Genomic DNA, 55256 nt, shown 5'->3' with positions numbered 1-55256 from the left:
CCTCTAATTGAGCGGCAATGACTTCCTCTTCCACACTTGGTTGGTTGTGCTTTTTGGCGTGGTCACGGTTACTTCTGCTGCGGCTGGTCATCAGGTATCTATTTCCTCAAACTGTTGACTAGAAACAGTTTGACATCTTTTCTCACCCTCTTGACAAATCTCTAATTTTCTTAACTTGTCACGAATGTACCGCAGCAGCTTTATTTAAAGATAACGATCTCTATGCAGCTCGATCGGCAGGTACGTCAGATAGTGCGAGAATTAAAATTACTGCTGGTTTGATTAGTTGGGCGGATCGAATATTTGTAATGGAGAAACGTCATCTAGCGATAATTCACCGCAAGTATAGCGAAGAGATCGAGGGAAAATCGATCGTCGTGCTCAATATCAGTGATGATTATCAGTACATGGATTCGGAACTAATCGAAATACTCAAGTCGCGATTGTCCGAACATTTAAATTTTGGAGAGCGCGAGTGAATCTAGCCAGTCAGCCTTCACTCAAATTTGAACATAATCTAAAAGCCCGCAATGAGGCTTGAACTCATGACCTCTTCATTACCAATGAAGAATCATGAACAGCTGAGTATCATATTTTACAAGGGTTTTAGAACCTCCCAGAAGAGACTAGTGGGCGAAACATTGGGCAGACCATCATTCTAGCCTTTTACGGCTGTTATGGCGTGTTTGGTTGGTTTAGTGGGTGCCCTAGCTACTCCCTTCCTGGAATAAGATTATCGGTGACAAATCCTTGCAGTATAAGCTTTTGAACGGCTAAATCTCTATAGTCTTATGCCGGAAAGGGAGTAGATTGCGAAAGGATGAATTAGTCACGATTCCCAATACAAGTAGGAAGATAAAATAAATAATAAAAATACGGCTACCAATAAAGTAGTCGTGCTTAATGTTTAGTATTGAATTTTGAGATAATCTAAATCTATCTAATTCTTTGACTTGTCAATTGACGGCTAAAATCTTGACTAATCGTATTCAGATTAAATTGAATATTTTTGAGGCTATTCTGAATACCTACCCTACCGTTGGGAACGCTGTTAGTAAGTGATAGTAGCCCTTAAATTAAACTACTGAGCTGTGTTAGCTGAGATTGAATGTTAGCTAGATCGTCCACTTCTATTTGTGAAATTGCCATTTTAATCGAGTATTCTAATATCTGTTTACCTTTCAATTATAACGCTTTCAGCTATTTGTAAATATTAGGTGAAAGGTATCTAGCTAAATGTCTAAATTTTCTTTCTATGTTTGCTTGCTTACATCTCCTATGTACTTATAAAGTGTTGTTTTCCCAATTCCCATAATGTCACAAATATCCTTGATGGAATGCTGCTTACCCTCATAGAGGCTGATAGCAAGGTCACGTTTCTTACTATCCAAAGCTTTCGGTCTACCGCCTGTTCTACCCCTTGCTCTAGCGGCAACTAACCCCGCGTTAACCCGCTCTCGAATGAGGTTGCGCTCAAATTCAGCCAGTGCACCAAACATATGAAAAATTAACTGTCCTCCTGATGTGGTAGTGTCGATCGACTCCTGGATGCTTTTAAGTCCGATTCCCCGTTCTTTTAGAGTTTCAGCCAATGATATTAAGTCCTTTAGCGATCTCCCGAGTCGATCCAGTCTCCACACTACGAGGGTATCACCCTTCCTACACATCTCTAAGGCTTTAGTGAGTCCTGGACGTTCGGCTTTGGCTCCACTCATCCGATCGTCAAAAATTTTCTCACAGCCAATTTTGAGTAAGGCATCTATTTGAAGATCGAGGTTCTGATCTTCTGTTGAAACACGCGCGTAGCCGATTAACATCTAAGCATAGTTCATAAAACATATGCACTCATTATAACCGAACTTTGATTAGTGAACTGAGTTAATGAACTAGATAGTGACAGTCTTAGGCTTTAAGGTTCGATCGTTACCGTCATTCGTTAAAGATGTGTTTTCCGAACTAGTAAAGGATAGGTGAGACTCTGACATGAGTAACTTTCCCCCGTCCCAATTCACGCCTGTTCACATCTCGCCCCAATATATATCGATCTCTTGATCGAAAAGATAAATGGAAAAGTCTTACCTGACTGTAAGCAGTTTGCCTGTATGTAATAATTGTTATGCTAGTTTTAGCATCCTTTTTCGCTTTCATACTGAAAAGGCAATGCTACTCTATCGTGAAAGCTATGATATCGCCTAGAAAAATGCTCCGAGTAAGGACTAATTAAAGTTGTTCTGCGCTTGACCATCCCAATCTCGATTTGACGGTATAATGTTGCGGCATCCATGCCAAAAACCTTCTTAAAATCAGCAGTTAGTTCGGGCAAACCTTCTTTCTCTACTTCACATTCAGAAGAAACTTTCTCGAAAAAATAGTATCTCTCATGACGATGAGATTTAACAAGATTCCACGTCTTACTGTCCATAACTTGCTTACCGTTTATATCTCTTGTGTCTTTAATTTCTTGTGCTGTGGTGATTTCACATAAAATTATTGAATTTAAAAGTTTCAATGACTCAACTTCTTGCGAATTTCTAGCTGTATAGTCCCAATCTAAGTCGCAATCTTGCGTAGTTACGATCGCGTATGGATGAAGAATAGGTTTAAAGGATAGCTCTTGAGTCTGTTGTAATAACTCCTCAACAACAGGTTTATACTGAATAACGCCTGTCAGTATCTCGCCCTGTCTCAGAGCAACATGATTCTCTCCCGATTCAAACGATCGCCGATAGATAACCCTTTCTTTCATAAAATCTAAGGTTCTAAAGCAACAGGTGTTCTAACTTCTACAGCTCCTAGTTTTCCTTTGATATTACTTGCAGCTATCACGGGCAGTCTATCTGAAGGAATTCTATTGTCATAAAAATTACGAATTCCTTCTAAGTCCTCAATAGTTTCTTCTAAAGCATCTTCTGGCAGTGATGCAATAATAGATAAACATTTTAGTAACTGTACCAATTTATTTGAATACAAGCTCTCTCTGTCTTTTGCAACAGGTATGAATCTTTCAGGTATTCCTTCAAAAGAAGGATAATGAATTGTGATAGATGCCCCTGTTTCCCTATCAACAACCGCATTATTAGAGTCCATACCTGATGATGTCTGGTTAAGCTTCCTAGTTAACTGATTGGGGCTGCATTGCCTCATGAAGGACATCTGTGATGCTCCATCTAAACAATCTTCCTGAAGACTGGTTGAACTGATCGAGTATGTTCCAAACATCTTTTTCTCCTTCTATCTTCTGTTCTGTATAAAAATCGGCATCAATCAAGTATGCTTCCTCGCTAGTATTCCCTTGCGGGTCGCCTATGTTAACAATTCCGTGCTGAAAACTGACTTGTCCATTATCAATTCTTAAAACGAGTTGTTTTGTCAATGATTGAATTGAATTGGAAAGTTCCGGATCTTGTAATTCTGAGGCAATGTGTTGAGATATCAATTCTGACCAGCCCTTATCATTAATCCCCAATTTTGAACGAATGATTAAATCCCGATACCGAAGTCCTATTCTCGTATAAAAGGATGGCTTGTATATACGCTCGAATATCTGTATAGCATACTCAAAACGTTGTTTAAATTGTTCGTATCGTTCATATGAAGATGTGCCTAAAGAGATAAAATCCTTGGTGATAGACAGATGCCACTTCTGATCTTCCGACTTAAAACTGAAAGCTAAATCACTATTTAGAGATACTCCAACCTGTTGAGCAATGTTCAAAATTTCTAATGGCAGGGGTTTTACTCTTTCAAAAAGCGGGTATTCAGATCTAATTTCATCCTGAAACTCGACTGGTTCTTGATGCGCGATTTTAAGTATTGGCGAATAACGCAATTGGCACACAACCTCCACAAGGGGATTGTGCCTGTAAATTACACGCTTAAACTCAGGAAAGTTCATTGACCTCTATGGTTGCCCTAATATCACTGTTATATCACTATTTTAGATGACAGTGAGACTTTTCGGCTAGAGGTCTGAGAGGATTGATCGTTTAAGCCCCGTTTTCCGAACGATAGTCATTACCGGATACAATCCAAAATTATCGGATACCACACCTTTTTACCGGATAGACTATCGGATAGATTGACGTTCACCCTTTACCGGATAGAATGGAATAGTTACCGGATAAAAGTGAGTGTTATCGGATATGGGTAGATCGGGCGAGTCAGTGACAAGGTTAGATATCAGGTTCCCCAATGAGATGTATGAAAAGCTTCAACAGATAGCGATTAAGGATGGAGCTAGAACCCACCATATTAGTCAAAAGGTGGAAGTATCCCCAACTGTCATCAAGCTGGTACAGTTCGCACTAGACACCCTTGCTGGGATATTACCGGATAGAGGTGAGAATGTACCGGATAGTCTACCGGATACGCTCTTGGACGACTTATCGGATAAAGATGTTAGCATATCGGATAAATTATCGGAAAAAAGGGTGGAAGGCATTGTAGACAGACGATTGAAAGAATTAGGACTATTCCCAGAGTGCCAAACAAGTGAGAATCCCGCATCCATATCGATCGAAGCTATCTACCCAGCTTTATCGGATAAGCTTGAGTCTGTACCGGATAATTTACCGGATAATGATGTTATGATATCGGATAAGGGTGCATTATTACCGGATAGCTTACACGATCGAGCAAAAATCTCATGATATCAGCGGCAATTCGGGAAAAGTTATCATGCCATACTTACCCTCGCTACCATCAGATCCAATCTCCGCGCATTCCACTGGTTTGATATCTGATAGCAGTCGTCTGATGAAGGTTCCAGGGTAGGTATCTAAGTCGAGGGAAGCTTCATAAATAGAGTTGACACTGAAGTCTAAGGTAATGGCGGTTAGTTGCTGTATCGCCTCATGCTTGCCCAATGTAGCGATTATCAGCAAGCGATCGAGTAAAGATAGTGGTTCTACCTTTACGACCCTAGACATTGAGATTTTCCCTTCCCCTTTGCTGGTTTCGATCGTCAGGGTGTCGCCATCGCTCGATAGGACTTTGCACCCTATCCCCGTCGATCCGTAAACAGTGGAACCGATTAATATTTTAGAATTCATCTTCTGGTACCTCGCGGATTATTTTATTTGGTTCCATTGCTGGCAGTGCTGTGAAAATAGCGTCCTTAGCGTCCTTACCGTCCTTTATTTCTTGTAACCCTTGCGCCTTGCTTGTTTCAGAAAGGACGGTACTAGGGACGGTATTAAGGACGGTCACGTCCTCAATGAAAGTAGCGTCCTCATTTAAAGTAGCGTCCTCAGTAGCGTTCCCCCTGTATCCTTTGCCCTGACTGGATTCGTCAGACACAGAGGACGGTAAGGACGCTAAGGACGCTATTTTCACCACCTTCTGGATACAGATAAGTCTTGTTCGCTCTACCCCTCCTTTTCGGAAAGAACCAACATCAATTCCCATTGCTCTCAAATCTGGGGATAATCGATTGAGTTGACGGGTAAGGCTGTGAGCCGCCTTAGGAAAGTAACGCGATCGATAGGTTGCATCATCAGTGTGGTTCTCCAGTTCGTTTAAAAGCTCTGAAGCTGTACCTCTCCATGACTTTGGTATTGGATAGTTCTCCATCAGCCGAATAATTGCTTCACCAACGGGGGATGACTCAATTACCACTTGTCTTGACTGTTCACGGCTCTCATTGAAGATTGCCATAAACTCACCGTCATTAAGTCCTAGTGCCCGTTCTGAAGCGATTGCAAACAGGGCATAATCAGCCATTCGAGGTAACTTCTCTGGGTTAGTATGTGGTAGTTGGGATAGAGTTTGGCTCAATACTGTCAGCAATGCACCTAGAATTCTTGGTCTGGCAGATTCAACCTTCTCGTTTAATTTCCCTTGGGGGAGACGTTTATCTTCTGGGATTTCTGGTAATTGAGCTATCAACACCCGATCGGCTAAATCATCGCGAGTTACCAGGGCATCGATCGCGGTGATGATTTGGGGGCGGGTGAACTCGAATGTGGTTTCGTCTCCAGTAGTGTGAAGTGTGCGAGTAGAGTAACCGAACCCCGTCGCTACTCTACATAAGTCATCTGATTGATCGGGTGTGATGTGCCCAACATTGTCATATACCATTAGATGGCGACAAGTAGCCGCTACAGCTAACTTGAGAGTATCGCCTTGCAGTTTGATTAGACCCGCTTTACCAGGATCGATTAAACCTTTGAGGATTTCGGCGGCGGCGGTTTTTCCGCTTCCTCGGTGTGCTGATAAAACTAGCACAGGATATGTTTTATCGGGACAGAAACAGAACAGTAAGAATGTGATAATTAGCGTCCATGATGAGCCGTCCACATTAAGCAAATCCTTCAATTCATCTAGATTCCCACCAGTGACCGGAATGGGTAGGGGTAGTAGCGAATCTGGTCGCCAAAACCGCACAGGGGGTTCTATGATTAATCGCCAGCCACTAGCATCGACCTCGATCGCTTTCCAATCGGGCGTACCCAAGTCTAGATAGATTTTCCCTTGATGTTCGGCTGTGCGTAGATGTACCTCGCGAGTTTCACCGTCAAAAATTGCGATTGCTTCAAGTGTGGGGAGAGTGTCTTGATATGACTGTGAATTAATACCTATTTTATTAGCTTTATAATGTTCTCCCATTAGCCACAATTTAAAAGCTTTCGACTTGACCGCGTAAGTATGGCGATTACCTTCGATCGAGATGTCAGCATAAGCAACTTTATCGGCGGTATGAAAGTAAGTGGCAACTTTAGCTAATTCTAGTGGTGAAATAGGTTTCTCTGGCTTATCACTTGATGGGCTATTGTCATTGTCTTTACTGCTCGTTTTAGGTTTGGCAGAAATAATCTCAGATCCAGCATTTTCGATAGCACTAATAAAAGCATCAGCACCCTTGTTGAAGATTAGATCGTCAATACCTTTACCATCTTCACTATCCCAATTAGCAAAAGTAACTTCACAACCTTCAGCAGTCAGTAAATTAGCGAGTCTTGTAGCTGCCATCTTCACGAGTGCAACCGTTTTAGGTTTAGTATCTTTGTCAAATGCGATTATAAACTTACGCCCCAGAATGGCAAGTATTTTTAAATCGGGGATTAACTTATAATTGCTTTCGTCCTTAATATCTTTATCCTTATCTATTTTTTCACAACCATTCCATACCCCACCTAGTCCAGCTACCACATAGCCCACGCTAGTACCGCTATAGGTTGTCTTTCCCCCTTCAGTGATTACAGTCGAAACCTCGGGGGTATTTTTCACCCATTTAACGTATTTCTTATTTAGATCGAGTTCGTGATAATCGCGCCACTCTTCACCCCCGATTTCCTCTGATTTCCATATGCGATTGATATCCACATCGCTAGGTATTTTGACTTCACAACGACTAGAAATAACTTTCCATGTATCGATATCAATTTGAGGTAAAAGCACTTGAGAAACGCTTTTAGGGGGATTCTCATACTTAATAGGTTTTCCTTCTTTAGTCAGTCTTGGTGTTACTGGTTTGAAACTCAGACATTTAGTAACCCCACCCCCATCAATTGACTTACCTCTGAAGGATATACCGCCATCTTTAATAACATGATCGTAGTTCTTTTGCAAGTTTGATCGAAGCACATTGTTATTGGTGAACTTGTCACTATTTGGTATCGCATGGAGTAGTTCAGCAATTGCTTTGTCACCACCTTCAACAAACTCGGCATTCAACAGAGCAATTAGGGGGTTAATAGCACTCTCTCGGAACTGCTCGATCGCATTATCGGGGAAGAAATTAGAGAGGATCGAATAGTCGTAGTTTGTCGAAATATCTACAGTCATGTTAAGTTGGTAATAATTGAATTTTGAGTGAACCCAGTCAGAGAGAACATCTAGGCTGGGTTTTTTGTATCAGGAATCAGACGTTAAGGATCGGGGTTATCGGCGGTGAAGAATTTGGCGTAATTCTTCTGAAACCCTTTAACCTCGTCCGCAAGCCACTTGTCGACAGATTTCTGGGCTTTTACTTCTGCCTTTAGTTGGGCTGCTTTTTGCTTTTCAGTTAAATTCTTAGTCATCATTTCATAGTCCCAAAACAAGGTTAGACGGCTCGACGGGGATAATCACTCGATCCGAAAAATATTGGCAGGGAGACAGATCGTATTCAAACCAGACTCGATCGCTTCCAGGATAAGCAAGGCACACGTCAAAACCACTGCCAATTAGTTGTTTGCATCGTGGTTTTAAATCGGTGAACGTCTCGATCGAGTCTGTGTCATGCCATTCAAAAATACCGTTGTATCGAAGTGATAGTAACCCGTGACTGACTATGGCTTTTGTCTTGTAGTGGGCGAGTACGATTAGAAGTGATTCTCTGATGTTGAGTGTTAATTTTGAGACGGGGCAATGCTTTGAAGTACTATAGTTAACTATAGTGTTAGTTAAAATTTCCATTTTGTTTGGGGTTGTATTCGAGGTTCACAACCGTTCAAACGCTAGGGATAGTTAAAGGAAATGTTCGACCAACACTGACTCAACATTCGCGCCAAAAAATGTCAAACTAGGGATAACGCCCTTTCTGAGATTTAATTGGTGTACAACGATTGAGTCATGTTAGGTTAGCTCAGTTAACTGGGGTTCCCGCGAAGAAAAGCCAGTTACAGAGAATCGTACGAACCAAGAACTCGTTTAAACCTAGTGTTTGAGCGGGTTTTTGATTATGCGACTGATGGAAGGGTTGCCATGTATTCCTCGACTAACGCTTGATGACTAGGGCAATCACCATTAAGTAGATAGTCGTGAAGCAATTCCCATACCCAATGTATCTTTCCGCGCTCTGACGGCTGAATCCAGTAAATATTCTTGGGCAATTTAGCTCTTAATTCAATCGATTGCCAAGGGGATAGATCGATGTAATCCTTTCTAATTGCAGCTTCAGAAATATACTTAAAGATGCGAGTTTTCTTGGGAGATAAAGTCTTCATGATCGAGCAATAAAGGAATGTGCTTGGTTTGTTGGGTTGAAACAAATATGCTTGGCAAAGGCATGTATAAAATCTAGCACGGCTTTGCTGAGAAGACAATCACCAAAGTTTTCGCCACGTTTTTGATACCTAAAGAAAACTTTCGCAATTGACATATCAGTACTAGCGTACAGTTTGCCAATAACCTTCTACTGGCAAGGGTTTCAGGATGAATTCATCGAAAGAAAATCGTCTTTAAACAATAGATTTACCTTCAAAGAGAGGGTATGACTAATACTTATGCTAATTTTAAATTTACGGCATATTATTTTTATTAGCGTCGCTAACTTTCTTGTTTTCAAATTATTAGCGTCGCTAACTTTTTATTTATGGAAAATTTGATGAGTATTTCTTATCTGATTGCAATTTATCAAATACTTACTAATACGGTCATTTACTGTCACCGACATTACTGAATTAGTAAACGACGCGTAACCTCTTTAATTGTATTTATCCCTTTAATAGCATTAATTGTATTTATCCCTTTAATAGCATTAAAATTTTTTAGTACTTTTATCAGCTAATTAAATATCCCCGAACAGACACTTCCGCTGGATCGACCCGCGCCAAGCTGTGAGAAGTCAAAAACAAGAACATCCCAGCTATTGAGAGATGTTAAACGGGGGGTGAAATCAGTCATAATTTTGGGGTTTAAGGATACTGGAATATCAGCCTAAATTGGTGCGATCTAGTTGTATTTAATCTTGCACCAGATTTCGTGATGGCTATAGCCCCACCGAATTACGTGTCTCGCCGAAACCGTTAATAGCTGGTAGTTTCAGAAGCACCCGTTTTTTCTAGACTATAGTGCCGAAAAAATCCGTGTCGAGATGAAGCCAACGTTCGCAAGCATCAAAATTAGCCGATATCTACAAATAAACATTCCCGATCGATAGCATGAGCATAGGTACTCAACAGCACTCGTTTATCGTGTCCCGTCTGTTCTGCCAATGCGATGAAGTTAGCCCCGTTACTGAGGGCGTGGGAGATGGCAGAATGTCGAATCTTGTAAGGACTCCGATATTCAATCTGGCAACTTTCTAGAATAGTTTTCCAAGCCCTGGCTCTAAATCGATGATCGTTAATTGGTAGACCCTTGGGACTGGGGAATACTAGATCTTCAGGTTGTGGATTTAATCGCTCGAATCTAGCTATCAACATCGATCGAACGCTTGGGGATAACTGGACATTGCGGGATTTCCCAGTTTTAGTACCCCTCTTATTCTGATGACCACGGCTAATCGATTCCCCAATCCATGCAGTGGTAGAGTCAATGTCTAAATGTTTCCACTTCAGCCCCGCGACTTCACCAGGGCGGCAAGCAGTCGAAGCGAGAAATATAACGAATTCAGTGTAATGAGAATAATGGGGGTGAGATTTAAACCCCGCGATAATTGACTGTAGCTCGGTAATGGTAAAAGGTTTTACTTGTTGCCTAGACTGCCCACTATTGCCCTTAGAACGCGCTCGATCGAGACATTCCGCCCAAGGGTTGGGATCGGCGGTGTGATATTTGCCCTTAGACCACTCCCAGCAAGCTTGAAGTGAGAATAAATAAATTTTGATAGATTGACTAGATGCAGATTCCGACCATAGATCGATCGCAGCTCTAGCGGCGGATTCAGTTATTTTATCGGCTGGTTTGTCGCCAAGTAACTGAGTAAGCTTTGAGGCAATCGCTTCCAATCTACAGAGCGAGCTATGGGAGAGTGAATCCTCTTTCCGTCGGTACCCGATATACTTCTCGAAAAGTTCTACAGCAGTGATGTCCGTTGGGTTCTTTCCCAGTTTGCGGGTTTTGTACTTCAGTAGAGTGGTATCAAAGTTCCCGTAAGCGATGTCCTTCTCGATCTGAGCTATCTTCAGCTTGGCATTAGATAAACCAACAGGATTGTTGTGCTTGGGCAAACTGAAGCTATATTGCTTGGCATCATGGGAGAACCTAATCAGTAGGCTGTTTCCGCGCTTCTCGATGTGCATTTTAAACAGTGGGTGAAATGGTGGGTGATAGACCAACCAAACCAGCCATAACAGCCTACAAATTGCCAATATTACCTATTGGTAAACAGCAAAAATCGGCTATTAGGACATGATTTGTTTCCTAAAAGCCTTGCCAGCAATATGTTTCAACCCGAAGCCCGCAATGAGGCTTGAACTCATGACCTCTTCATTACCAATGAAGTGCTCTACCACTGAGCTATGCGGGCGTTTGTGAAAGTGGGCCGAGCTGGATTTGAACCAGCGTAGGTCTCCCAGCAGATTTACAGTCTGCCGCCATTAACCACTCGGCCATCGACCCATTTGTTCCACAGTTACTAATATTAGCATACCTGACTGAAAACACCAAACAAATTTCTAGGTGTCTTTTAAATCTGTGGATTTTAGTTGGGCAAGCAGTCCGCCACAGGCATCTGTGAGTAGGTCGATAACGTAGTCAAAACCTTCTATGCCGCCATAGTAGGGATCTGGAACTTCCCGATCTGGGTGTTGAGTGGCAAAGTCGCACATCAGTTTAACTTTGTCTCGATATTGTCCTTGTGGGTCGAGAGCAAGAATATTAGCGTAGTTTTCTCGATCCATCGCGAGGATCAGATCGAAGGCGGTGAAGTCGGATTTGGTGAATTGTCTGGCACTTCCGCTCATTGGAATATTCCGGTTGGTGGCGGCGGCTTGCATTCGGCGATCGGGTGGATTTCCACTATGATAGTTGGCAGTTCCAGCGGAGTCACACTCGATCTGACTGCTGATGCCAGATTTAGCCGCGAGATGATTCATGATGTTTTCAGCGGCGGGGGAGCGACAGATGTTTCCGAGACAGACGAAGAGGAGTTTCACAATAGGGGGTAGAGGGTAGAGGGTAGAGGGTGGAGATATTGGGGACTTAGAGGATCGATCTAAGCTTATGGATCGCAGCCAAGTAGTCAGGTATGGCTTCTCCGGTGGCGATGCAGGCGGATCGATCGACTGCAATTGGGTCGATACCGGAGAATATTTTACCAAACTCGATCGTTTTACCTCGATCGGGTTTCCAGTCGGGGCTGATGAAGCGCAAGTCTGCGTCTACTACTGCGCCGTCGAAGAGATGTCCGATCGAGAAGTAGACATCTTGGAGGACTTTGGGGACTGATGGCTGGTGGAGTTGTCCGCGTGAGTTAAGGCTACGGGCGTGGTATTTCGATCGCGGGAAGAGTCCGTAGAGATTTTTGAGGGATGCGGAAATTAGGGGTTTGTCTTTGAGGATCGTCCGCTTGAATGCGCCGATGGTAATCCGACAGTCTACTTGTTGGAGTAGTTCGGGTGCCCACATGGTTTTAAATCGAACGGGAGTGGGGGATAGATTGGGGTATTCGACCAGTGGGAGGGTGTCAGCGTCGAGAAGTTCCATTCCTTCATCTAACAGGGCGTACAGTCCATTTTTGCTGGCAATATCGTGGAGGCTGACGGGAGAACAAACGCCTTCGACGATCGAGATTTTGGCGTTGGGACTAGCTTGACGGAGTGCTTGTAGTACTTTAGCCAGTACGCCCATGCTGACGGTGACGGGTGCTGAGACGGGATAGCCGAGGTTTGGTTTGACGAGAATGTGTTGGGCGTTGTGGGCGGATACTGGGGGTTGATAAATAAATGATTTGGTTGTAGCAATGTCCATTGAGCGGGTAGTAAGTGGGATCTGGAGTGGGGATTCAGGCTTTATGAGATTTACATTGGCTCTGGTGCATTACCCTGCGAGATAACACACCCTACAGATCAAATAGGACTGGTATATCAACTATCAATTATCAATTATCAACTATCAACTATCAACTATCACCGCATATCGCTGATGGCACTCATGGCTGTAGCGGCGATCGCTTGTTCGGTCGCTTTGGGGAGATGATGATATTTACCATTAGCTTGTTTGGCTAGTTCTTTGGCAAATCCCGTCGAGATAAATTTATTCTCGGTATCGATTACTAATAATTTAATTCCGATCGATCTAATCCGTGAGGCGATATCTAGTAGCTCTTTCTTGATGTCTGGCTTGTCTTCAGGATCGATCGGATCGCCTAAGGAACGCGCTAAGGGTACATTTCCGCGTCCATCGGTAATCGCCACAATCACCACTTGTCCGACATCTCCCGAACTTTGAGCGTTAACACCTACCCGCACCGCTTGAGTCAAACCATGTGCCAGTGGGGAACCACCACCACAGGCGAGGCGTTCGAGTCGGCGTTTTGCCATCGCGATCGATCGAGTCGGTGGTAATAGTACTTCAGCTTGTTCGCCCCGAAAGGGAATTAACGCCACTTGGTCGCGATTTTGATAAGCTTCTGTCAAGAGTCGCATCACGGCACCCTTCGCCGACTGCATCCGATTGAGAGCCATCGAACCCGAAGCATCTACGACAAATATTACCAAAGCACCCGATCGACGGGCTAGTTTCTTGCCGCGAATGTCACCTGGCTCGACGATCACTAATCGATCGGGTTGGCGCAATCGGCGCGATTTTTGATAGGGTGCTGCTGCTCTCAATGTCGCGTCTACAGCCACGCGGCGGACTTTACCCTTGGGGATTATCGGTTTGACATACCTGCCCCGATCTTCCGAAAATACCATACTGCGGCTGCCGGATTTGCCCTGTTTCTGTTGGGCGGTTTGGGCGAAATACAGTACTGTATCGTCGAGGATTACGCCTTCGATATCGAAGACAAATTCTTCAGGGACACTCGGTGGTGCCTCCGATTGGTCTTCATTTTCAGCATCGTCATCTTCATTCTCCTCCGGTTCCTGCTCTTGCTCCGGTTCCCGATTCTCTTGCTCTTGTTCGTTCTGTTCGTCCTGCTCCTGCTCGGATTGGTTTTGAGATTGAGGTGGTGGTGGGGGTGGTGGGGGTGTATTTTCGTCCGGCGGGGTTTGAATTACTGTTGCGCGGGGGACGATGACTAGTTCTACCGCACGGCGCAGATCCTCAGCATTGACATTGGTGCGTCCTTCTAGTGCGGCTGCGGCTTTGGCTACCCGCACAGCAAATAATTCGGCGCGATGTCCCATTACTCCGCCACGCAGAGCTTCTGTGACGAGATAAGTAATTTGCTCTTGAGCGATCTGGACATCTTTTAACCATTCCCGCGCTAGCAAGATTTGAGTCTTGATATTGTCGGTTTCTTCGGCGTACTGTTCGAGAAAAGCTTGCGGCGATAGGGAGTACGAGATCGCTTGTCCGACAGCTTGCACCCGTTGGTCGATTTCCATCACTCCATCAGCCGATAAAGAGATGGCGATGCGATCGAGCAAATGTTCTCTCAAGGCACCTTCGTCGGGATTGTAGGTGGCAATCAACAACGGTTTGCAGGGATGTTGAAAGCTAATCCCTTCCCGTTCGATCTGATTTCGACCATCGGTGAGCACGCCGAGGAGGAGATTGGAAATTTGGTCGTCGAGGAGATTGATTTCGTCGATGTACAATACCCCTCGATGCGCTTGAGCCAGTAGTCCTGGCTGAAATACTGAGGCTCCTGCCTGGACTGATTTATCCAAATCGACCGAACCCAGTAGGCGATCTTCGGTTACGCCCAAGGGAATCTGGATAAATGGGGCCGCAACTATTTTTGTCTGCAACGCCAAAGTGGGATCTGAGTTCTGCAACTCTAATAACTTGTCGTCCCACTCACTTGGAGTATTCGGATCGCAATTGCTCACCCCACCGATGGTAATTTCGATCGGTGGCAATAGTGAGTGAATCGCCCGCGCCATCACGGATTTGGCAGTACCTCGCCCGCCTGCGATCGCGACTCCCCCCAAATTTGGATCGACAGCCGCTAGTAGTAGTGCTAATTTAATTGCTTCTTGTCCTACCACCGCAGTGAGTGGGAAGGCATTAAGATTCGAGGTTACGATCGCTGTGGGCATTATGTAGTAAATGTTTCGGTGGCGTAGCCTTTCTGGATAAAAATCGGCTCTTTGCTTTAATTATCTCATATTAGCTCCTGACGACCGATCGCCAAGATCGGCTGTTTTTATTTTTTGTGTATATAAAACATAGATATTTTCTTGCCCTGATGTTAATTGTGGCGATCGAATGGGAACAATAAAAATATGAAGTTCATCTTTATTTAGACATATGTAGTGTGCTGCGGATAACTATTTGCCGATCGCTTACCTTTAGATGTTTCTGATGATTTCGTGGGTACAATTATAGATATCCATAGATATTCGATCGGGGGTAAAGTTAGCTTGGTAAAATGAATACATCTAGTACAAGTATTTTTTGCTGAAGTGGTCGATCGCCTGTTCCCTCAGTGGATATTTTGATTGTTCGGATTGCAAGATCGATAAAATCTATCGTCTGGATGATTTTTAAATATTAGCTTCTAGACTGGAGATCGTCTCAACTGAGCTAAGTACAGATTGCTAAATCTCGATCGAGTAATTTATGCCATTTCACTTGAAGATTGGTCGATTAACGATCGCTCTCACCGATCGACAAATATCAAAACTATACTCACAGTAGTATGGCTTGAGTAATATGGCTGACTGTCATCAGCAGAGCCATGTTAGTATTCAGAAGAATACAAAAATTGCAATTGTGGTTGAATTTAACTCAGCAACATAGCTGACATTTCTGCCAAACACACTCCGACCGCGATCCTACATGAGCACATCCCCTAGCGGACGAGGACACTTCTCCTAGATGAGATCCACTACGGCTTCAGATCGCCACTAGTCTGAATGAAGCCGCAGCAATCGTTACCGCTTGTCACTCCAATAGGATGGCTAGTCACAGCTAGGCACACAAAATTTACACAACAGCTCATTAAATATTCGGGAAATTTCAATCATGAAAAAATTAATGTGGTACGTTGGCTGCTGTTTGATGCCGCTCTTTGGAGCATCAGCAAGTCAAGCCAGCCCTGACATCAAACCCAGTCCAACTACTACAACTGGTGGTAAGGCAGCTAGTTTGGGCAGATTATCGAGTGCCGATTCCCAAGTGTTCTCAGCGACCCCATTGGTTGCCAGAGATATCCTAGCCCAAGTGCCACCACCACCCCCCACCCCAATCGCTCCGCCAAGTGCCCCTCCAGCTACAACTCCGGCTGCTCCAGCAAATTCGGATAATCAGGATATTCAGAATCAGCTCAACAATATCCAGAATAATCAGACTCCAGCAGGAGACAAGCTTAGCACTTATCGACCAAAAATCTCACCTAGCTTTTCGATTTTCAACCCCGTTGGGTTTGGTGCGGATAATAACCTTGTATTCTTTTCAATAGATTATCAAAGTCGTACTAGATTTAGCCAAACCTCTGACGGTGAAGCGGGAATCGGGATTGGATTGGGCGATGCTGTCAACTCAGTCGGTGCTGAAGTATCGTATAGTCTCAACAGCTTTGGTTCTAGTGCTGGATTTGGGAGTGGTGCATTTAGCGCGAAACTGCACAAGCGAATCGGCGAGGACGCTGCGGTTGCCATTGGTTGGAACCAATTTGCGAAAATTCAGTTTGGTGGCGGTAGAAATGGTAATGGGCCTTCTGACTACCCCAACAACTCTTACTATTTAGTCGGTACCAAGATTGTCCGCACGCGTGAAGATATCAACGATGTATTCAGTCGGGTGGCACTGACGGCTGGCGTTGGTAGTGGCGTATTTTTACCATTCGATCGCAATGCTAGCATCGATCGCGGCGGATTAAATGTCTTTGGTTCCGTTGGTGTGCGGGTGGCTAGACCAGTGAGTGCGATCGTTGAATGGACAGGACAGGATCTAGCCGCAGGCGTATCGGTCGCACCATTCGATAATTTCCCATTAGTGATCACTCCGGCTTTTCGTGACATTACTGGAGCTGGAGACGGAGCCAGATTTGTCTTGGGTGCTAGTTTAGCTTTTAACTTCTAAAATCGATCGACATTTGTCAATCGATGGTAAATGTCGATCGTTCACAATCGTTTCGAGTATCAATCATTAACCATCAAACTAGGTTGGATATCAATGCAAAATATATCTAAATATCACAGAGCGATCGTTGGCTGTAGCGCAGTTGTTACAGCATCATTGGCTGGGTTCGTTGAGTCTGCTAGCGCAGCAGGGCAACTTACCAACCAAAATATGCAGCCTCAAGGTGCTTTCCTCATCGCTCAAACTACTAATCAGAGTAACGCTGGTGGCGCAAATGTGACGACTTCTCCAAGTGGCTCGTTCTCACCTGGCGGTTCAGTTGGCGGCTACAACTCCTCAATTACTGGTCAGGCTCGTTTGCTTTCCTCCAGAATTAGTCTGGCGCAGAGCAAATACAATACAGCGGCTAACAATCTTCGTCAAGCACAGACACCACCGCCCATAGTCTCCCGTACTATCCCGCTCCGCCGTTTTGGTCGCCAAGCAGTTGCCGATATCGCAAGCTGTGGTTGTCCCAATGCAGATGTCACTACTACTCCTACCGAGCGTCCAGAATTGGTAGCAGCAAGAGCAGCAGAAGCATCGACAGCAGCAGAACTCGCTGCTGCTAGAGCCGAAGCGCAACAGTTTATCGAATCCGTCCAGAGCAGTAATGCAGGTCGTCAAGTTGACAACACACTGTGGTAAACCGGATCTAATTTGCCAGCGCGAGTAAAAATTCACGCAAAATGGGGATTGGTAACCGTTTTGCGACTTCAACATCATGACCTGTGGCAATTGCCACGATCGACAATCGACTACAAAAAGTTAGGCTACAACCATGACCCAAATATCTACAGTTCGGAAGCTACTAATTGGCTGTGGCGCGATCGCTACAACAGTCCTTGGTAGCCTAGTCCAGTCCGCCAGTGCTGCGGAACAATTCAATAATCAAACCGTTCAATTCGATGGGGATACCATTATTGAGTTTCAATTTCTTGGCTCTAATAATGCCGCGCAATCTACATTTGGAGTCCTCAATCTCGCAACTGGTGAGAAGGTCCCCTTAATTAGTGAGGCTCGCGCTCAAGATCGACCAGGAAAAAACCGCGTTGGTACTGCTGGCAAAGCAGTCAGGAAGCCTTTTGCCGAGTACACCTTCAAGTCGGGGACTCCCTACACACTCTACCTAGAGTCAACTGTTAAAGGTAAAGGCACAACCACTGTGTACTCTGTCCCAGACAAAAATGGTGGCGCACAGTTAGCCAAATTTGATAACGAGGCTACCGCTCTGGGCACTCAAGGTGTGAAAATTGGCTGGAATGATGGCGTTTCTGGTAGAGGTAACGACTTCAATCAGTTTTTGGTCATTGCTGGTGGGGGAATCGGTTGTCCCTGTAAGCCAAGTCCCATCCTGACGGCACCAATTCCGCCTGAGGTACCGCCAACGAGAAATAACGCACCTAGCGGTCGCGGTTAATTTAGTTGTAAAGTTACTAAAAAAGGGGGTGAAACAATGTTTCATCCCCTTTTTGCAATGAATAATTGCCACAATAAGGAATAAGAGTTATTACAATCGCTGACTGAAATATGAAACTGTCAAGACTAGGTTATTCGATCGCGGCGATCGCTATAGTAATTGCTACCTTTTTTTCATCACCAATCCTAGCAGCGGTGCCGATCGGCGCAGTCTCAACTACCGACAATAGTGGGATTAGCTTTGTGAGTAAAGCTGTCGATCTCGTCGGCGCAGCAGTTGTCCGAATTGATACCGAGCGGACGATTACACGGCGGATCGACCCGTTTTTTGGCGATGAAGCAATGACCGGATTACCTCAACAGCAATTATTGCGCGGTCAGGGTTCGGGCTTTATTATCGATCGAGATGGGATTATTTTAACTAATGCTCACGTCGTCGATCGAGCTGATAAGGTCACGGTAACGCTCAAGGATGGGCGGATTTTTGAGGGTAAAGTTAGCGGTGTCGATCCTGTTACCGATTTGGCAGTTGTCAAAGTCAGCGGCGCGAAAAATCTGCCTGTCGCCCAATTAGGCGACTCGGATCGTGTCAAAGTTGGTGACTGGGCGATCGCGGTTGGCAATCCGTTTGGGCTGGATAATACTGTGACACTAGGGATTGTCAGTACGCTCAAACGTGCTAGTGCAACCGTCGGCATGACCGATAAACGCCTTGATTTCATTCAAACTGATGCAGCGATCAATCCTGGTAATTCAGGGGGGCCACTGCTCAATGCTCAGGGACAAGCGATCGGCATCAATACCGCGATTCGTGCTGATGCGGTAGGAATTGGGTTTGCGATCCCGATCAATAAAGCCAAAACAATTTCTACTCAATTAGCACGGGGCGAAAAAGTCTCTCACCCCTATCTCGGCGTCCAAATGGTGACACTGACACCAGCAATCGCCACGGAGAATAATAACGACCCCAATGCCATGTTCCAAATCCCTGAAGTTAATGGGGTATTGGTAGTGCGCGTGTTGCCAAATACAGCCGCATCGATCGCCGGAATGCGCCGTGGTGACGCGATTCTCGAAGTCAATGGTGAGGTAATTCGCGATGCGAGTCAATTGCAGGATGTGATGGAAAATAGTCACGTCGCCGAACAGCTCCAAGTGCGGATCTTACGAGATGGTAAAAATCGCCTGGTTACAGTAGTACCGAAAGATCTCAATTCATAAGACCTCCTGCGAAAGCAAGGTATTAGGCTTTAGGCTTTAGGCTTTAGGCTTTAGGGGAAGCCATAGACGAAAACAGCGGTGCGCTCCCTTGGAGGAAACCTCCAAGGGAGCGCAACAAGACAACACTAAAAAAATAGAAAGGGCATCCCTACCAATCGCGTGAGGTGCCCTTTCTGGTTACTTATGGGTTGTGATAAGAATATATGCGATCGATTAGTTCGATCTGTGGGGCGATCGATCGTCCCAATTTACGCGGCTAAAGAAACCCAAACAAATGTAGTATTCCACGACCGCTAATTAGTTCGACAACGATCCCGATGAAACCCAGCATCGCCAAACGACCATTCCAGACCTCCGCAGCAGTCGTCAGACCCAATTCCCACCGCTCTTGGGGATACATCTTGATTCTCTTCTTCATCTGGGTGACTCGATCGATGTCCAGACTGGGGGCTGCGGCAGCTCTGAGGACGAGATCTACTAGAGTTTGGATAAAGATGGGGTTGGTGTCCAAAGCGGGCACGCGATTGAAGGTGTGGATGCCAGCTTCTTCGGCAATTTCGCGATATTCGATATCGATTTCTTCGAGGGTTTCGATATGTTCGGAGACAAAGCTAATCGGCACGACGACTAATTCGGTGACGCCTTTGGCGGCGAGTTCGACGATCGCATCTTCAGTATATGGTTGGAGCCATTCGATCGGGCCTACTTTACTTTGATAAGCTAGAGAGCGATCATTTTTTCGTCCCAGCGTCTTCATAATTAGCTCGGTGCATTCCTCAATCTCGGCTTGATAGGGATCGCCAGCTTCTTCGACATAGCTCACAGGCACACCATGAGCACTAAAAAAGACGTGTGCTCGATCGGGATTGGGGCATTTATCGATTTGGGTGGCGATTAGTTCTGTCATCGCTTGGAGATAACCAGGCTCTTTATACCAATCTGCAATCACCGTGTATTGAGGTGGCTTGAGGTGAGGATTTTCACTCCAGATTTTTTCGATCAGCCGAAAGCTAGAACCACTAGTACTAATCGAAAACTGTGGATACAACGGTAGGATCACCAATTGCTCGATCCCATCTTGCTCAATTTGAGCGAGTGCTTCTTCTGTAAATGGGTGCCAATAGCGCATCCCAATGTATACTTTAGCATCTTCACCTTGTGCGCGTAGTTGCGTTTCTAATGCCCGCGCTTGCTCTTCCGTAATTCGTCTCAGTGGGGAGCCACCACCGATTTTTTGGTAGTTTGCTTGTGATTTTTTCGCCCGTGAAGTAGAGATGATCCAGGCTAGCGGTTTTTGAAGTGCAGCAATCGGAATCCGAATAATTTCAGGGTCGGAAAACAGGTTAAACAAGAACGGACGCACATCCGATAATTGCTCCGGTCCGCCCAAATTCAGTAGTAAAACCCCTAATCGACCCATAACGGTTCTGTTTTCCCAGTACGTTGCAAATTCTTCATTAATTTTAACAATTAAATGGTTCGATCGGTATAAGGTTAAGAACTGCCGATCTATAAACTTAATTTTAGCTGAGATTGTCTGCTTCGATCCCAATGTTTAGAGATCTGGTCGGGCTTAGTGCGAAACTTATCCCAAATCGAGCGCGTCCATAAGCTATGGGCTGTTATGAAAAATGCAGTTGACCTAAGTTTTCGCCGTCCCGATCGATCGGGATTACCAAATCCAGATAAGATCTAATACATGCACCGCTTAACCTCCACTTTCGACCCGATTGAGACATTGCACGCAACAGGCTTACGCCAATATCGAACCGAGTGGTCGCGATGGTTGTTAATCCTATCGATCGCTTTTGGCGGTACGATCGCGGTATCGATTCAGACACTCACAGTCCAAGCACAGCCAAATCCCCAGGGATTAGCAATCCAATCAGATACTCAAGAAGCCAACTCCAAAACACAAGTAGTCACAGCGCGGGGGAATGTCCGACTCAACTACCCCAGTCGCAAAATTCAAGCTCAAGCCAATCTCGCCCAATATTTTATCAAGCAAAAACGGATTCTCTTGACAGGCAATGTCTTAATCGCGCAGGAGGGGAGTACTCTAGAAGGAGAAAGTGTGCTGTACCTAGTCGATGAAGGCAAATTTATCGCCAATCCTAAAATCAAACAACAGGTTCGGAGCAACTATATCGATCCCGAACAGGGCGGTAGAGGACTGACGATCCTATCCAACATCCAAGAAGCCAACTCGAAAACAGAAATAGTTACCGCCACAGGCAATGTTCGTCTCAGCTACCCCGACAAAAAACTGCAAGCGCGAGCAAATACCGCTCAATATAATATTAAGGGAAAACAAATTGTGTTATCGGGAAATGTGCTGGTCGTTAACAATGGGAGTAGTCTCCAAGGAGATACAATTACTTATCTGATTGAAGAAGGGCGATTTATTGCCAAGCAAAAACCAGGGATACCCGTACAGTCTATTTATGTGATTCCTGACAAAACTAGTAATCAGTAATTACTCCCTTCCCACCTCAATCAATAGACATCATAATTCCATCCACTATCCACCATTCACCATTCACCATCCACCCCCTACCCTAGATGTCTAATTTGACACTAGGAAGAGAGTAGTAAGAGTTTACCCGATCGTCAATATAACTCCCGTGAAGATTATCCTCGAAAATATTCATAAATCCTACGGAAAGCGAAATATTGTCAATCGCGTTAGTCTGTCTGTCTCACAAGGTGAAATCGTTGGTTTACTAGGCCCTAATGGTGCGGGTAAGACGACAACATTTTATATCGCCACCGGACTAGAAAAACCAAATCATGGCAAAGTCTGGCTGGATGATGAAGATATTACCAGTTTATCGATTCACCAGCGGGCGCGATTGGGGATTGGTTATCTAGCGCAGGAGCCGAGCATCTTTCGGAGTCTCACCGTAGTCGATAATCTCCTGCTGGTGATGGAACAAACCAACGTCCCGCGTAAGTTATGGAATCAAAGGTTAACGGATTTGATTACAGAATTTAATCTAGAGAAAGTAGTACATACATTGGGTAATCAGGTATCGGGAGGGGAGAGACGCCGCACCGAAATCGCTCGTTCGCTAGCGGCGGGAATTAATGGGCCAAAATTTTTGTTCTTAGACGAACCATTTGCGGGAGTAGATCCGATTGCGGTGGCGGAAATTCAGAAAATTATTGCCAAATTACGCGATCGAAATATGGGTATTCTGATTACAGATCACAATGTGCGGGAAACTCTAGCAGTTACCGATCGAGCATACATCATGCGGGAAGGTGAGGTATTCGCTTCAGGTAGCAGTGAAGAAATGTACGCCAATCCATTAGTGCGTCAATATTATTTGGGAAGTAATTTTCAGGTTTAAGGAATAGTGTCTAAAACAAATTTCGCAGGAATTTTCGGCATTTCGGTGATGGATCGATATATCTTCACCCAATTGCTGATGCCATTTTTATTTGGGGTTGGGGCATTTTCATCGATCGTACTCGCGATCGGTAGTTTATTCGATCTCGTGCGACAGGTAGCGGAAGCTGGATTGCCAATTACAGTCGCGATCGAAGTAATGGCACTCAAAATGCCTCAATTTGTGGTCTATTCTTTTCCGATGTCTCTGCTGCTCACAGGGATGATGACTTATGGTAAATTCTCATCAGATAGTGAAATTATCGCTTTTCGGAGTTGTGGTGTCAGTATCTATCGGTTGATTTTACCTGCATTAATTTTAAGTACGATCGTCACGGGAATTACGTTCTTTTTTAATGAATTGCTCGTCCCGACATCTAGTCAACGAGCAACAACAACACTTACCAGAGCCTTGAAACAGGACAAACCGACATTTAAAAAAGATAATATCGTCCAGCCTGAGTACAAAATAGTGGAGCGAGATGGCAAGAAGGAACAGGTATTAGTTCGGCTGTTTTATGCAGAGAAATTTGATGGTAAAACGATGACTGGACTGACAATTTTGGACAGATCTCAAGCAGATAAGGGTTTGAGCCAAATTCTAAATGCTCAATCGGCGATCTGGGATAGCGATAAAAATACTTGGGATTTTTCTAACGGGACTATTTATTTAATTGCGCCTGATGCTTCCTATCGCAATATTGTGACCTTCAAGCACCAAATGTTACAATTACCCCAATCACCGTTTGAATTAGCCGCACTGGATAATAAGAATCCCGACGAGATGAGTGTGGGTGAATCGATGGATTATTTAGACCAAATTCAAATGACTGGCGATCGGAAGAAAATTCTTTCTGTTGCTGTGACGATTCAACGTAAACTAGCATTTCCATTCGTTTGTATCGTGTTTGGTTTAATTGGTTCTGCAATGGGCATTCGTCCCCAACGATCGGGAAAGGCGACTAGTTTTGGTGTTAGTGTGCTGATGATTTTTGGTTATTATCTAATGATGTTTATTTTTGGAGCTTTGGGACAAGCTGAGATTATTTCTCCTTTTCTCGCTGGATGGTTGCCCAATTTTATCGGACTGGCGATCGGTGGTTGGTTGGTTGCTCAGGCTGCAAAATAAAATTATTCGATCGAATTACCGCTCCCATAGATCTAGTAATTCGGCTTCACTAGTTTGATTGATGTAGTGAGGATAGACGATCTCGCGGAAGAGATCTTTGGTGTGGGGAAAAATTTTGGCTTGAACTATGGGATTAAAATCTCGATCGAGTGTAGCTTTTCGGATGGTTTGGCGTTCGGCTGCGGGATATTTCCCGAATTCAATTGTGGGAATCCAGGTGGAGTGAATTGTTAGTCCCAGATTGATAGCGGGATGACTCAAACGGTAAATTGGTTTCCCTTTAAAATCATCGGCATGGAAGATCCAGATTTCATCTTTGGCGACAGTCTGCGGGTTTTCGGGTTCGGCATCTGACATGATGACAGAGACGATATAACCATGAGTGGCGGGATCTTTACCTGGAGGACAAGGATCTTTACTCGGAAAAAATTGGGGGGAGCGTGCTAAATAACCGAGCGGAAATTCAAAGCTGTCAGCGATTTCCATTCGCTCTGAATCCAGCCTGAGCAGCGTCACTGGCAGATCGGATTTGGGTAAACCTTCGATCGAGATGACACGGTTGTCGCGATCTCGGTATGCTCGATAAATCCGTTTGGGAATCGTCTCCCAAGTAAATCCCCAGCCCATCCAGTACAAACTGGTAATTTTTTCGCCAGTCTCCAACTCGCTATCGCGATTGAGATTACGGTGTGTATTGACAGATATCGACCAAGTATTGCGTTTGCAGGGATTGTCCCCACTATCGCTGAGAAAATGAGCTTCCAGGACAGCACCTGTATTCGCATCGATAGTGTATCGCGCTACGCTATTGAGATCGACTGGTGAGGGTTGAAACCCGCGCAAGTCTCGCCGCAGACATTTTGGCGGTGGAACTGGTGATAGATTATTTACTCCTGTTAGCAGCTCAATCCCTTTGGTAATCGCTGGAGTTTTTTCACAGTCGAGATTGACGGATTCATCGTATTCACCGATCCATTCCGTTACATCCCAGCCACCATTGTGGGCAGACATCAGGGTAATTTTACCGTCAGGATTGCGATAATCGGTGACAAAGTGGGAGACTTCACGCGGCAAAATAATTTTAACGGCGGTTAATGTCGGTTGTGTTCCTGGCGGAATGGGTCGATCGAGATCCTTTCTCTTGACTAGATACAAGCTAGCATAGGGAATGGGTTGAACTAATTGCAGAAATACCAGCGATAGCCAGTAGCCAATCTGGACTGAATACTTCCGAATTCTACCGAATAGAAATGGCGCGAAAATTTGGGATAGTTCGATCTTGAACGCAATATCGCCGACGATAATATAATCTTCAGTCAGAGCCATCTGGTGAATGGCTTGTTGGATAATTACGGGTTCGCCACTGGGTAATACTAGCCGCCACTTCTCAAAAGATTTGCTGTCAAATCGATACCTAACTAAACTAGTAAATGCGCCCCAAGGATGTTTGAGAATCACGCCATCTCTACCGAGTCTACCCTTGTACCAGCGTCTGAGTCGATCGATCGCACTGAGCAAGCTCAATCCGGCTGAATAGTTGGCAGTGATAAACTCTCCGGCGGACGAATCAGACTGTAAATGGTCGCAAACGGGGTGAGCGGGATTGGAATAAGGCTGAAAAACTTGTGTCAGCCAAGCAGGTTGTTTGGGGGCTAACCCTTGCCACTTAATAGCTTCACCGATCGGTTCGAGCAGTTCCATCGAGTCGGGATCGAGGATATGGGGACGCGCCGCGTCGAAGGTAGCCAGCAGATGTTCCTTGGTAGCCAAGAAAGCCGTATTCATTTGGTTACGAGTGCCTAGGAGGAGGCTATGACGCACCATCCCACCATCGAGAAAACGATAGCCGATCTTATCGAATTTTGGTAACAGTTGTGCGGCGAGATCGGCATAATAACAAGGCGTTTTCATCATCCGCGTCTTGAGGATCGCGCGTCCCGCCTCAAATCCTAGCCGATACAGCATCCCATCGCCATTGAGTACCATTCGATCTCCTCTAGCAGATTGGGCAGCATTGAAGGAGGTGACAGGGGGTAATGGACAAGCAAAAAAGCCATAGCCCCAGAGATCGCTGGGGAGTTGCCAATCGGGGATTTGGGACTTAATTGTAGTGGGTAATCGTTCCCGATCTGTAGCTAAAGTATCTACATCAATGGTTAATAATCTGCCATGGATCGGCTGTGCATCGATACTCAGTGCAGCTAAAACTTCAGGATCTACTGCTGCGGCTAGTTCGGGAGTCAGATACCAACATAGTTGCAGATTGAGAGGTGTTGAATCGTGTTCTTGGCGACGCTTGCGGACATCGGTAAGATTGGTGCCGATCGCTGAATAGGGCGTAAAATTTACCTGTGGGGGAGGATTGACGATCGATTGAACTTCAGACATTAGTGGTACTCCCGCAGATGAAATAATCTCTCATACTACTAGAGTCCCCACAATTTAGCTATATGTAACTCGTTGTCTCAATATATTTGCAGCAATCGATCGATCCTACTTTGACACTCCCACGTTCCTCGGATCAATACATTTCATATTTCATCAATTGACATGGCAATGTCCCATTGTAGACAGTGGTACGTTGAGCGGATTTTAGCCCGATCGATTTGGCTAATTCTTTATTCCCACTGAGTACGAAAGCCGTCCAACCTTTAAAACGGTTTTTCAGGACATCTCCCAACAGCTTATAAAAAGCACCCAAATCCTCATCGCGTCCCAATCGCTCACCATAGGGCGGATTGCAGAGCAAAATCCCACGATCTGCGGGAGCCTCCACATCTGCTAGCTCCATCTGAGCGAACTGAATATAGCTTTCTACCCCAGAACTACGGGCATTCGATCGAGCCTGTTCGATGATGTCAAAATTGCGATCGCTTCCAATAATCGTCGTCTGCAAATCTTTTTTCTCACCCGCTTCAGCCGACTTGATGAGTCGATCGAATAAGTCTGGATCGAAGTCTAGCCAGTTCTCAAAGCCAAAGCCATCGCGAAAAATACCTGGAGCGATATTTAGGGCTTGCATGGCTGCTTCTAGCGGCAATGTCCCCGATCCACATAGCGGATCGATAAATGCTAGATCGGGCGTCCAACCAGACATTTTCATTAGGGCGGCGGCGAGAGATTCTTTTAGCGGTGCATCACCGACAGCCGATCGATAGCCGCGTCGATGGAGGCTACTACCAGAGCTATCGAGACTGACAATACAGAGATCTTTATCGATATGGGCATTGATCCGCACATTTGGATCTTGAATATCGACATTCGATCTTTGTCCAAACTTTTCTGTCTGTTGCTTGGTAATCGCGCGTTTGACTTGTACTGCGGTAAAGTGGCTGTGGTTTAACTGCTCGTTTTTACCCGTCACAGTGACAGCCATCGTCAGTTCGGGCGTCAGGTATTCGCCCCAATCGATTTGCTGGACACCATCGTATAGTTCTCGATCGTCATTGCTAGGAAATTCGCCTAATTTGACTAATACCCGAAACGGCAACCGCGCCCATAAATTGACGCGGTATAGTAACTCGCGATCGCCTTGAAAAGACACACCACAGAAGCCTTGAGCGACATCTTGCGCTCCTAATTCAGTTAGTTCCTGCGCGGCTAACTCTTCTAAGCCTCTGGCGACTGTAGCAAAGTATTCACTCAAAATAATCCCTCAGTTCAGATTTGGCTTGCGGACAAACCATCTCTCATTATTCCTTAAATATCGAACCAGTGCGATCGATTACTTACAAATTTCAGGAATCACCATCGTTACAATGGTAACTACTATTAACCAGTCATAAATGAATAACCAAATTATGAGGTACTGGCGAAAATTAATCTACAACTCGCTCCGAATGCTACTGGTAGCGATCGCCATTTTATTTACTACCAGTGTGTATGCTAGCGGGATCGAACCGCGCTGGTTGGCGATTAAAACGATCGACGTCAATATTGCCGGATTAGCTCCGGTGTTTGAGGGATATAAGATCGTTCAACTCACCGATCTTCATGCCCGATCGGGAGTGATGGATCGGCAACAATTAGTAAAAGTTGCGCGGCTGGCGACTCAACAGCAGCCAGATTTGATTGTGCTGACTGGCGACTATATTACTAGTGGTGCTAGTAAGTCTGAAGAAATACTCGCCAATGCCTTTAGCCAACTCCAAGCTAAGGATGGTGTAGTCGCCATCATGGGCAATCACGATCGATCTGAGGATAGTGCGCCGCTCGAACGCGCTTTCTGGGCTGGTAATGTGAGACTTTTGAATAATGCTGTCTATTCGATCGTGGGTAAATCCGCTATCAAGACAGATATCCGAACGAATTTAGCGCAACGCCCAGATCTGTTAAACATTGCTGGAGTCGATGATGTTTGGTTGAGGCGGGCAGATCTGTCTGGGACGATCGCTCAATTGCCCAAGACTGGAACTAATATCTTGCTAGCTCACGAACCAGATTTTGGCGATATTGCGGCTGCTTACGATCGATTTGCACTACAACTTTCGGGGCACTCTCATGGCGGACAGATCGTGTTACCCTTTGTACCCAGAGTCGCACCTGAGTGGGCTAAAAAATATATAAATGGACTGTATCAGCTCGACAACATGCAGCTATATGTAAGCCCTGGTGTCGGTACTACTGGCCCACCCAAGGCGAGATTCAACTGTCGTCCAGAGATATCTGTCATCGTCTTGCACCATACCTAAATTATTTCTGGACGACAGTTGAATCGATGTCTGATGCTGGATTTGTCAAACCTATCTTTCTCCCAGTCCCCCTCTTTCATACATCGATTCAGCAACGCCTTATTTCTCACTCTGAGGAACCGAGACAGGATCGTAATCGGTATTGAGGCGTTGTCTACCACGTTGGATCGTTTGTAGAACATCTGTGAGTCCATCCTCTAGATTGTGCAAAACTCGATCGGCATATTCATCAGCACCAGCTTGGATGTGTTGACACTCGTTCCTGACATTTTCTTGCATCCGCTCCATTTCTTGGGTGTGGTAGCTGCGGAGCCGATCGATTTCGATGCTCGTTTGTTGTCGGAGCTGTTCGCATTCCGCGAGGGCGATGTGCCGCAGTTGTCTGGCTTCTTGTTCGGCTCTGTCGATAATTCCCAATTCATTGGCAACTTGATAGGCGCGTTGATTGGCTTCGGCTAAAATCTGCTGTACCTGCTGTTGTGCCTCTTTGATGATTCGCTCTTTGTAGTGGATAATTTCCTGAGCTGTAGCGATGACTTCAGGTAAACTCAACCGGAGCGTGTCGATCGACTCTAACAGTTCTTCCTCATTTACCATTGTTTTCCCCGTCAATGGTACGCGAGGACTATCGAGGATCTGTTCTTCTAGTCGATCGATCGCTGCAAATATTGATGGAGAGATCGCTTTGGGCGGGGGCAATCTAGCTTCAGGTTGGTAGTGCAAAAGATCTGAACGATCTTCCAAGCTACTGAGATACGCTGCGTCTGCTAAGTCTGATTGGAGTGTTGGTTGTAACATTGGTAAATTTCTGACGCAACATGAGGTGATACAAGATGGTCGATCGACCCGTTGAATCTAGCGATTTCTTTCACGATGCTACTGCTGAGGAAACCATACTCTGTGGAAGTTGCTAAAAACACCGTTTCAATCTCTGTAGACAGGGTTTTGTTAGTGTGAGCCATTTGCAGTTCTTTCTCAAAGTCAGACAAAACTCTGAGTCCTCTGAGCAATACTCGTGCGCCGATGAGATTGGCGTAGGTAACAGTCAATCCATCAAAGCTATCTACTTCTACCTGGGGTATATGTTGAGTTGCTGTCTGGATCTGCCGGAGGCGTTGTTCTACGGTAAATAATGGTGCTTTACTAGGATTTCGCAGTACTGCTACTACAACCCGATCGAACAGCTTACTTCCCCGTTCGATAATGTCTAGATGACCTAACGTAATCGGGTCGAAGCTGCCAGGGTAAATCGCAATCACTATTTATATTAATGTGGTGAAAAAAGTTTCGATTAATTGAATAACCTACGACCGTATTTTAGTATATCGTCAATTCCTCACAATTTCTTCACAGTTGAATGCTATGTTAGTGGATTTAGCAAGCTCTAAAACTATACTTCTTCCAGAAAATATCGCTCTGGTGAGAACTAGCTCAATCTTCCAATAAACTGGGCATCTGTCGGCGATCCTGTGGAATAAAGGTGCGATCGCGTGGTAGTGAGGATACCGCCTCTGTTAGCAAAAATTCACCTCGCTCGATCGCTTCTTTCAACTCGATCGCCACTTGTCGCGATCGATAAATACTAGCCAGGGGAGCCACTCTGACAGTTTTTCCCTCAATTTTAATTTTGCCTGACTTGAGTTGCTCATAGTTGACTAGCCCAAAAGTCGGACGCACCCGACGCGGAATCGAAAAATCGACAATCGGCGCGACGATCTCCCGATCCTGTACCGCACACCGCGCCACAATATCCGCATTCAACACTGGAATTGGGACACCCACTCCCAGCATCAATGAAGGGCCATAATTTTTGAGGTAACACCCGCGTACCCACTTGGGATTCATCTGTTTGGCATCGCCAATCAGGGCGAGAGTAGCCCCAGGACCGATCGGGGTGCGATTTTCACTACGTTTTTGGAGCGGAAAATGTTGGGTACCTTCCCATGCTACGTAGCCAATCCCCCCGCCCAACAAAATGCGAGTACCGATGCCGATTACGTCCAAATCGGGGTCATTTAGTAACGGTGAAATCGCCCCAGTATTTGAGTAGACCGCATTACCCAATCGGGGCTGTAGTGGGCCGAGATAAGTGTACAACTGCCGATCGCCACCATTTACCCCCACAATAAAGTTTTGATACAAATTGCGGGGATTGTAGAGATAAAATTGATTGATTGTATCTTTGGTAATCTTCGTCTCGAAGGTAGCCCGAGGATAACAATCAGTACCATGACCGATCGCTCGCAAATTGACACTTTTGCCCGCGATTAAATCAGCAATTACATGCGCTCCACCCCGTTCTCTCCGCTCTTCTCCATCCCCAATCTCACTCGCATAGTCTACTAGTTGAGTCGCGCCCAAATAGAGATCCACAGCTCCAAATCCAGCATAAGCAGGTACCCCATCCAACGTACACGATCGAATCTTGATCGGTGGATCTGTATGTCCTAAATTGAGAATTGCTCCCGATGATTCCATCGGTTCAAAACTTCCAGTAGTAATCACATCTACTAGCTCGGCAATCTTTTCGATCCCTAATTCTACCACTTTAATTTTGACTTCATCTACCGTCCATACCACCGCTTTGTTGCGGCTAATTTTATCATTAATTTCATCGATCGTTTTCATGGATGGTGGATGGTGGATGGTGAATGGTGAAGAGAAGATAATAATGTTAGATCGGATTATAGCAATCCTAAATTAAAAGCTAGGTTAATGTAGAGTGTGTTAGGCTAAAGCCGTAACGCACCAGTATAAAGGTCTCAGAAATATGATTTAGGATCGCTATATTTAATGAAACTCAGACGTTTAAATCTCTACAGGTCAACTATCAATTATCAATTATCAATTATCAATGAATTTAATTACGAACCCACAGTGCCAAGCCACCGCCGCGTCCTCGTGCAGCAATTCCGTTGGGACTAGCCCAGAAAAAAGAAAAGAATGGTAACTGAGCGATCGAAAGTCGATCGAAATCTTTCCCCGCTCTCTTATTATTAGGTAGTTTACCTTGATAAACTGTCAACCCAAGTAATTTAAATTGAAGCTGAGTAAAATCAAATGCTAACAGATTCTTTTTGCCTGGATAACGACAAGGCCCAGTAAATTGAAACCGCACAGTTCCAACTAAAAGTTTATTACTAATAGTTCCGGTGCAGCCTTCAGGTTGAATCGAGGAATAATCTCGATCTGCTAAAGTAGCTCCGCCAACTTGAGTAAAAGTAATTGATGCTGGCGCAAATTTTGGTAGATAATAGCCTCGCCCCAATCGAATTCCGCCTCGTTGTTTATCTTTAACTACCCCAGTTGCAAAACATAGCCGCCATTCACCCAGTAGCGATTCAAATGGAATTACTAATCGCTCTCGCTTGGCAGTTGTTTCGGCTGCTTGTAAAGCAGTTATCGTGGCATCTTTGGTCGGACGATCTGAAGATTGAGCCGCTTGTTCTAAAATAGTTGCAAAGTCAGAGTTAGAGATATTCACGATCGAGTCAATAGTTAATTAGTTGATAGTTGATAGTTGATAGTTGATGGCGAAGTTGTTAACTGTCCGTTTTAAATCTCCGCAGCAACAACTTCGCTGTCTTGCTAAACCCTCTCTTCGATCCGCTACGCGTCGGTGTAGCCTGCGCTTTGCGCTTACGGCAAAGCCTACGTACGTAACCCAAGTTGCCACTTTTGGAACGCCTACGATTGAAATCGTGGCTAATGTTGCAAAGTCCGCCTACGCGGACTAGATATGTCAGTCCGCGTAGGCGGACTTCGTATCACGAGCAGCGGTTTCTAACCGCTGTGGTTACAGGTAGCAACTTGGGTTACGTATGATAAGCCGCTGTCAACACTTCGGCTTCGCTCAGTGCAAGCTGTCAACTGTCAACTGTCAACACTTCGGCTTCGCTTAGTACAAGCTGTCAACTGTTTACGAGCTGGGAAGATAATCCGCCATCGAGTCAATTGGTGCTCTATTTGATGCAATAACTGAAAATCTGCTTTGGACAGAGCATCCGGTGATGAATCGGATTCGAGAAAACTAAAAGCGGCTCGAAACTGGTGCGGAGTCGCCGCAACTGGTGCGTCAAAGTGACAGGGAATAATCTGCTCAAAGTCCCATTGTGCCACGCGATCGACCCAGGCGATCGTTTGGGTGGGAGCGCGATTGAGAATTAAAGTCTGGAGCAGCGGCGCGACTAATAATCTCCCATCCCCACGTAAAGCTATAAACCTTTGCTGCCAGTCAGGTTGCCACTCAAAAGGATACAGCCCAAAATAGCTCTGTTGAGATCGATCTGCGGCGATAAATGACTCGCGCCAAGTTTGAGTCCACTTGCGAATTTTTAACACGCTCGGCTGGAAATAGAGGGCAAATAGACAAATTCGCTGCCATCCCTTGAGTCGATTTGCTGCGGTATCGGCGATGAGATCGCTCGCTCGATCCTTGGCGTGAAATAGTAAAGGATATAGTTCGAGTTGGACGATATCAGGTGGTTCGATCGAGATCGAAATAATTGAGTCGGTAACTAATAGTGTCCGCGATCTACGGTGAAAAAAGGCAACTTCGGCAAACTGTCCTAACCCAAGATCGATCGTATCTAGTATGGCATAATCAAATTCATCCCCAAACGGTGTTTTACTACTATCTACAGGCAAAATCTGCGTCCGTCCACTAGGCAACCCCAGCCAACTCAACGGCAAATTGACTGGAAAACTCCATTGATCTGGTGTTACCCACACCTGAGCCTGTGGAAACGCCCACGCAAATGGCCCAACGAATACCTTGTGCTCTAGCCCCGAAATCGTCGGCAGGATAACATACTTCACATCGCCATGAATGGCTACTAACTCATTTACCAATTGCAGACATTCAGCAGTTGGCGCAACAGGTGCATAGACGAGTAAACCGCCACAGAGCAGCTTTACTACCGTCATCCGAATCGGCACGACTACATAAAAAATCCCCTGAACTTGGTCGAATGTCCAGATTGTATTTGGCTCTACTTCTGTCCGAATAGTGCGCCGCTGACTGTAAGGGTATATCGGCAATGTAAACCAAAATCGCCACGCTCGATCTGTCGATTTAGTTTGAGCTAAAGTGCTGACTCGTTCATCCAGAGTCATCGGGGCACCTCCAGCAGTATCTGTAAATCATTGGCATCGCCGATGGGTTTGAAAAGCGTCTGCTTTAGCAGCAAGAGAGTAGTCATGAAAATATTCACCAAACAGCTAACGACTGCCGTTGTCCGTTTGTAAAGTGTACCAAAATTAATCTCGATCGAGTCATACCGAGGCGATCGTGCATAATAAATTATATCCGCGTATCTAGTTGTTTTCTGACCGACTGCAAACCAAACGAGTCGAAAGATAGATAGAAATTCATAGCTCGATCGGGCACAATATCATCATGAATCAGGTAAATTACTTACGAATTAGCCTCATCGATCGCTGCAATTTTCGGTGTCAGTACTGCATGCCCGTAGGAGCCGAACTAGAGTATCTCCATCGCCAGCAACTATTGACCGACGACGAGTTATTGACGCTAATTCGCGAAGTATTCATTCCTGTCGGTTTTAACAGTTTTCGGCTGACTGGGGGCGAACCATTATTACGCAGTGGGATTGTCGAGATCGTCAGATCGATCGCCCATCTACCAGAAACTCAAGACCTATCATTAACTACCAATGCCTTTCTGCTGGCAGGGATGGCACAAGATTTGTATCAAGCTGGACTCCGACGAGTAAACATCAGCCTCGATTCGCTCCATGAAGCCACCTTCGATCGGATTGTTGGCGCATTTGGTAGATCGCGCTGGCAACAGGTCTGGGATGGGATTTTAGCTGCCGATCGAGCGGGATTTACACCACTCAAGTTGAATGTGGTGGTGATTCCTGGTATCAATGATACTGAAGTCTTAGACTTAGCGGCGTTGAGCATTGACAAACAATGGCACGTCCGCTTTATTGAGTTTATGCCGATCGGTAACGATGAGTTATTGAGCGATCGTGGCTGGATCTCTTCCGAATCAATCCGCCAACAGATTCGCGACAAGTGGGGATTGACGGAGGCGCAGGTGCAGGGAAATGGCCCAGCGGATGTATTTACTATTCCTGGCGCACAGGGAACGCTCGGATTTATCAGTCAAATGTCTGAATGCTTTTGTGACAGGTGCAATCGGATGCGTCTATCCGCAGATGGGTGGTTGCGTCCGTGTCTGCTCAATGAAATCGGACAACTAGATCTGAAAACTGCGTTGCGAAATGGGGTGTCTACAGGGGAATTGCGATCTCAAGTTCGAGATTTACTCGCGCTCAAACCAGAAATCAACTACAAAGGTCGAGAATCTGGCAGTACTACCGGATCGTATCACCGCACCATGTCTCAAATCGGCGGCTAAACTGTTAAGTTTCTTTCCACTCTACCCAACCTACAAAACTTTCTTCTCTAGACCCTAAAACCTAATCAGAAGTGTATAGTGACTTTATTATAAGAATTTCTCACAATATTTTACTCATGCTCAATATCAATCCTGGCATGACTTCGTTACAGTCGATCGACTTGGGGTCTTCTAAAATTTCTACTTCTTGCCTTGGTCGATAGATTTCTACTTGTCGATCCTGGGGGTTAATGAATAGTCCTAATCGCACTCCTAACTGCTGGTATTCCGCCATCTTGGCTCTTACTTCACTCAAGTTATCGGTGGGTGAACGGAGTTCAATTGCAAAGTCAGGGAGGATCTGAATCAATCCAATAATGTTCTGTCCTTCTAATCGAGATTTCTCAATCCATGAAACATCAGGAGATCGTTTGCCACCGCCGAATTCGGTAAAGTCATAGCCTGTTGAGGAATCAAATACTTCCCCTAGATCTGTTTCATCATTCCAGACAACTACTCGACTGCTTAACCTTGCGTTCTTTTTGCCGCTCTCACCGCCTGTTAGAGCCATCACAATCAATTCTCTATTCGGGGTTAATTCTAGGCGGAGGTTGGGATTATCGAGACATAGGCGGTCGAACTGCTCCGATGTCACCGTCAGTCTGGTGTTGGTGACATCAAGTAGTATTGGCTTAGTGTCTTGAGTATCTACAGCAGTGCTAGGAGCGGTTGCAATTATCATAAAATCTCCAAACGGTCGTGAGAGATAGGTTATGCCTGTTTGATTCGATCGCTTTAGATGGTCTAGTCACCCCAACCTCGACAAACATCACAAGGGCTATAATTAGCTTGGTGTAAGGGTTTTGGGGACAGGTATCTCGATCGATGAGCCTAACCAGGAGTCTGATTGACTACATGAATTTGTCTTAATGTCAATTGATTTGGCATTGTACAAGAAGAGAATAGATTTTGGATGCAGCCGCCATCCAAAATCCAAAATCTCTAGGCTTGGCGGGAGTAGAACTCGACTACCAGTAGCTCATTGACTTGAAGAGCTACCCATTCACGTTCGATCGTGCCAGTAACTTTACCAGTTAAAGTAGGCTTATCGAATTCCAAATGGTTGGGAGTGTTAGCTAATCCGGGATATTGGAGATTGGCTTCTACCAATTTCTTCGATCCTTCGCGGTTGCGAACACCAATCACTTCGCCAGCACGACATTGATAACTAGCAATATCCACAGTACGTCCGTTGACGGTGACGTGTCCGTGGTTGACTAATTGACGTGCGGCTGGAATAGTTGGAGCCATAGCTAGCCGAAATACGGTGTTATCTAACCGCATTTCGAGTAATTGCAATAAAACTAATCCGGTGGAACCAGTAGCACGTCTTGCTTTCCGCACATAGCGGAGCATTTGCTTCTCGTTTACACCATAGTTCATCCGCAATTTTTGCTTTTCTTCGAGGCGGATTGCATATTCAGAACGCTTTTTCCGGTTTTGACCGTGTTGACCTGGTGGATATGCACGACGTGGTTCCTTCCGAGTTAGTCCTGGTAGGGAGCCTAAACGACGTGTAATTCTCAGTCTCGGTCCGCGATATCGGGACATAAATTTCCTTACTGCTTGATACTTTACGCAAAACTCCCATTGTTACATACTAGGGTGATTCTGACTAGGGGTTAGGCTTTAGGCTTTAGGCTTTGGGTTTTAGGTTTTGCGGGTAGATGCCTTGAGGACGCTCCAATTCGCAGGTAGCTCGATCGAGATCGAATCTGCCGCTGCGATCGAAACAGGTAGGAATTTGATAGACTGGCTGACCGTAATTTTCTTGTGGGAAGGTCTGCACAAAGCCATTTTTAACCACTTCGCAGGGACGATTGATGCTGCATTGAGGTTGTTTAGCAGCACTGTCATTTACACCAGTATTGATAATTCCGACTACTTGCTGGGTTTTGAGCGAAATCATCGGCGAACCAGACATCCCACCCACGATGCTGCACTGGTGGCGAATCGACCTTTTCCAGTTGTAGATGTCTTCTTTGACATTAGCGGATTCCCCAGTTTTGCAGGTGGCTGCATGGAGGAAATTAAGTTCGTCTTTGACACCTTGAGACGGGACTCCCACGACAATTAGCGGTTCGCCGAGATCTGGGGGTTTAGGCGCAATTTGGAGCGGCGCGATTCCTGCTTGGGTCAATTCTTGTTGAGTTTTGGTCAATTCGAGGATGGCAATATCATTATTTTTCATCGTGCCATAGACTAGCCGTTTGACCGGAATAGTTAACCGATCGGGCTTAAAATCATGAAAGTAATTAACCGTAAATTGGGTCTTGGTAGGTCGATCGACTAGGATTTCGCGATCGGTGGGTAATTTGTTGAAACTGCCCTGACAGTGACCATTTGTGAGCACATAAGCCGGAGCTGTAGGATGAACGCCAGTCGAGAACAAAAATCCCGTACAGGCACCATAGTTGACATCAATGACACCAATCCCGTTATATTTACGACCTGTAGCTGTAGATACTAGTTGCCAGTTAACCCGATCGGAATTTACTTCTCGATCGGGTATCTTTAATCCAGCGCGATCGAATATGGCAGCATTTGCCGTAGTACCTGACAAATATCCGCCGCTACCGATCGATAGTAACAGCCCCAGACTGATGTTCCAGCCAAATCTTACCAAAGACCGAAGGCAAACGGGTGGGTGGCTGGTTGGGAGCTGGAACCGGAGTTGGGACATGATTACTAGTGCCAGAACTTGCTAAAGTGGAGGATATCTTCACAAATATTTCGACCACTAATCATCCATGACGAAAACTTATACTGTTGAGATCCATCATCAGGGAGAAATTCACACGATCGAGGCTCCTGAAGATAAGACAATTTTACGCGCTGCTGGTGCGGCGGGGATCTATCTCCCAACTTCTTGTAATGCTGGAGTCTGTACCACTTGTGCGGCGCAGATCCTGGAGGGAGAAGTGGAGCAAGGTGAGGGGATGGGTGTCAGTACGGAGCTACAAGCAAAGGGGTATGCTCTACTATGTGTCGCTTATGCTCGATCGAATCTGAAGATCGTCACTGAAAAGGAAGATGAAGTCTATGAGATCCAGTTCGGACAGCATCAACGTTAGGCGGCTGGGTGCATATTGGCAATCCTATCAGATCGATCGCCGAGCTTTGTGTATTTCGTTAATCCCCGATCGTGCAAACTGGGCGGGAGAAACGTCCAGTACCCTAAGAACCCAATTATCAACTACTTGTACTGAGCGACTTGCACTGTTGGCGTGAGCCTGCCGTAGGCAATGCGAAGTCGTTGGCGTAGCCTCGCCTCTGGCGATAGTGAACCGTTGGCGTAGCCTGCCGTAGGCACAGTGTCAATTATAGCTGTTGCCATATCGCTGCGGACAGATCCCCGACTTCTTAGAGAAGTCGGGGATCTGGGTTTCTGGGATTTTTGCATATCTTAACCGCTCGTGAGCGATTGTCATAATTTAATTTTCGTCTACAGGACTGCTTTGCCTAAATACGATTGTAATACTTCAGGTATTTTAATCGCCCCATCTGCTTGCTGATAATTTTCTAAAATTGCTGCCATAGTTCTACCCACAGCTAATCCCGAACCATTCAGGGTATGGACGAATTGAGTCCCTTTTTTCCCCGTTTCCTTGAAGCGGATATCGCCCCGCCGCGCTTGGAAGTCGTGGAAATTGGAACAACTAGAAATTTCTCGATATTTGCCAGCAGAAGGTAGCCAGACTTCTAAGTCATAGCATTTTGCCGCACTGAAGCCGATATCTCCCGTGCAGAGTTCCAATACTCGATAGGGGAGTTTTAGAGCCTGGAGGACGGCTTCTGCATCCCTTACGAGGGCTTCATGTTCCTGTGCGGATGTGTCGGGATGAACGAATTTGACTAGCTCGATTTTGTTGAACTGGTGGAGGCGAATTAATCCCCGCGTGTCTCGCCCTGCACTTCCAGCTTCGCGCCGAAAGCAAGGGGTATAGGCGCAGTGGTAAATCGGGAGTTGTTCGCTAGTAAGGATGTCGCCGCGATAGATATTGGTAACGGGAACTTCGGCGGTGGGAATCAACCACAGATCGTCTTCGGCACATTTGAAGCTGTCTTCAGCAAATTTGGGAAGTTGTCCGGTTGCCGTCATTGATGCGGTATTGACTAGGATTGGCGGGCTGATTTCAGTATATCCCGCTGCAATCTGTCGATCGAGCATGAAGCTAATCAAAGCACGTTCTAACGCCGCACCTGCGCCGACGAGGGTCACAAATCGACTTTGGGCAATTTTGGCAGTACTCTCGAAATTGAGGATACCTAATTTTTCGCCAATGTCCCAGTGGGGCAAAATTTGGGGATTGGTGGGGATATATTCGTCGCCCCACTTGCGGAGTTCGATGTTCTCATCCTCACTTTTACCGATCGGAGTAGTATCGCTAGGAAGGTTAGGTAGTTGTAAGATCAGCGTGTGAATCTGCGCTTTAAGTTCTCGTTCGGCTGGTTCTAGTTCGCTCAACTGCGCCTTGACAGCGTTTCCTTCGGTTTTGAGGACTTGAACTTCCGGCGCATTGGGATCGACTTTCGCGCCCATTTTCGCACCGACGAGTTTACCTATTTCGTTGCTACGTGCCTGAAGTTGACTGCGCGTAGATTCTAGTTCGCGCTGTTGTTTATCCAGAGCGAGAATGGGTTGGATGTTGTAGACACCTACGCCTCGGAGATCTAGTTTTGTCTGTACTAATTCTGGATTTTCTCGAATCTGTCTGATGTCCAGCACCGCTTTTACTCTACCTGAATTACTTGGCTAAATATATCTTACGATCGTGTCGTCTAGATTGGCGATCGATCGACGTAATTAACCTGAGTGTCTCCTGTCGGAGCGACCCAAATCACGCGGAGGTTCCCTCCGCATGTGTTTGGATCGAGACAGAGGCTACGCCAACGGAATCAGGATTTCCGAGCGATGACTTATAGCTTCGTTTAGGCACCGCCCTCGAATGAATTCGGGGCTAACAGCACAAGTTCGTTTCAACGAACTTGTGCTGTTAGCCCGAACTTATAGTTCAGGGCGGTGATAGAACGAAGCAAATTAACTACCGAGTTTGAATGCTTCGACAAATAAGCCGTAAACTAGTCCTAATTTTAGACTATTCAAGATGGCGATCCAAATCGGACGCTGACCGATAATTGCGTTGGCTTCTACCAATTTACGCTTTCCTAAAGTTGTACCATAAGTCAGCCAAGAGATAGACTCGACGATCGTTAATATAATGATACTGGTGAAAACATCTAGATCGGTTCTTTGTCCGCTAGATGTGGCGACCGCAGAGGCAAGAAAGTTACCAAATAGTAGACTAATAATCAGTAGAGATAATCGCCGCCAGGGATTTTCGTTCCATTGAATGAATTGCTGATTAATGCGATCGATTAGTGTGTTGAGACGGGTGTTTTGCATAGTTACTCCTTGCGATTACGATTACTTTCTTGCCAAATATTGCCAATTCCTTTGACTATTCCCCGACCAATTAAGCCAATTCCCCGACCGATAATTTCTGTAAGTAGATATACAATACTACTCCCAATAAGTGTAGTTGCTGACTTGACTCGGGGTGAGAGTGCATCTCTTGTCTCTAGAGCTAAAGTTACTACTAAAGGAATTCCGACTAGTCGATCTAATTCCTGTGGACGCGGGGCATAAATAGCTACTCTTTTAATCCCATAATTTGTGAAAATAAATAACCGATATTGGCTTTCAAAAATAGCTTGAGGTTCGCCAATATATCGATCGATCCGATACCGCCATGAGAGATCGTTGCGAAAGCGTTCGATCTCTCGACTAGAGAGCAATCGTCGATCGTAAAAGCCAGATTTCATCGATTCCAAATTACCAAAGCGATTGAGCAATGGCTGCATCACAGCATTAGCGATCTGGATCGTGAGATTTTCTAACAGGTTACAGGCACGCTCTTCGGCGGCGGTAGTCCCAACTGCACAACTAGTATTATCTATTGTTAGGGGTATTTTAAATAGTAAGTAATTTAATAGCTCGATCGATTGAGGGATTTTGGTAAGAATTTCGGTGTGAACGATTGCGATATCTTGAAGTAAGATCGGGATGATTTCAATCTGGCGATCTTCGATCGATACCATATAATATCTCCCAAAAAAGTCAGTCGTCACGGATGCCCACAAGTCTTGCAAGATCGTCGGCTCTTTTGCTGCCAGTTGCTCTACCGTCACCTGAGAAAAGCGTAATTCATCTAGCAATCCTTCAAACTGACGCAAAATCAAATAAAATAATTCTCGCTTCTTTTCCTGACGCAGAATATCGATTTCTAACGGGGTATTGGTAAGATTTTCTAAGCCAGATTGTAATTTTGCGGCGATGCGATCGAATAGTGTTTGTGCTTGAGGATTAAGGCTACGATCGATCGGGGATGATGGTGTTAATTGACTAAGTGCTGGAGCGAGTAGGGGTGTTAAAATAACTGAACTAGTAGGAAATAGTCGCTTGACTAGCCACCGAGCGGTATTGAGTTCGCGTTTGCGTCCAGTTAATAACAATCGATCGATTACTGAAAGATCGCCGTCAAGATTGGTGTTTAGTTCTGATAATGTAGTTTCAATCTGCTGGAGACTAGATAATCTTAATCGATTGCCAACACCATTAAACCAATTATTCGGACGAGTTTCTGTCCCGATGATTACCTGTTGTAAAATTTCTGGTGTCCAACTAGTTTGCCCTGCGGCGACTTGGCGGATGCTGGCGACTAGATCTAGAATGGAGCCACCTCGAAGACAGCAACCTTCAATTCCCAGTTGAAATGCGATGGTCAAATCTGGCGATCGAGGAGCTGCTAATAATAAAATTGGTACGTTGGGGGATCTAGCTTTAACAGCTCGACAAAATGCTAAATTCGAGTCATTTTCGAGGTGCCGATCTGATGTTAATCCTAGTAAGATCAGATCGATCGCGATCGGTTCGCCCACTCGTGCTGTCAGAATTTGCCAAGCCCCAGCCCCATCTTCAGCCGCCTCAGATACTTGTAAATCTGGAAACCGATTCAGACAGGTAACTAGTCCCGACTGGATGACTGGATCGGATTCGATCGCTAAGATCTGAATAGATCGATGATCCAGTGGAGAGGCTGCGCCCACATCGATGGGAGATTCTGCCATGAGCCGACACATCATAGATACTTTTTAGACATCCTCTCACACCTTTAGATCCACTTGTGTAAATCCTCGTCGCAACTGGAGTTGTCGATCGATCCAAGATTGCCGAATCCGCTGCCGTAATAGTGGTATTCGTGGTGCTAGGCGACTGACTGCATAACGGATCGGTGGATAATTTCGCAGTAGCTCACCCTGAGCTATTTCGGCGCGTTGCAGCTTTTGAATCTGAATAATTTCTGGTTCTCGTTCGGCTTGAATTTGGGGCAGTAAGGCATCAATTTCGGCAAACTGAGGGTGTTGCTGCAATAGTGGCACGAGATGATTGGTAGCAACTACAACGTCTCGCAACGCCATATTGATGCCCTGAGCGCGAATTGGCGACATCGGATGCGCGGCATCGCCCAGAAGTAGTACTCCTGGAATGTGCCAACTAGGACAACGCCCGACTGTCACCGAGAGCAAAAACGGACGTTCGATCGAGTCTGCTTGTTGTCGAAAAGCTGCGGCTAACCAGTCGGGTGAAGCTGTTGCCAACTTTTCTACCCAATCATCCCGCCATTGCCCAGGAGCGTCTTGCTTTTGCTCATCCTGATGTAGAGACCATCCGACCTGAAGTTGCCCTTCTGAGCCTAAAAATAGTCCAAATCCAGCATCACCCGATAACACCGAGTAGAAGATATTTTCCGCTTCAAAATCCGCACTACTTGCCAGCTTAAACCAGAGAAGATCGTAACTTTGGGCTTCTGTCTCCAGAGTGAGATTTGCCTTGTGGCGGACGATCGAATTTCGCCCATCTGCCCCAATTACCAGATCTGCGGCGATCTGACGATTATCGCTTAGTGTGACACCAACTACTCGATCGTCTTGCCACACCAAATCCCGAACACTAGTTCCAGAGATAAATTCAAAACTGGGACACTTACTCGCCGACTCCATCACCCCCTCTAAAAAAGCAGGCTGGGAAATCAAGGTACATGGCTTCCCACCAGCTTCCATCGGTTCATCCACCCGAAAGATCGATCGCTGCTCAATGATGAATTCCCAGGCATCCAGGGGGCGATGGGGAATACGCGCTACCAAGTCTGCTAGTCCCATCTGGTCGATCGCTTCTAACCCACTCGGCATCAGAGCCTCCCCGCGAAACGTCCGCCGAAAGTTGCGGGACGCTTCGATTAATTTGACTGTAATCCCTCGCTGTGCCAGCAACATCGCCAGAGTCAAACCTGTCGGCCCAGCCCCAATAATTACAACCTGGCTCATCTTGTACTAGCAAGCAATTGTGCTCGATTGATAGAATATATTCCTTTCCAGTATCAAGTTAGATATCTAGAGTGGATGGTGGATGGTGGATAGACGAACGACATTACAGATCGAGATTGTCTAGTTCTTGAGTGGGAAGGGAGTATGTATCTAGATTTTATCGGCGATCCGAAGATCGCGCTAGCAGGTCAAGAAAATTGCTCCAGGCTATTACCCGACTAAATTCCAATCGAGTAACTTCCCACTAAAATCTAGAATGGAGCGAACGCCGCACCACGCTCCACACCAGCCATCCATACGCAGCGACTCGCGCACGCCTTTGTTCCCCGAAGGTTTAGCGGCGTTTTTATTCGGGGGTTCCCCCCGAATAAAAAAACGACAAGACAGCGAGTCAAGACAGGAGAGTTTGAGAGGCGGCGTCCCGCTTCTCAACGGGGGATCTGGGGGTCGGAGCGACGCGTGCTCCGCGGCTGTGCCGAGGGTTTAGCGCGTCAAGACAACCCCCAGATCCGGGTTTTGCCCCCACAAATAAAATCTGCATCCAGCAAATACTTATCATTTACCGATTGGCTTAATACCAGAAATTTACATTGGCTCTGGTGCGTTACGCTTCTCTGCGAGACGCTACGCGAACGCGATAACACACCCTACAGTATTCTTACAAATCAAATAGGACTGCTGTAGATAAAATTCCTAACCCAAACTCTCGCTAACTACTGATAACCATTTGCCGCTAAAAAATCAGGCGTAATAATTTCACGCCTTGAACCAGAATGGGGAGAAATCATCAACTTTTCGACATATTTACCTAAAATATCTGCCTCCAAATTTACCCATTCATCAAGCTGAAGTTGAGCGAGATTTGTCTCAGAGTAAGTAAGTGGAATCACCGCAACTGTAAACCAATTGCCGCCCCGATCGCAATCAGCGATCGTCAAACTCACCCCATTGACAGCGATACTTCCTTTCGACACCAAATAGCGGCTGAGATAATTCGACCACTGTTCGGTGAGCGACTCAGGTGCGGCAAATCGCATCTCCCAGGAAGTAGCGGTAGCCTTACTAGAGACGAGCCTACCGATGCCATCAATGTGTCCCGTGACAAAATGACCGCCAATTTTCCCCCCGACTCGGAGTGATGTTTCCAAATTGGCATAAGTAGAGGTGCGATCTCTTTGACCGATCGTCGTTCGATCGATCGTCTCCGGCGAGACACTAACGATAAATCCTTGTGGTAATATTTGTTCGACTGTCAAACATGCCCCATCAACAGCTACACTATCACCAATAGTCAAATCGGTTAAAATTCGCTCGGCATCTGAAGCACGGCATAAAACTTCCAGCTTGTCTTCAGTCAAAAGACGCAAGTTTCCCAGCGATTGGACTAGTCCTGTAAACATCTATTTTCAGTCAAAGTACTATACGCGATCGAGTGTTTCGTGAGCCATCCTTGATACATATCCGTACCGATCCCCAGGATTGAAGCTTGTTAGACTAATTACGTCAGTCTTTATTTTAGACTTTAACGTTCGCAGCCACCTTAATTCTCGTATACCACCAAAGGAAACCACCATGATTGAAATGAAAGTAGCGGGTATTGCATTGGATGCTGTGTCTCGGAGTCCGATCATCTTACTCAAAGATGCTTCAGATCGTCGCGCTTTACCGATTTATATCAGCCAAGAACAGGCAAAGGCGATCGTTAATGCACTAGAAAAGCAGACACCACCTAGACCTTTTACTCACGACCTGATTGTCAATATCTTTGATAGTTGTAATATCAAGGTGGATCGGATTACGATCAATTCGCTCCAAGATAATACTTTTTATGCGTCGATCGCGATCGAGACTAATGGTCAAATTCGGGAAGTTGATGCTCGTCCTAGCGATGCAATTGCGATCGCCATCCGTACTAAAGCACCGATTTGGGTGATTGAAGAAGTCATTGCTGATGCTTCGATCCCTGTAGATCGAGATGCTGACGAACAAGAACGGTTAGCTTTTAGCAATTTTGTCTCCAATCTCCGTCCTGACGATCTAATTCGTAAGGGTGGCTACGCGAGTTAGGCTTTAGGCTTTAGGAAGTTGATTGTTCGGTTGGGTAGAGCAAAGCAAAACCCAACAGTAGGGAGCGCGCCAGGATCGATCCAACGCACTCCAGACTTTAAACTATACTAAGGCTGGGACGGGCGTACTTAGATGAGGATAGAGGGGGAATGCTTCACACAAAGTAGCAATCCGCCGCACACAATCGTTAGCGATATTATCATCTTCAGGATTGAGCAATCGATCGGCGATAATATTTCCAATTTCGACAAATTCAGTCGTCCCCATGCCGCGAGTGGTCATCGCTGGTGAACCAAGTCTCAAACCGCTAGTGACAAACGGAGAGGCTGGATCGAAAGGTACGGTATTTTTGTTAGCAGTAATGTTGACATCGCTGACTAACAAATCTGCTTGTTTTCCGGTCATCCCGATCGACTGGAGATCGACTAACATCAGGTGATTGTCAGTGCCACCAGAAACGATTTTAAAGCCACGTTGTTGGAGTTGATTTGACAATGCCTGTGCATTGGCGATGATGTGTCCGCAATAGGTCTTAAACGCGGGCTGGAGAGCTTCACCAAAGGCAACAGCCTTAGCAGCAATTACGTGTTCGAGCGGGCCACCTTGACTGCCAGGGAAAACCGACTTGTCGAGCTTTTTACCTAATTCGGCATCGCGAGTCATAATCAAACCACCACGCGGCCCTCTGAGGGTTTTGTGAGTGGTAGTAGTGACGACATCACAGTAAGGAATCGGGCTGGGATGATGTCCAGTGGCGACTAATCCGGCGATGTGAGCAATATCTGCCATCAGGAATGCGCCTACTTCGTCAGCAATCTCGCGGAATTTGGCAAAGTCAATGATCCGAGAATATGCCGAATAACCGCAGATCAGTAATTTGGGACGATATTCTCTCGCTATGTCCCGAATCATGTCGTAGTCTAATTGCTCGGTTTCTTTGCTGACACCGTAGTGCTGAACATCAAACCATTTTCCTGAGTAATTGACAGGGGAACCGTGGGTGAGGTGTCCGCCGTGGGATAAATCCATCCCCATGATTTTGTCCCCAGGATTGAGGAGAGTCAGGAAGACAGCAAAGTTTGCCTGTGCGCCAGAGTGGGGTTGGACGTTGGCAGCGGCGGCACCGAATAACTGCTTGACTCGATCGATCGCGATTTGTTCGATCTCATCGACAAATTCGCAGCCACCATAGTAACGTTTGCTGGGTAAGCCTTCAGCATATTTATTAGTCAATACTGAACCCTGAGCCGCCATCACCGCCGCCGAAGTAAAATTCTCACTAGCAATCAATTCGAGGTGACTGCGTTGACGACCTAGCTCGGAACCGATTAAACTCGCGATCGCTGGATCTGTTTCTACTAAAAACTCTAAGTTAGTTTTTGCCATGGTCTAGATATTAGAAATTAGGTTAGGGATGACTGAATTGATTTATAAGCTCTCAGGATATCGATTATAACAATGGATCTCATTTATCTAAAGGAGCGGATCCCCAGCCAACAGGTGCGATCGACTGAATTTAGCACTACATGATACTGTTTCGATCTAATGAGCACACTTATATTGGCTAGCGTAGTATCTAAATTATGCCCAGCTACTTACTAAAGTTTAAACTAGCCGAGAGCGCAAATGTGATGCGGTCTTCCCTAGCCGCTGTTTTCCTGCACCGCACTGCATGGTCGAGCAACACAGCTTGAGCTGATTAAGTAATAAACATCATCACAATTTACGTAATCTTGACAAAATCTACTGTATAAAGTGAGGTCTAGAGCCGATTCTAATTTCAGTTGCTAACAGCAGTGTTGGCTCACATCCAAATCCTGGCTAACCTCACTCATAGTTCATCCCCATCGGCTCGGAACCAGATCGACTCTGAGCTAATTTAACGATCGTCTGTACCTGACCCAAAATCGAGGGTAGTGTATGTTAGTAGTCATCATTGACAATCAAATTATTGCTCCACAACAAGTCTGTCAAGCTTGTCTGCTTGCCGATCGCGATGGTCAACCCCGCTGGCGACAAGGTAAACTCTGTTGTGGTCGAGTAGTTCGCAATCTCCACTATTGCAGCGAACCACAATCTGATGCTTATGAGTGTCAGATGGGGTTTAGGTTGGTAGATATTGAGTGAATGGTGGATGATTAGTACTGTTGAAACTTTTAAAATTGCAAATCTGTAATCAACCAATCATAAATACGCTTGTACCAATTTATTCACTATTGACTACTCACCATCTACCAATTCAATTAAACTCTTGTATTAATTTATTCACCATTCACTATCCACCATCCACCATCCACCAATTAATTAAACTGCTGACTCAAAGCCACCGGATTATGAACGGTGATCTTTTTCTTTTGGATGGAGATGACTTGATTATCTTCATCGCGTAAATCGCCGAGGAGACGAGTGACGGTGACGCGGGTAGAGCCAATTGCTTCGGCGATCGCTTGGTGTGATAGTTTGAGATCGATCGTAATGCCATTGCCATTTGGTACTCCAAAATCCCGACATAGGATCAGCAGAAAACTAGCCAGCCGAGATCCCATATCTCGATGTGCCAAAGTTTCGATCATCATTTCAGTCTGAAGAATCCGCGAAGATAAACCTCTGAGCATCACCCAAGACAGTTCGGGATTTTCTTTGAGAGCTTTCTCGAATTGCTCGATCGACACAGACAATAATTCGACAGGGGTAAACGCCACCGCATGATAAAATCGATCGGACTTGTTCCCCGTAATCAAGGAAAGCACCCCAAACACGCTATTCTCGCGCAGTAAAGCCACTGTAATCTCTTCGCCTGCTTCGTAGACCCTAGACAACTTCACAGCACCTTTAGTGAGGAAATAGACGCGTTCGGCAGGATCGCCAGGAAAGAAAATCGTCTTATTCCGATCGAATGTCTCTAATACAGGTGGGAATGCGCCTCCAGCCATTTGCTGAAAGACACTAGCGATCGGTTTATCTTGCATCATGACCATCTTGACTCTGCACTCACTTGGAATATTTGGACTCACAATTCCAGACTCGGGCAGGAATGGTATTACACAACACTTAATCTGACTTGCGAATAGTTTTTTGTATACCAGACTACTAAACATCTGGGGGATCGAGGATTGGTGGGTCGATCGCGAATTGATAATTAGTAACTACTGACGGGTAACTGATATCATAAGCCGTGCAAGTTAAGATGAAGCAAAATTATCGTGTTAAATTTGAGCGGCAAGAACGCGCTGGTAACTGGAATAGCGAATAACCGATCGATCGCCTGGGGGATCGCGCAACAGCTTCATGCGGCTGGAGCGAATATTGGGATTACGTATCTACCTGATGAGAAGGGGAAGATGGAACGAAAAGTTGAAGAATTAGTCGCTCCGCTGAATCCGAGTATTTATCTCCCGCTTAATGTTGTCGATGATGCTCAGATCGACCGCACATTTGCAGAAGTTGGAGAAAAATGGGGCCGGATAGATATCCTCATTCATTGTCTAGCATTTGCCAATAAAGAAGATCTATCTGGAGATTTTAGTAAAACTTCTCGTGCTGGTTTCGCTCAGGCGATGGACATCAGCACGTATTCTCTGACACGGCTGGCGGGTGCAGCTAAACCTCTGATGACAGCGGGTGGGAGTATCGTCACGCTCACGTATTTAGGTGGTGTAAAAGTGATTCCTAACTATAACGTAATGGGGATTGCTAAAGCTGGATTGGAAATGAGTGTCCGCTATCTTGCTTCAGAATTTGGTGCTCAAAATGTCCGCGTAAATGGCATCTCCGCAGGGCCTATTCGGACATTGGCTTCTTCGGCTGTAGGTGGAATTTTGGATATGATTCACCATGTCGAAGATATTGCTCCACTCAAACGGACTGTTACTCAAACAGAAGTTGGTAATGCTGCGGCTTTTTTGGCTAGCGATCTCGCCAGTGGTATTACTGGACAAATTATCTATGTCGATGCTGGTTATGAAACTATCGGGATGTAGTCAATATAGTTGATATTTGATAGTTGATAGTTGGGCTGAGGGAAAATTGGGGTAAGCATAGCCCTTTTTTCTCTCTCACTGTGATTTTAACTTGCTAACTTTAAGTTTGAATTCGCCGCTGCTGGTTTCACCAAAGCCTTGAACGCGAATGACATAATTACCAGTATCTTTGATTCTGATAAATAGCAAAGAGTTACTGCTTCCGTCGGGACCATCATCATTTTTGCCGATGTTTTTACCTTCAGCATTGAGGAGAATTACAACGGTATCGAATGATTCGGAACTGAGATCGATCGCGATTTGATCTCCGGCTGTTAATTGAATTGCATAGTCTCTGGCAAATCCACCATCTCCAGTTGGAATATCTCGATCGGAAAGCGTATCTCTGACTTCTCCATTTAGTGGTAATTGGATTGGTGTATAAACAGGTTTGTTTAGCTTATTTTTAGGGATGTCACTAATCATCGTGCGAGGATTGGCGATCGCATCATTAGCGATCGATATCTGAGCTAAGATTATGCTAGATATTATGAGGTAATAACAGTATTTTGTGAGTTTTAACATGTTTAAATATTCTTGGAGCGATCGGATATCGATCGCTGGAAATGGGGGGTCTAATTACTAAGGAGGATTTGTAGGTCGATCGATGAAGCTATGAATTAGTAGACAAATAACTCCGATATTAATCGATACATCTGCCCAGTTAAATATAGCAAAATTAATAACTCTTAGATCGATAAAATCAACGACAGAACCGCCAAAAAATAATCGATCGATGCCATTACCTGCCGCACCTGCCAAAATCAACCCAAACCCTACTTGTTCCCAAATATTCTTGAAATTTCTGAAAATACCAATTGCAATTAAAATTATACTAACAATTAATGATAACAATCCCAGCCAAGGGCTACCCTCCAGCATACTAAATGCGGCACCATAGTTACGAATATAGGTAAAATGAAAGATATTGGGAATAATCGGGACAGATGTTCTTTCAAATCGAAGATTTTCGACGATCGCTCGCTTGCTAATAATATCGATAATCACATTACCGATCGCTGCAACCCAAAAGTAATAATTTCTAATTTTCACAGATAATATATTAATAAAACATAATCCTTCGCACTATAAAAGCGATCGATGCCGCAGTACATCCCATCACCAATTGACTAATCATAGGATAGATAGAATAATTAGCGATCGACTCTAACAGTGTAAACTCCCCATCTTGCCAGTTAAATAATTGAAATAAAATTAAATAGATAATCCCGATCGCATGAATCGTTATCAACCCACATAGACAACTCAATCCTAAATATTCTAAGTGAGGCGTCGATGTAGCTGTTCTGGGAAATCGTTTAAAAGCAAGTTGTCCGCATACCCAAGCTCCAGGAATAAAGGCAAGTAAATAACCAAAAGTAGGCTTCTGAAGATACTCAATTCCACCACCATCATTAAAAATTTTTAGCCATAGTAATCCCAGTAATAAGTAAGCAACTTGAGCCAGCACCCCAGCAGTCCTACCACCCAAACAACTGACCAACAAGACGGCACCAACTTGACACTTGAATCCTAATGGATAAGCAGTAACTCCATCACTCAGCCATTGCCAGGGAGAATTAGTAACATATGCGGGGAGAAAGCTTGCACCGATCGTCAGAAATAAGCCAACAATCGTCCACATTAGAATATAAGGACGAGAAATACTCATATTAGGTTTTTGGTTTGAGTCAATGGGTGGTATGCCGATTAAAATCCGATTTACTAGGTTAATCGTTGTCGATCGATTGAAATTAGTCAAGCACGAGATCGATTTCAACGCTCAAACAGCCTCCCACCTAGTACCTAAAACCTCACACCTATAGCCATAGCGATCGGATTCGCGCTAGGATAGACAGTGATTTTGGAGTTTTAAATCCTTACATTAAAAATTATGTTTAAGCGTCTGTGGTCGCAGTTATTTGCGTTGGTGCTAGTTGTTGTCGTCGGTTTGGTTGGCTGTTCGGCTAGCCCTGGGGGTTTGGTGGGAAATTATCGACAAGACACGATGACCGTCCTCAATAGCATGAAAGCTGTACTAGAGTTACCGGATGACTCCCCAGACAAAGCTGCCGCCCAGTCTTTGGCGCGTCTGAATATCAATGATTTTGCGTCTCGCTATCGTCAAGATCCAGCTTTGACAAAGTTGAGTTCATTTACAAGTATGCGGACTGCACTCAACTCTCTGGCTGCTCACTATGCTGCTTATCCCAATCGTCCTCTACCAGCAAAGCTGAGAACTAGTTTAGAGCAAAAATTCAAGCAAATCGAATCAGCATTACAGCGGGGCACATAAATCGGGGACGAGGGAGCGGTGGTTGAGGAATGGAACTTTATCAGTAAATCATCTGTCCAAATCAAAAGAGTTGAAGGAGAAGTCGATCTACGGATTGGCTTCTCCTTTGTACTGACAGGCTTACCTATCCCGACCATCAATCGTCACTATGGATTTTACGCTGCACCAAAATCTTCCTCTTTCGCCACAGAAAAGGGATCGGCACAAGTGGCATCAGCAATTACTAATCGGGGTATTAGTGACAAGTAGTTCGGTCGGGCAAGGCTACGCTCCTCAGCCTACACTAGCTCAGTCCCCCGCCGCAGATTATTGTCAAATTCCGCCAGCAGAAGTTATTGCCAAAAATAGCTTACGACTAGCAGCCCAAAAAGGCGATCGCAATAACCAAGCAAAGTACAGCGAGATTATCAAAAAGCACGTCACCTACGTCCAGCAGTGTCGGCAGAAAAGTTGGCTGAAGAACCAGGCGATTTGGGTACGGCTCTACCCCTGTGATACGCGTCCTGGTGCCCTAGAAGAGATATTCGATCGAATGGTCAATCGGGGCTATAACCAAGTTTATGTTGCTGCCTTCTACGGCAAAGCACTACTACCTCGATCGAGCAATCAAACCGCTTGGAATTCAGTTCTCACCACACGCGGCACAGACAAAACCGATTTACTTGCCGACTCGATCCAAAAAGGGCGCGAACGCGGCTTGAAAGTGTATGCGTGGATGTATAGTCTCAACTTCGGGGCTGAATATGGGGTGACACCAGAAGGACAGTCAGCAGTAGCGATCAATGGACGGGGTGAAACTACTCTCTTCGCAGGTGAAGAGGGTTTTCAAAAAGCAACAGATGGCAATAGTGGTTCGGTCTTATTTGTCGATCCATATAGTGACAAAGCCCGATCTGATTATGAGCGACTAGTTGCAGAAGTCGCCCGTCGTCGTCCCGATGGAATCTTATTCGACTATATTCGATTCCCACGCGGTCAGGGCGCACAATCGATCGCCAGTCGAGTCCAAGACTTGTGGATCTATGGTGATGAATCTAGGCAAACCCTTGCCGCCCTCGCCCAAAATAGCAAAGGTACAGACTTAATCGATCGCTATCTCACCAAAGGTACCATTACGATTAATGACCTCAAGGAGGTAGACAAACTCTACCCCAATGAAGTTTCACCCCTATGGCAAGGACGCACCCCTTTACAAGACGAAAGCACCATGTCCTATGAGGATAAATTTGCCTGGATCGAGTGGGATTTATGGCAGCTTACCCTCGCTCATGCCAGCCAGGGTGTCGTCAGTTTTCTGCAAAAAGCAGCAGCACCTGTAGAGCAACAAAAACTCAAATCTGGGGCAGTATTTTTTCCAGAAGCCAATCAACCGATCGGACGCAGAGGTTTTGATTCGCGGTTGCAGGCTTGGGATCGGTTTACAACTAGTGAATGGCACCCGATGGCTTATGCTACCTGCAATCGCAGCAATTGTATCACCGATCAAGTCCGCCGCGTCCTGAGCTTTGCGCCAGCCACTACTGAGGTGGTGCCCGCACTCGCAGGCAACTGGAGTAAACCCACCGAAGGTCGCCCATCCTTGGAGGATCAGATGGATGATATCCATCGCAGTCTCCCACAGATTCGTTCGATCAGTCACTTTGCCTTTTCTTGGCAAGAACCAGAGTTGGACTACTATCGCAGTTCCTGTCAGTTGAAGTAGGGAGAGCGATTCAGCGAGGGCATCCGCAAAATTTGGGATGGGAACACTCCTGAAATGTTCACATACCAAATTTTGTAGATCGCCAATCTAGCTAATCTTTCGTCACAACTTCACGATCGGTGAGAACTGAATTTAGTGCCCAAACGTGCTCTATTTCCATTTGTTGATGACCGCAGGTTTCTTCCAATAGCTTGTGTTGAGTCAATGCCTTACGGAGAGTGACGATCAACTGTTGTACTCGCTCTCTAACGATCGGATCGCGATCTGCCGTCATAATGGTTTGGCGTTCGAGAACTTGTAAAATCAGTTCGTAATGTACCAACGAGGGTAATTTAATTCGATCCATGAATGTGCCGTCATCTTCTACCGAATTAAATCGGTGCTAATAGTAAGTGGGTGAATTTAGCAGCTATGCTGCGAACAGATTGACGATCGCTTGTCCGGGATCGTCCTGCTTAATAAAGGATTCCCCAATTAGGACGGCGTTAGCTCCAGCCTCAACTACTATTTTAAGATCTTCAGCAGTATTTAGCCCTGATTCACTGACAATGAGGATTCCGCGATCGATTACTGCTTGTCTCCGTGAGGCTAAAAGCTGACTGGTAGTCTGTAAATCCACACTAAAATCAACAAGATTGCGATTATTAATCCCAATCAGTTTCACACCATCCAATCCTAACACTCGATCGAACTCTTCCTCAGTGTGTACCTCGATCAGAGCCGTCATCCCCAATCCTCGCACGATCTTTAAGAAATACTGGAGATCTACATTTTCCAAAATTGCCGCAATCAATAAGACCGCATCAGCACCATGAGCGCGTGCATAGTAAATTTGGTAAGGATAAATCACAAATTCCTTACACAATAGTGGTAAAGCCACTGCCTGACGCACAGCCGCTAGATTCTCAAAACTACCCTGAAAGAACTTGCGATCGGTCAATACTGACAAGCAACTCGCCCCACCTTGCTGGTAAGATTTAGCAATCTCCACCGGATCGAAATCTTCCCTAATTACACCCCGACTCGGCGAAGCCTTTTTTACTTCAGCAATTAATGCTGGATGAGTTTTACCCGACTGGAGCGCACCCAAAAAGTCTAGCGGTGGTGCCATTGCGGTTACTTGCTTTTTCAACTTGTCTAGCGGCATTTTGTCCCGCAACACCAGTACTTCCCGTTCTTTATCCCAAACAATTTCTTCTAGGATATGCTCGGGTTTACCATCGGGAACGACGATCTGGTATTCAAGCGGACCGACATTTATGGCGGCACTCGGAGGACGACGGCGAATCTTCATTTAGGTATTAGGTTTTAGGTTTTAGGCTTTAGGAAAGAGTTTGGAGACTGAGTAGAAGAGCATTCATAACACGCCTGCCTTCGCAGAGCAGCTATGCACACACATTCGCTCGATCCAGCCTACTATGATTACTTTAACTAAACTCACGATATTTATTCAAACCTTAAACCTTAAACCTTAAACCTTAAAGCTACCCCTGTTAAGGTGAGCTGTTGTACTATGGGGCAAAAAGCCGAGTATAATTTTATTCAAAAGCTAAAAACCTAAGCAGAGAGGGAATTAAAGATGATTAGTGACATCTTTGAAAAATTTGTAGAACAGACACCCTTGA

55 protein-coding genes and 2 tRNA genes are annotated in these 55256 nt (G+C 45.5%); 18 read left to right on the top strand and 39 right to left on the bottom strand.

The features are described from left to right. Positions 1-308: 308 nt before the first annotated feature. On the top strand, positions 309-479 hold the full coding sequence (locus tag ACEW9J_RS04345) for a phosphotyrosine protein phosphatase (protein ID WP_373543914.1): 171 nt from the start codon (positions 309-311) through the stop codon (positions 477-479). 774 nt (positions 480-1253) lie between these two features. Here ACEW9J_RS04345 and ACEW9J_RS04340 read toward each other — a convergent pair. The 4 genes from ACEW9J_RS04340 to ACEW9J_RS04325 all read right to left on the bottom strand — a co-directional run bounded on the left by ACEW9J_RS04340 (position 1254) and on the right by ACEW9J_RS04325 (position 3895). After that, a complete protein-coding gene (locus ACEW9J_RS04340; protein WP_373543913.1) occupies positions 1254-1817 on the bottom strand; it encodes a recombinase family protein in 564 nt (187 codons plus the stop codon). A 308-nt stretch (positions 1818-2125) separates the two neighbouring features. Then, positions 2126-2746 (bottom strand): hypothetical protein, encoded by a 621-nt coding sequence (locus ACEW9J_RS04335; protein WP_373543912.1) that lies wholly within the window; start codon positions 2744-2746, stop codon positions 2126-2128. Between the two features lie 5 nt (positions 2747-2751). After that, positions 2752-3087, bottom strand: coding sequence for a hypothetical protein (locus ACEW9J_RS04330; RefSeq protein ID WP_373543911.1), 336 nt, complete (start codon positions 3085-3087; stop codon positions 2752-2754). Between the two features lie 25 nt (positions 3088-3112). Beyond that, positions 3113-3895, bottom strand: coding sequence for a TIGR04255 family protein (locus ACEW9J_RS04325; RefSeq protein WP_373543910.1), 783 nt, complete (start codon positions 3893-3895; stop codon positions 3113-3115). 301 nt (positions 3896-4196) lie between these two features. Between ACEW9J_RS04325 and ACEW9J_RS04320 the strand changes: the two genes are divergently transcribed. Continuing rightward, a complete protein-coding gene (locus tag ACEW9J_RS04320) occupies positions 4197-4649 on the top strand; it encodes a hypothetical protein (protein WP_373543909.1) in 453 nt (150 codons plus the stop codon). Here the strand turns inward: ACEW9J_RS04320 and ACEW9J_RS04315 are convergent. The 11 genes from ACEW9J_RS04315 to bchD all read right to left on the bottom strand — a co-directional run bounded on the left by ACEW9J_RS04315 (position 4644) and on the right by bchD (position 14855). Then, positions 4644-5051, bottom strand: coding sequence for a hypothetical protein (locus ACEW9J_RS04315; RefSeq protein ID WP_373543908.1), 408 nt, complete (start codon positions 5049-5051; stop codon positions 4644-4646). The genes ACEW9J_RS04320 and ACEW9J_RS04315 overlap by 6 nt on opposite strands. Further along, positions 5041-7785: a DUF3854 domain-containing protein gene (locus tag ACEW9J_RS04310; protein WP_373543907.1), complete on the bottom strand. Its 2745-nt coding sequence runs from the start codon at positions 7783-7785 to the stop codon at positions 5041-5043. The genes ACEW9J_RS04315 and ACEW9J_RS04310 overlap by 11 nt, the downstream gene beginning before the upstream one ends. An 83-nt stretch (positions 7786-7868) precedes the next feature. Beyond that, on the bottom strand, positions 7869-8024 hold the full coding sequence (locus ACEW9J_RS04305) for a hypothetical protein (RefSeq protein ID WP_373543906.1): 156 nt from the start codon (positions 8022-8024) through the stop codon (positions 7869-7871). A 1-nt stretch (position 8025) separates the two neighbouring features. Beyond that, positions 8026-8397 carry a hypothetical protein gene (locus ACEW9J_RS04300; protein ID WP_373543905.1) on the bottom strand — a complete coding sequence of 124 codons (372 nt, stop codon included), beginning with the start codon at positions 8395-8397 and terminating at the stop codon, positions 8026-8028. 263 nt (positions 8398-8660) lie between these two features. Further along, positions 8661-8927: a hypothetical protein gene (locus ACEW9J_RS04295; protein WP_373543904.1), complete on the bottom strand. Its 267-nt coding sequence runs from the start codon at positions 8925-8927 to the stop codon at positions 8661-8663. 897 nt (positions 8928-9824) lie between these two features. Continuing rightward, a complete protein-coding gene (locus ACEW9J_RS04290) occupies positions 9825-10946 on the bottom strand; it encodes a tyrosine-type recombinase/integrase (RefSeq protein ID WP_373543903.1) in 1122 nt (373 codons plus the stop codon). A gap of 155 nt (positions 10947-11101) precedes the next feature. Next, positions 11102-11173 (bottom strand) — tRNA-Thr (locus tag ACEW9J_RS04285). Between the two features lie 11 nt (positions 11174-11184). Then, positions 11185-11265 (bottom strand) — tRNA-Tyr (locus ACEW9J_RS04280). A gap of 56 nt (positions 11266-11321) precedes the next feature. Then, positions 11322-11804: a low molecular weight protein-tyrosine-phosphatase gene (locus ACEW9J_RS04275; protein ID WP_373543916.1), complete on the bottom strand. Its 483-nt coding sequence runs from the start codon at positions 11802-11804 to the stop codon at positions 11322-11324. A 43-nt stretch (positions 11805-11847) separates the two neighbouring features. Continuing rightward, positions 11848-12615: a DUF362 domain-containing protein gene (locus ACEW9J_RS04270; RefSeq protein ID WP_373543902.1), complete on the bottom strand. Its 768-nt coding sequence runs from the start codon at positions 12613-12615 to the stop codon at positions 11848-11850. 158 nt (positions 12616-12773) lie between these two features. Beyond that, the gene (gene bchD, locus ACEW9J_RS04265) at positions 12774-14855 is read right to left on the bottom strand and encodes a magnesium chelatase ATPase subunit D (RefSeq protein ID WP_373543901.1); all 2082 of its coding nucleotides are present in this window, start codon (positions 14853-14855) and stop codon (positions 12774-12776) included. Positions 14856-15783: 928 nt separating this feature from the next. Between bchD and ACEW9J_RS04260 the strand changes: the two genes are divergently transcribed. The 4 genes from ACEW9J_RS04260 to ACEW9J_RS04245 all read left to right on the top strand — a co-directional run bounded on the left by ACEW9J_RS04260 (position 15784) and on the right by ACEW9J_RS04245 (position 19521). Next, positions 15784-16842, top strand: coding sequence for a hypothetical protein (locus ACEW9J_RS04260; RefSeq protein WP_373543900.1), 1059 nt, complete (start codon positions 15784-15786; stop codon positions 16840-16842). A gap of 93 nt (positions 16843-16935) precedes the next feature. Continuing rightward, positions 16936-17529, top strand: a complete 594-nt coding sequence (locus ACEW9J_RS04255) for a hypothetical protein (protein WP_373543899.1) — start codon at positions 16936-16938, stop codon at positions 17527-17529. Positions 17530-17662: 133 nt separating this feature from the next. Continuing rightward, positions 17663-18301, top strand: a complete 639-nt coding sequence (locus tag ACEW9J_RS04250) for a hypothetical protein (protein WP_373543898.1) — start codon at positions 17663-17665, stop codon at positions 18299-18301. 110 nt (positions 18302-18411) lie between these two features. Next, on the top strand, positions 18412-19521 hold the full coding sequence (locus ACEW9J_RS04245; RefSeq protein ID WP_373543897.1) for an HhoA/HhoB/HtrA family serine endopeptidase: 1110 nt from the start codon (positions 18412-18414) through the stop codon (positions 19519-19521). Positions 19522-19777: 256 nt separating this feature from the next. Here the strand turns inward: ACEW9J_RS04245 and hemH are convergent, their stop codons facing one another. Next, a complete protein-coding gene (hemH, locus tag ACEW9J_RS04240) occupies positions 19778-20941 on the bottom strand; it encodes a ferrochelatase (RefSeq protein ID WP_373543896.1) in 1164 nt (387 codons plus the stop codon). A gap of 279 nt (positions 20942-21220) precedes the next feature. Here hemH and ACEW9J_RS04235 point away from each other — a divergent pair, with 279 nt between their 5' ends. The 3 genes from ACEW9J_RS04235 (at position 21221) to ACEW9J_RS04225 (ending at position 24041) form a co-directional block, all read left to right on the top strand. Continuing rightward, a complete protein-coding gene (locus tag ACEW9J_RS04235; protein WP_373543895.1) occupies positions 21221-21997 on the top strand; it encodes an LptA/OstA family protein in 777 nt (258 codons plus the stop codon). 148 nt (positions 21998-22145) lie between these two features. After that, positions 22146-22874, top strand: coding sequence for an LPS export ABC transporter ATP-binding protein (gene lptB, locus ACEW9J_RS04230; RefSeq protein WP_373543894.1), 729 nt, complete (start codon positions 22146-22148; stop codon positions 22872-22874). Between the two features lie 6 nt (positions 22875-22880). Then, the gene (locus ACEW9J_RS04225) at positions 22881-24041 is read left to right on the top strand and encodes an LptF/LptG family permease (protein ID WP_373543893.1); all 1161 of its coding nucleotides are present in this window, start codon (positions 22881-22883) and stop codon (positions 24039-24041) included. A gap of 15 nt (positions 24042-24056) precedes the next feature. Here ACEW9J_RS04225 and ACEW9J_RS04220 read toward each other — a convergent pair whose 3' ends face one another. Together ACEW9J_RS04220 and ACEW9J_RS04215 are read right to left on the bottom strand one after the other, a co-directional pair. Beyond that, positions 24057-26429, bottom strand: coding sequence for a carotenoid oxygenase family protein (locus tag ACEW9J_RS04220; protein WP_373543892.1), 2373 nt, complete (start codon positions 26427-26429; stop codon positions 24057-24059). A gap of 133 nt (positions 26430-26562) precedes the next feature. Then, positions 26563-27687 carry a class I SAM-dependent RNA methyltransferase gene (locus tag ACEW9J_RS04215; RefSeq protein WP_373543891.1) on the bottom strand — a complete coding sequence of 375 codons (1125 nt, stop codon included), beginning with the start codon at positions 27685-27687 and terminating at the stop codon, positions 26563-26565. A gap of 139 nt (positions 27688-27826) precedes the next feature. On the opposite strand from ACEW9J_RS04215, the gene ACEW9J_RS04210 reads away from it, so the two are divergent. After that, positions 27827-28732: a metallophosphoesterase gene (locus tag ACEW9J_RS04210; protein ID WP_373543890.1), complete on the top strand. Its 906-nt coding sequence runs from the start codon at positions 27827-27829 to the stop codon at positions 28730-28732. A 99-nt stretch (positions 28733-28831) separates the two neighbouring features. On the opposite strand, the gene ACEW9J_RS04205 is transcribed toward ACEW9J_RS04210, so the two are convergent. The 5 genes from ACEW9J_RS04205 to ACEW9J_RS04185 all read right to left on the bottom strand — a co-directional run bounded on the left by ACEW9J_RS04205 (position 28832) and on the right by ACEW9J_RS04185 (position 33847). Beyond that, positions 28832-29530, bottom strand: a complete 699-nt coding sequence (locus ACEW9J_RS04205) for a DivIVA domain-containing protein (RefSeq protein WP_373543889.1) — start codon at positions 29528-29530, stop codon at positions 28832-28834. Beyond that, complete coding sequence (gene coaD, locus ACEW9J_RS04200) at positions 29500-29991, bottom strand: pantetheine-phosphate adenylyltransferase (protein ID WP_373543888.1); 492 nt, start codon at positions 29989-29991, stop codon at positions 29500-29502. Before coaD ends, ACEW9J_RS04205 begins: the two co-directional genes overlap by 31 nt. A 172-nt stretch (positions 29992-30163) precedes the next feature. After that, positions 30164-31360 carry a homocysteine biosynthesis protein gene (locus ACEW9J_RS04195; protein ID WP_373543887.1) on the bottom strand — a complete coding sequence of 399 codons (1197 nt, stop codon included), beginning with the start codon at positions 31358-31360 and terminating at the stop codon, positions 30164-30166. A 232-nt stretch (positions 31361-31592) separates the two neighbouring features. Next, the gene (locus ACEW9J_RS04190) at positions 31593-32216 is read right to left on the bottom strand and encodes a hypothetical protein (protein WP_373543886.1); all 624 of its coding nucleotides are present in this window, start codon (positions 32214-32216) and stop codon (positions 31593-31595) included. A 389-nt stretch (positions 32217-32605) separates the two neighbouring features. Continuing rightward, a complete protein-coding gene (locus ACEW9J_RS04185) occupies positions 32606-33847 on the bottom strand; it encodes a DUF4336 domain-containing protein (RefSeq protein ID WP_373543885.1) in 1242 nt (413 codons plus the stop codon). A 283-nt stretch (positions 33848-34130) separates the two neighbouring features. Between ACEW9J_RS04185 and moaA the strand changes: the two genes are divergently transcribed. Beyond that, on the top strand, positions 34131-35120 hold the full coding sequence (moaA, locus tag ACEW9J_RS04180; protein WP_373543884.1) for a GTP 3',8-cyclase MoaA: 990 nt from the start codon (positions 34131-34133) through the stop codon (positions 35118-35120). A gap of 100 nt (positions 35121-35220) precedes the next feature. Here moaA and ACEW9J_RS04175 read toward each other — a convergent pair whose 3' ends face one another. From ACEW9J_RS04175 to ACEW9J_RS04165, 3 genes are all read right to left on the bottom strand, one after another. Further along, complete coding sequence (locus ACEW9J_RS04175) at positions 35221-35841, bottom strand: Uma2 family endonuclease (RefSeq protein ID WP_373543883.1); 621 nt, start codon at positions 35839-35841, stop codon at positions 35221-35223. Between the two features lie 260 nt (positions 35842-36101). Further along, the gene (gene rpsD / locus ACEW9J_RS04170; protein ID WP_373543882.1) at positions 36102-36710 is read right to left on the bottom strand and encodes a 30S ribosomal protein S4; all 609 of its coding nucleotides are present in this window, start codon (positions 36708-36710) and stop codon (positions 36102-36104) included. A gap of 85 nt (positions 36711-36795) precedes the next feature. Further along, positions 36796-37842: a serine protease gene (locus ACEW9J_RS04165; protein ID WP_373543881.1), complete on the bottom strand. Its 1047-nt coding sequence runs from the start codon at positions 37840-37842 to the stop codon at positions 36796-36798. Positions 37843-37909: 67 nt separating this feature from the next. Here ACEW9J_RS04165 and ACEW9J_RS04160 point away from each other — a divergent pair, with 67 nt between their 5' ends. Continuing rightward, positions 37910-38233 (top strand): 2Fe-2S iron-sulfur cluster-binding protein, encoded by a 324-nt coding sequence (locus tag ACEW9J_RS04160; protein WP_373543880.1) that lies wholly within the window; start codon positions 37910-37912, stop codon positions 38231-38233. A 122-nt stretch (positions 38234-38355) separates the two neighbouring features. Here ACEW9J_RS04160 and ACEW9J_RS04155 read toward each other — a convergent pair whose 3' ends face one another. The 6 genes from ACEW9J_RS04155 to ribE form a co-directional block, all read right to left on the bottom strand. After that, positions 38356-38496, bottom strand: coding sequence for a hypothetical protein (locus ACEW9J_RS04155; RefSeq protein ID WP_373543879.1), 141 nt, complete (start codon positions 38494-38496; stop codon positions 38356-38358). Positions 38497-38604: 108 nt separating this feature from the next. Next, positions 38605-39888 (bottom strand): serine--tRNA ligase, encoded by a 1284-nt coding sequence (gene serS, locus ACEW9J_RS04150; RefSeq protein WP_373543878.1) that lies wholly within the window; start codon positions 39886-39888, stop codon positions 38605-38607. A gap of 312 nt (positions 39889-40200) precedes the next feature. Further along, positions 40201-40566 (bottom strand): DUF565 domain-containing protein, encoded by a 366-nt coding sequence (locus ACEW9J_RS04145; protein WP_373543877.1) that lies wholly within the window; start codon positions 40564-40566, stop codon positions 40201-40203. Between the two features lie 2 nt (positions 40567-40568). After that, positions 40569-42290, bottom strand: a complete 1722-nt coding sequence (locus ACEW9J_RS04140) for a DUF3685 domain-containing protein (RefSeq protein WP_373543876.1) — start codon at positions 42288-42290, stop codon at positions 40569-40571. A gap of 36 nt (positions 42291-42326) precedes the next feature. Then, entirely contained in the window at positions 42327-43547 is a 1221-nt protein-coding gene (locus ACEW9J_RS04135) for an FAD-dependent monooxygenase (protein ID WP_373543875.1), read from the bottom strand. Between the two features lie 713 nt (positions 43548-44260). After that, positions 44261-44947: a riboflavin synthase gene (gene ribE / locus ACEW9J_RS04130; protein ID WP_373543874.1), complete on the bottom strand. Its 687-nt coding sequence runs from the start codon at positions 44945-44947 to the stop codon at positions 44261-44263. Positions 44948-45119: 172 nt separating this feature from the next. Between ribE and ACEW9J_RS04125 the strand changes: the two genes are divergently transcribed. Further along, entirely contained in the window at positions 45120-45614 is a 495-nt protein-coding gene (locus ACEW9J_RS04125; RefSeq protein ID WP_373543873.1) for a bifunctional nuclease family protein, read from the top strand. A 102-nt stretch (positions 45615-45716) separates the two neighbouring features. Here ACEW9J_RS04125 and glyA read toward each other — a convergent pair whose 3' ends face one another. Continuing rightward, entirely contained in the window at positions 45717-47000 is a 1284-nt protein-coding gene (gene glyA, locus ACEW9J_RS04120) for a serine hydroxymethyltransferase (protein WP_373543872.1), read from the bottom strand. 534 nt (positions 47001-47534) lie between these two features. On the opposite strand from glyA, the gene ACEW9J_RS04115 reads away from it, so the two are divergent. Further along, positions 47535-47741 (top strand): hypothetical protein, encoded by a 207-nt coding sequence (locus ACEW9J_RS04115; RefSeq protein WP_373543871.1) that lies wholly within the window; start codon positions 47535-47537, stop codon positions 47739-47741. 173 nt (positions 47742-47914) lie between these two features. Here the strand turns inward: ACEW9J_RS04115 and ntcA are convergent, their stop codons facing one another. Continuing rightward, positions 47915-48592: a global nitrogen regulator NtcA gene (ntcA, locus tag ACEW9J_RS04110; protein ID WP_373543915.1), complete on the bottom strand. Its 678-nt coding sequence runs from the start codon at positions 48590-48592 to the stop codon at positions 47915-47917. Positions 48593-48817: 225 nt separating this feature from the next. Between ntcA and fabI the strand changes: the two genes are divergently transcribed. After that, positions 48818-49594: an enoyl-ACP reductase FabI gene (gene fabI, locus ACEW9J_RS04105; protein ID WP_373543870.1), complete on the top strand. Its 777-nt coding sequence runs from the start codon at positions 48818-48820 to the stop codon at positions 49592-49594. Between the two features lie 75 nt (positions 49595-49669). Here fabI and ACEW9J_RS04100 read toward each other — a convergent pair whose 3' ends face one another. The 3 genes from ACEW9J_RS04100 to ACEW9J_RS04090 are packed head-to-tail and all read right to left on the bottom strand — an operon-like array spanning position 49670 to position 51305. Next, complete coding sequence (locus ACEW9J_RS04100) at positions 49670-50158, bottom strand: PPC domain-containing protein (RefSeq protein ID WP_373543869.1); 489 nt, start codon at positions 50156-50158, stop codon at positions 49670-49672. Between the two features lie 57 nt (positions 50159-50215). Then, positions 50216-50686 (bottom strand): signal peptidase II, encoded by a 471-nt coding sequence (gene lspA / locus ACEW9J_RS04095; protein WP_373543868.1) that lies wholly within the window; start codon positions 50684-50686, stop codon positions 50216-50218. 10 nt (positions 50687-50696) lie between these two features. Beyond that, positions 50697-51305 (bottom strand): biotin transporter BioY, encoded by a 609-nt coding sequence (locus ACEW9J_RS04090; RefSeq protein WP_373543867.1) that lies wholly within the window; start codon positions 51303-51305, stop codon positions 50697-50699. A 222-nt stretch (positions 51306-51527) separates the two neighbouring features. Between ACEW9J_RS04090 and psb27 the strand changes: the two genes are divergently transcribed. The 3 genes from psb27 to ACEW9J_RS04075 are packed head-to-tail and all read left to right on the top strand — an operon-like array spanning position 51528 to position 53631. Continuing rightward, positions 51528-51929 (top strand): photosystem II protein Psb27, encoded by a 402-nt coding sequence (gene psb27, locus ACEW9J_RS04085; RefSeq protein WP_373543866.1) that lies wholly within the window; start codon positions 51528-51530, stop codon positions 51927-51929. 18 nt (positions 51930-51947) lie between these two features. Further along, on the top strand, positions 51948-52178 hold the full coding sequence (locus ACEW9J_RS04080; RefSeq protein WP_373543865.1) for a hypothetical protein: 231 nt from the start codon (positions 51948-51950) through the stop codon (positions 52176-52178). Further along, positions 52168-53631: a family 10 glycosylhydrolase gene (locus tag ACEW9J_RS04075; protein WP_373543864.1), complete on the top strand. Its 1464-nt coding sequence runs from the start codon at positions 52168-52170 to the stop codon at positions 53629-53631. The genes ACEW9J_RS04080 and ACEW9J_RS04075 overlap by 11 nt, the downstream gene beginning before the upstream one ends. A 91-nt stretch (positions 53632-53722) precedes the next feature. Here the strand turns inward: ACEW9J_RS04075 and ACEW9J_RS04070 are convergent, their stop codons facing one another. Together ACEW9J_RS04070 and trpC are read right to left on the bottom strand one after the other, a co-directional pair. Further along, the gene (locus tag ACEW9J_RS04070) at positions 53723-53977 is read right to left on the bottom strand and encodes a DUF5340 domain-containing protein (protein WP_373543863.1); all 255 of its coding nucleotides are present in this window, start codon (positions 53975-53977) and stop codon (positions 53723-53725) included. Positions 53978-54040: 63 nt separating this feature from the next. Continuing rightward, positions 54041-54925 carry an indole-3-glycerol phosphate synthase TrpC gene (gene trpC, locus ACEW9J_RS04065; protein WP_373543862.1) on the bottom strand — a complete coding sequence of 295 codons (885 nt, stop codon included), beginning with the start codon at positions 54923-54925 and terminating at the stop codon, positions 54041-54043. Positions 54926-55256: the final 331 nt, after the last annotated feature.

The organism is Chamaesiphon sp., assembly GCF_041737865.1.
In the GTDB taxonomy this organism is placed as follows: Bacteria; Cyanobacteriota; Cyanobacteriia; order Cyanobacteriales; family Chamaesiphonaceae; genus Chamaesiphon.
The sequence above is the reverse complement of the archived record's forward strand: the minus strand, read 5'-3'. Positions and strand labels throughout refer to the sequence as shown.

Excerpts from the sequence above, each read along its gene's own strand:
- ACEW9J_RS04165 (WP_373543881.1), bottom strand. The coding sequence starts at position 37,842 with ATGTCCCAACTCCGGTTCCAGCTCCCAACCAGCCACCCACCCGTTTGC.
- ACEW9J_RS04320 (WP_373543909.1), top strand. The coding sequence starts at position 4,197 with ATGTATGAAAAGCTTCAACAGATAGCGATTAAGGATGGAGCTAGAACC.
- hemH (WP_373543896.1), bottom strand. The coding sequence starts at position 20,941 with ATGGGTCGATTAGGGGTTTTACTACTGAATTTGGGCGGACCGGAGCAA.
- psb27 (WP_373543866.1), top strand. The coding sequence starts at position 51,528 with ATGTTTAAGCGTCTGTGGTCGCAGTTATTTGCGTTGGTGCTAGTTGTT.
- ACEW9J_RS04250 (WP_373543898.1), top strand. The coding sequence starts at position 17,663 with ATGACCCAAATATCTACAGTTCGGAAGCTACTAATTGGCTGTGGCGCG.
- bchD (WP_373543901.1), bottom strand. The coding sequence starts at position 14,855 with ATGCCCACAGCGATCGTAACCTCGAATCTTAATGCCTTCCCACTCACT.
- ACEW9J_RS04125 (WP_373543873.1), top strand. The coding sequence starts at position 45,120 with ATGATTGAAATGAAAGTAGCGGGTATTGCATTGGATGCTGTGTCTCGG.
- ACEW9J_RS04235 (WP_373543895.1), top strand. The coding sequence starts at position 21,221 with ATGCACCGCTTAACCTCCACTTTCGACCCGATTGAGACATTGCACGCA.
- rpsD (WP_373543882.1), bottom strand. The coding sequence starts at position 36,710 with ATGTCCCGATATCGCGGACCGAGACTGAGAATTACACGTCGTTTAGGC.
- ACEW9J_RS04260 (WP_373543900.1), top strand. The coding sequence starts at position 15,784 with ATGAAAAAATTAATGTGGTACGTTGGCTGCTGTTTGATGCCGCTCTTT.
- ribE (WP_373543874.1), bottom strand. The coding sequence starts at position 44,947 with ATGTTTACAGGACTAGTCCAATCGCTGGGAAACTTGCGTCTTTTGACT.
- ACEW9J_RS04245 (WP_373543897.1), top strand. The coding sequence starts at position 18,412 with ATGAAACTGTCAAGACTAGGTTATTCGATCGCGGCGATCGCTATAGTA.
- ACEW9J_RS04145 (WP_373543877.1), bottom strand. The coding sequence starts at position 40,566 with ATGCAAAACACCCGTCTCAACACACTAATCGATCGCATTAATCAGCAA.
- ACEW9J_RS04295 (WP_373543904.1), bottom strand. The coding sequence starts at position 8,927 with ATGAAGACTTTATCTCCCAAGAAAACTCGCATCTTTAAGTATATTTCT.
- ACEW9J_RS04195 (WP_373543887.1), bottom strand. The coding sequence starts at position 31,360 with ATGAAAACGATCGATGAAATTAATGATAAAATTAGCCGCAACAAAGCG.
- moaA (WP_373543884.1), top strand. The coding sequence starts at position 34,131 with ATGAATCAGGTAAATTACTTACGAATTAGCCTCATCGATCGCTGCAAT.
- ACEW9J_RS04090 (WP_373543867.1), bottom strand. The coding sequence starts at position 51,305 with ATGAGTATTTCTCGTCCTTATATTCTAATGTGGACGATTGTTGGCTTA.
- ACEW9J_RS04140 (WP_373543876.1), bottom strand. The coding sequence starts at position 42,290 with ATGGCAGAATCTCCCATCGATGTGGGCGCAGCCTCTCCACTGGATCAT.
- ACEW9J_RS04290 (WP_373543903.1), bottom strand. The coding sequence starts at position 10,946 with ATGCACATCGAGAAGCGCGGAAACAGCCTACTGATTAGGTTCTCCCAT.
- ACEW9J_RS04155 (WP_373543879.1), bottom strand. The coding sequence starts at position 38,496 with ATGGCAACAGCTATAATTGACACTGTGCCTACGGCAGGCTACGCCAAC.
- ACEW9J_RS04330 (WP_373543911.1), bottom strand. The coding sequence starts at position 3,087 with ATGGACTCTAATAATGCGGTTGTTGATAGGGAAACAGGGGCATCTATC.
- ACEW9J_RS04325 (WP_373543910.1), bottom strand. The coding sequence starts at position 3,895 with ATGAACTTTCCTGAGTTTAAGCGTGTAATTTACAGGCACAATCCCCTT.
- ACEW9J_RS04135 (WP_373543875.1), bottom strand. The coding sequence starts at position 43,547 with ATGAGCCAGGTTGTAATTATTGGGGCTGGGCCGACAGGTTTGACTCTG.
- ACEW9J_RS04210 (WP_373543890.1), top strand. The coding sequence starts at position 27,827 with ATGAATAACCAAATTATGAGGTACTGGCGAAAATTAATCTACAACTCG.
- ACEW9J_RS04300 (WP_373543905.1), bottom strand. The coding sequence starts at position 8,397 with ATGGAAATTTTAACTAACACTATAGTTAACTATAGTACTTCAAAGCAT.
- ACEW9J_RS04185 (WP_373543885.1), bottom strand. The coding sequence starts at position 33,847 with ATGACTCTGGATGAACGAGTCAGCACTTTAGCTCAAACTAAATCGACA.
- ACEW9J_RS04160 (WP_373543880.1), top strand. The coding sequence starts at position 37,910 with ATGACGAAAACTTATACTGTTGAGATCCATCATCAGGGAGAAATTCAC.
- ACEW9J_RS04100 (WP_373543869.1), bottom strand. The coding sequence starts at position 50,158 with ATGTTAAAACTCACAAAATACTGTTATTACCTCATAATATCTAGCATA.
- glyA (WP_373543872.1), bottom strand. The coding sequence starts at position 47,000 with ATGGCAAAAACTAACTTAGAGTTTTTAGTAGAAACAGATCCAGCGATC.
- ACEW9J_RS04205 (WP_373543889.1), bottom strand. The coding sequence starts at position 29,530 with ATGTTACAACCAACACTCCAATCAGACTTAGCAGACGCAGCGTATCTC.
- ACEW9J_RS04340 (WP_373543913.1), bottom strand. The coding sequence starts at position 1,817 with ATGTTAATCGGCTACGCGCGTGTTTCAACAGAAGATCAGAACCTCGAT.
- ACEW9J_RS04255 (WP_373543899.1), top strand. The coding sequence starts at position 16,936 with ATGCAAAATATATCTAAATATCACAGAGCGATCGTTGGCTGTAGCGCA.
- ACEW9J_RS04175 (WP_373543883.1), bottom strand. The coding sequence starts at position 35,841 with ATGATAATTGCAACCGCTCCTAGCACTGCTGTAGATACTCAAGACACT.
- ACEW9J_RS04335 (WP_373543912.1), bottom strand. The coding sequence starts at position 2,746 with ATGAAAGAAAGGGTTATCTATCGGCGATCGTTTGAATCGGGAGAGAAT.
- ntcA (WP_373543915.1), bottom strand. The coding sequence starts at position 48,592 with ATGGTCATGATGCAAGATAAACCGATCGCTAGTGTCTTTCAGCAAATG.
- ACEW9J_RS04270 (WP_373543902.1), bottom strand. The coding sequence starts at position 12,615 with ATGGACATTGCTACAACCAAATCATTTATTTATCAACCCCCAGTATCC.
- ACEW9J_RS04345 (WP_373543914.1), top strand. The coding sequence starts at position 309 with ATGGAGAAACGTCATCTAGCGATAATTCACCGCAAGTATAGCGAAGAG.
- trpC (WP_373543862.1), bottom strand. The coding sequence starts at position 54,925 with ATGAAGATTCGCCGTCGTCCTCCGAGTGCCGCCATAAATGTCGGTCCG.
- ACEW9J_RS04070 (WP_373543863.1), bottom strand. The coding sequence starts at position 53,977 with ATGGATCGAATTAAATTACCCTCGTTGGTACATTACGAACTGATTTTA.
- ACEW9J_RS04310 (WP_373543907.1), bottom strand. The coding sequence starts at position 7,785 with ATGACTGTAGATATTTCGACAAACTACGACTATTCGATCCTCTCTAAT.
- ACEW9J_RS04305 (WP_373543906.1), bottom strand. The coding sequence starts at position 8,024 with ATGATGACTAAGAATTTAACTGAAAAGCAAAAAGCAGCCCAACTAAAG.
- ACEW9J_RS04115 (WP_373543871.1), top strand. The coding sequence starts at position 47,535 with ATGTTAGTAGTCATCATTGACAATCAAATTATTGCTCCACAACAAGTC.
- ACEW9J_RS04220 (WP_373543892.1), bottom strand. The coding sequence starts at position 26,429 with ATGTCTGAAGTTCAATCGATCGTCAATCCTCCCCCACAGGTAAATTTT.
- ACEW9J_RS04315 (WP_373543908.1), bottom strand. The coding sequence starts at position 5,051 with ATGAATTCTAAAATATTAATCGGTTCCACTGTTTACGGATCGACGGGG.